This is a genomic window from Pseudomonas nicosulfuronedens (genome assembly GCF_005877905.1).
GTDB classification, from domain to species: domain Bacteria; phylum Pseudomonadota; class Gammaproteobacteria; order Pseudomonadales; family Pseudomonadaceae; genus Pseudomonas; species Pseudomonas nicosulfuronedens.
In genome coordinates, this window is the sequence record NZ_SWDV01000024.1 from 55,512 (window position 1) to 112,553 (window position 57,042).

The following is a 57,042-nucleotide window of genomic DNA, read 5'->3' on the forward strand; positions in this document are numbered from 1 at the left end:
TAGCGCAGCTACTGGAGCAGGGCGTGGCTGGTTTCGTGGTCTGTGGCACCACAGGCGAGGCTGCCGCATTGAGCCATGAAGAGCAGCTCGCAGTCCTCGATGCCGTGTTGCAGTGGGTGCCCGCGCAGCAGGTGATCATGGGGTTGGCGGGCAACAACCAGCGCGAGCTGCTGGCCTTCCTCCGCGATATCCAGCGCCGCCCGCTAGCTGGCGTGCTGGTACCGGCGCCGTACTACATCCGCCCATCCCAGGCAGGGCTGGAAGCCTTCTTCCGTACCGTGGCCGACACCGCCAGCGTCCCGGTCGTGCTCTACGACATTCCTTACCGAACCGGCGTGCGCATCGAGCGCGAAACACTTCGCCGCATCGTGCGCCATCCAAACATCGTAGCGATCAAGGATTGTGCAGGCGATGTAGAAACCACCATGGCGCTGATCGCTGATGGCCAAGTCTCGGTGCTCACCGGGGAAGACCTGCAGATATTCGCCAACCTCTGCCTGGGTGGTGCCGGGGCAATCTCGGCGTCATCCCACATTCGCGCCGATCTCTACGTGCAGCTGTTCCGGGAGATGGAAGAAGGCACCGTGAATGCCGCCCGCCGGACTTTCTATCGCCTCTTGCCCTGGATGCAGGCCGCTTTCGCCGAGCCGAATCCGGCGGCGGTGAAAGGCGCGCTGGCCTTGCAGGGCTGGATGACCAACGAGGTACGCGAGCCGATGCAGGCTTGCACACCGGCGACCCTGGAGCGACTGAAGAGCGTATTGGCGGATTTGGCCCACTAGGCGCCGCTGGCATTCGCTGGAGAACCGACTGGTGTTTCCACGATTCCACAGCGAATGCCAGGTCCTCGGCCGATCGGACACAGTCAGATGCAGAGATCGCCGCGCACGCGCTGAAGTTCGCGTACATCGGCGGCTTGCTCGCAGCAGCAAGTCACTGAGCTGCGTTTGATGAAGAACGCCAGGAAGAATTCGTGCATCAGGTGGGCCCCAGGAGCCGCTGAAGAAAATGTGCTATCGAGTCCGAATCAGATTTCTTGTAGCGGCGAGATAAGAGCCCGTGGCGACGTGAAGAGCGTCGGGGCGACAGAAAGCCAGTCTGGCGGCGTTGATTCTGTGACACTCGATCCTGTGCTTCGTATAGATAACTTCGCATAATGTATATTATGTTAAATTACAGATCACCGTTGATCCGCCAGTGATCTCCAACCTCCTCTTTGGGTGGCCTGGCTCTCAGAGTTTCTGCGTCTCAATTTCTGCGCCTTTGCTCGTCTCCAGCGCAATGATCTGCAATGCAACCTTCACGAAGCGGCGCTGAGAACTTCGACCGATTTGTGTGCAGTCACCAGCTATCATGAGTGCATGCCGCCCGGTGCTGGATGGTCTGCCTGGAGATACTGCTTGAATCGGACTCGACTGCTCATCGCATCCTGCCTGTCGCTGACTTCCTTCCTAGCTCATGCCCAACCCCAGATGGATTTTCTCCAGGGCCGCCTCTACGAACTCCGCCGCGATACCTCGCCAGCCACTTGTACCGAATGGCCGAACGGCCTCCCGGACGGTGTCTGGGGCAACAGCGGCGATTACATTCCCGATGGCGAGCACCTGAGCGCCAATGGCGACGTGCTGATCACTTCGGCGATCTACAAGCCCACGGGTATTCGCGTTTCTCACACCTTTTATAAAAGCCGGCAGTCCTGCCTGGCGGAGCTTTCCCCGCAGCCGGCGACGGTTGCCGTGGAGAGCGGCGGCCCGGGAAGCTACGTCGACAGGCTGCAGCGCGATTTCGGCAGCCGCCTGTATTTCAGCTCCGCCGAGGCCGAGGCCCTGGTGAAGAGGATCAATATCGACTGCAAGGCTCCGGATGGCCGTTACCTGCCGCTCTACAACGCTCTGCTGGCACGCCTGGATGAAGCCAGCACGCCCGACGCCTGGATGGAAACCAGCGTGGTCAACACCGGCAAGAAGCTGCGGGTGTTCGACAGCGTTCGGCTGAAAAGCGGCAAGGAGCTCACCCCTCAGCTGACCCTGGAAATAAACGAGTTCGGCGGGTACGAAACCCACGGCGTTCGCCCACAGGCGCTGTCGAATGCCTGCTTTGGCAGCTACGGCCCGATCTGGAAGCTCTAACCCTCTCAGTGCTCTCGTAAGTATTTGAATCTGCTGAAGTTGCCTTTCTAGACAGGCAATAGCGACTTAAGCTCGCCGGCCGGCAAAAAGCTGCGGATCACCCATACTCATTTCACTTCGATCAGCACCTGTGCAGCCCTCCGCAATGAGAGGTCTGTGCGAGCGAGTGCCCGAACGGCGCAGTAGCAGAGACAAGCCCCCTGCTCTCTTTCCCTGGAGTAGCCCAGGGAGCGGGGCGACGTGGCGGCCGGGAAGCAGCCGGCGGGTCAAACGCCCGCCGGGCAGTATCGACAGGGCCAGGCGGCCCGCAAGGAATCACAAGAGGGCTGATGTATGCCACATGACGGGAGCCTGCTGCAGGCGACGGTAATTTTCCTGCTGACGGTGGTCGTACTCGTCCCCCTGGCGCAACGCCTGAAGCTGGGCGCAGTGCCAGGCTACCTGCTGGCCGGCATCCTGATCGGCCCGTCCGTGCTGGGCCTGGTCAGCCATCCGGAGAACGTCGGCCGCCTTTCTGAGATGGGCGTGGTGATGTTGCTGTTCATCATCGGCCTGGAGCTCTCCCCGCGTCGTCTGTGGATGATGCGCCGCTCGCTGTTCGGCGTGGGATCGCTGCAAGTGGGCCTGACCGCTCTGGTGCTCGGGCTGATCGCCTTCCTGCTGTTCGGCCAGTCGCCTGCCGCTGCCGTCGTGCTGGGCGTGGGCCTAGCGCTCTCCTCCACTGCCTTCGGCCTGCAGGTGCTCGCCGAGCGCAAGGAGTTGGGCAAGCCCCATGGCCGGCTGGCCGTGGGCATTCTTCTGTTCCAGGACATCGCGGCCATTCCGCTAATTGCCGTGGTGCCGTTGCTGGCAGGCAGCGGCGATCCGTCCGACGAGGGCGTGCGCCCACTGCTGACGGTCGCCGTGGGTATCGGCATCGTGATCATCGGCGGCCGTTACCTGCTGCGCCCGGTGTTTACCTGGGCGGTCGGCTCGGGGTTGCGTGAACTCTCCACCGCCACCGCCCTACTGGTCGTACTGGGCACCGCCTGGATCATGGAACACGTCGGTGTCTCCATGGCGCTGGGCGCCTTCCTCGCTGGCATGCTGATGGCCGAGTCGCAGTTCCGCCACGAGCTGGAATCCCAGATCGAGCCGCTCAAGGGCTTGTTGCTTGGCTTGTTCTTCGTTGGCGTGGGCATGACAGCCGACCTCAGCCTGCTGCTCGATACACCGTTGCTGGTAATGGGCCTGACGGTGCTGCTGGTGGGCATCAAGCTGCCGCTGCTGTTCGGCCTGGGGCGCTTCACGGGTGGGTTGGCACGCTCCGAGGCAATCTGCCTGGGCGTGGTGCTGGCGTCCGGCGGCGAATTCGCCTTCGTGGTGTTCAAGCTCGCCCTGGATCACCAACTCCTGGAGCAGTGGGTACACGATGTACTGGTGCTGGTCATCACCCTGTCGATGGCGGTGGTCCCGTTGGTGATGATGGCGCTGGCCCGACAGATACGCGGTGACGTGCCCGCCGCTGCAGTGCCGGATGGGCCGCCGGAAGTGAGCGATGAGCCGCGCGTGGTGATAGCTGGCATGGGACGCATGGGCCGGGTGGTTGCGAACCTGCTGCAGGCCCAGGGCGTGCCGGTGGTGGCACTGGATACCTCGATGGCCGCGATCGATCGCCAAGGCAAGGATGGCCAGGTGCCGGTTTACTACGGCGACCCGACGCGCCCGGAAATCCTCCACGCCGCCAAGGTCGGCGAGGCGGAGCTGGTGATCGTCGCCACCGACGATCCGCAGATCAACCTGAACACCGTGGACGCCCTCTCCCGCCTCTACCCCAGGACCCGAGTGATCGCCCGCGCGCTCAACCGCCAGCAGGTCCTGCAATTGCTCGACCGGGGCGCCAACCCGGTGCGCGAAACCTTCTATTCCAGCCTGGAAATGGGCCGGCGCGCCTTCATCGAACTGGGTGTAAGCGAGGAACAGGCCGCGACCTGGGTGCGCCGCTACCAGGCGCAGGAAGTGCAGTCACTGCTGGAACTGCACCGCCAGGGACGCGATGACGAACCGGGTGGCTGCTTCGACGACGATGGCAGCGGCCTTGCCGGCGCCACGCCGCCCGCCGCACAGCATCCAGAGTACCCCCACCCCGGCGCTGAACAGCGCAATGACCGCCCCGCCTGAGGAGAAAAACCATGCAACCAGGATTCAAGCTCGATGGTGCCCTCTCCCAGGGCATGCTCGACATTCTCATCAAGGCCGGGCTGGTCGCCGCCCTGGTGATCTTCTCCTTCGAGGTATTTCAGCCGTTCCTCGAGCTGATGCTCTGGTCAGTGATCCTCGCGGTCACCCTCTATCCGGTACTGCGCTGGGTGAAGGCGCGCACCGGGCTGAAGGATGGCCACGCGGCGACGCTGATCGTGTTGTTCGTGCTGCTGGTCCTGATAGCGCCGATCTACCTGATGGCGACATCCATCGCCGACTCCGTCGACAGCCTCGGCTCCATCCTCAAGAGCGGCACCTTGAGCGTGCCAGCGCCTTCGCCATCGGTGGCCGAATGGCCGTTGATCGGCCCGCGCGTCTATGACTTCTGGCTGGCCGCCTCCAACAGCTTGAGCGATGTACTGCGCAGCCTCATGCCCAACATCAAGGACGCCGGGCGCATGTTGCTGGGCGCGGCCGCCAGCGCAGGCGGCGCCTTCCTGCTGTTCATCGGGGCGATCATCATCTCCGGCATCATCATGGCCTTCGGCGAGATGGGCACCATTGCCGCGCAGCGCATCGCCATGCGGATTTCCGGCGCGGAACGCGGTCTGCACATTTCCGCGCTGTGCACTGCCACCATCCGTGCGGTCGCCCTGGGCGTGATCGGCATCGCCTTCATCCAGATGCTGCTGATCGGCATCGGTTTCGTGATCAAGGGCGTGCCGGGGGCGGGCATCCTGGCGCTGATCGTATTGGTGCTGGGCATTGCCCAGGCACCGGCGAGTCTTGTCACTCTGCCGGTAATCATCTACGTGCTGAGCACCGAAGGCTTCACGGGCACCACCATCATCTTCGCCATCTATATCTTCGTCGCCGGCCTCGCCGACAACGTGCTCAAGCCGCTGCTGCTCGGCCGCGGTGTCGACGTGCCAATGCCGGTGGTGCTGATCGGCGCCCTCGGCGGCATGGTGGTCAAGGGCATCATCGGCCTGTTCATCGGCCCGGTGATCCTCGCCGTGACCTACAAGCTGTTCTGGCAATGGGTCGACCAGCAGGTGCCGAAACTGGACAAGCCCGCCACTCCGGCCGAATGATCGCGAGAACGCCATGCCAGCGCGCGCCAGACCCCGCACCCTGTTCCTCGTCGCCTTGCTGGGCGGCTGCACCCAGGTCGGTCCGGACTACCAGAAGCCGGTGCAGCCCTGGCTGAACGACTGGAGCACGCCACTGCTGGACCAGGCCGGCCACCGGGCGGCTGCGCCGGATTTCAGCCGCTGGTGGACGGTGTTCGCTGACCCGACCCTGGACACCCTGATCGCCGAGGCCGACGCGCATAACACCAGTCTGCGCGTGGCCGGTCTGCGCATCGCCGAGGCCCGCGCGCAACTGGCCATCGCCGAGACCGGGCGCTATCCGCAGTTGCAGCAGATCAGCGCCGACAGTCTCTACCTCAAGCAGAACCAGCACGGCGCGCCCGGCGCGCGGGACTCGGTATTCTGGCAATCCAGCGTCGGCTTCGATATCGGCTGGGAGATCGACTTCTGGGGCCGCTTCAGCCGCGCCATCGAGTCAGCCGACGCGGTGTATTTCGCTTCCCAGGCCAACTATGCCGACGCCATGGTGCTGCTGCGCGCGCAGGTAGCCGACACCTACTTCGGCCTGCGCACCGCCGAGGCGCGCCTGGACATCGCCCGCGAGAACGCCAGGCGCCAGGAGCGCAGCCTGGAAATCACCGAGCGTCTGTTCCGCCACGGCGAGAACGACGAACTGGACTGGCAGCAGGCGCGCACCCAGTACCTGGCGACCCAGGCAACGATCCCGGAATTCGACAACCAGGTGAACGCCCTGCGCAACATCCTCTGCGCCCTCCTCGGCCGCCCGCCGGGAGAGATGCCGGAGCTGCTCGCACGCCACGGCCAGTTGCCGATGCCCAACGGCGCGATCCTTCAGGACGTACCCGCCAGCCTGCTGCAGCGCCGCCCGGACATCCGCGCGGCGGAACAGGCTGTCGCAGCACAGTCGGCGCTGGTGGGCGTCGCCGAGGCGGACCTGTACCCGTCGCTGAGCCTGATCGGCAGCCTCGGCTGGAGTTTCGTCTCGGCCAATAACCTGCCCGACAGCTTCAACCTCGCCGCCGGCCCGAGCCTGATCTGGAACCCTTTCGATTACGGCCGGCGCAAGAACGCCGTGCGTGTGGAAGATGCGCGCCTGCAACAACTGATCGAGTTGTATCAGCAGGACGTGCGCAACGCGGCGCGCGAAGCCGACGACGCCGCCAGCGGACTGGTGCGCTCGCTGCAGAGCGCCGGCATCCGTGAACAGGCCTCGCAGGCGGCGCAACGCTCGCTGAGCCTCGCCAGCTCGCAGTACCGCGAAGGTTTCGCCGACTTCCAGCGCGTGCTCGATGCCCAGCAACTGTTGTTGCAGCAACAGGACGGCTACCTGGTCAGCCGCGGCAATGCGGTCAGCAGCCTGGTGGCGCTGTACAAGGCGCTCGGCGGCGGCTGGGACAGCCAGCGCGCGCCCATCGATTCCGCCACCCGGCAACAGATGCAGCAACGCACCGACTGGGGCGAGCTGCTCGATGAGCCCGCCCCAGCCGCCAAGGACCAAGGAAGCCCGAAATGAGCGACACCCCCGCTACACCACCGGCACCGCCCGCGCCCCCGATTCCCGGCAAGTCTGCGCCGGATCGCGGCATGCGTCTGGTGTTGCTGCTGATCGTCGTCAGCCTGGTCTGGTACCTGCTCGCCGACCGTTTCACGCCCTACACCCAGCAAGCGCGACTGCAGGCCTATGTGGTCCCGGTGAGCGCCGAGGTGGCCGGCCCGGTGAAGCGCGTGGCCGTGGGCAACAACCAGGAAGTGCGCAAGGGCGAAGTGCTCTTCGAGCTGGACCAGGAGCAGTACCGCATCGCCCTGCAGCGCGCCGAGGCGGATCTGGAGACGGTGCGCCGGCAGATCGGCGCGAGCACCGCAGGCATCGACTCCGCCCTGGCCTCGCTGGCCGCCGCCCAGGCCAACGAACGCAAGACCCGGCAGGATGCCGAGCGCCTGCAACGGCTCTATCAGGAGGACCCCGGCACGGTTTCCGTGCGGCGGCTGGAGTCCGCGCAGGCGACCCGCGAGCAGGCGGCCAGTCAGGTAGCGGCGGCCCGAGCCGAAGTCGAGCGTGCCCGTGAGCAGCAAGGCGGTCATGACGAAGACAACGCCCAGCTGCGCAGCGCCACGGCCAACGTCGCCAAGGCCCGCCTTGATCTCGCCCGCACCACGGTGCGCGCCGACTCGGACGGGCTGATCACCGACCTGCGCACTGACGTCGGCCATTACGTCGGCCCCGGCAGCCCGGTGATGACGCTGATCGCCATCCACGACCTGTGGATCAGCGCCGACATGACCGAGAACAATCTCGGCCACCTGCGCAACGGCACGCCAGTGCTGGTAGTGCTCGATGCGCTGCCCGGCGAGTTGCTCAAGGGACGAATCCGCAGCATCGGTTATGGGGTCAGCGTCGGCCAGGGCACACCGCCGGGCTCTTTGCCAACGGTGCAGAACAGCCGCGAATGGCTGCGCTCGGCGCAGCGCTTCCCGGTGATCGTCGAACTGGATCGCGACCAGCTGAAAAGCCCCGCCGGCCTGCGGGTGGGCGGCCAGGCCGAAGTCATGGCGCTGCCCAGCGAAGGCAACCCGCTGAACCTGCTCGGCCGCACGTTCATGTGGCTGATGAGCTGGCTGAGCTATGCCTACTGAGCCGGGGCCTACTGAACTGAATCCTATGCAGCTGCGCCGCAGGCGCGCGTTGCGACTGGCCTGGGGTACGGCGTTGTGCCTGGCTGTCAGCTACGGCATAGGCATGCCGATTCCCTTTCTCGCCCCGGTGCTTGCCGTGCTTCTGCTGGCGATGCGCACCCAGGCCCTGCCGCTCAAGGCGGCTCCGGCCCTGGCACTACTGGTGATGCTCAGCTGCGGCATCGGCCTGCTGCTGATCCCGCTATTGCGCCACGCGCCCCTTAGCGGCGTGCTGCTGGTGGGAGTCGGTCTGTACTGCGTGTTCCGCTATGCGCTGCGTGGCGGCAATGGCCTGCTGGCGAACCTGTTGGTGATCGGCCTGACCATGATCGCCGCCGCCGGCACCAGTGATTTCACCCTGGCTTTGTCGGTGGTCGAAGCGCTGGCCAAGGGCATGTTGCTGGCTGTGTTGAGCACCGCGGTGGCCCATGCCCTGTTCCCGGAGCCGGCCAACGCGCCCTCACCCCCTGCACCACCCTTCCCGAGTGAACAGGATGTCGGCTGGATCGCTCTGCGCGCCACGCTGATCGTGATGCCGGCCTTCCTGCTGGCGGTCATCGCGCCGGACCGCTTCATGCCGCTGATCATGAAGTCCGTGAGCCTCGGCCAGCAGGCCGGGGAAACCCGCGCGCGCCACGCCAGTCGCGAACTGATCGGTTCCACCCTGCTGGCCGGCGTGCTGGCGATCCTGGTCTGGAGCGCCCTGAGCCTGTTCGTGCACTTGTGGATGTTCTTCCTCTGGGTGCTGCTCTTCACCCTCTGGCAAGGGCGTCGTCTCTATGCCGCAGTGGCCACGCGCAAGAGCCCGGCATACTGGGTCAGTTGCCTGACTACCATGCTGATCCTGCTCGGCCAGTCGGTGGCGGATAGCGCCGGTGGCCAGGACGTCTACCGCGCCTTCGCCATCCGCATGGCACTGTTCCTCGCGGTATCGCTGTACGCCAGCGGTATGCTCATCTGGATCGATGGCCGCCGCTCGAAAGCCCAGACGACCTAGGGCTTCCAGTCCACCCCGGAGTCAGCCAGGTAGGCATCCACGGCGGCGCCCAGCGTCGGGTGGAAGGCCGACTCGCCCAAGCCCTCGAACAGCTCGAACTGCTTCATCTTGTCCTTCACCGGGTCTTTCATCTCGGCGAACTGCAGTTCGACGCCGCGCTGCTCCAGCTGCTTGTCCAGCTCGGCGAGCATGTCGGCGGAAGTCACGTCGATGCTGGTCACCGGGCTCGCGGCAATCACCAGTCGCTGCACCGGCGTCGGTGACTCGTCCAGCGCAGCCAGTACCTGGTTCTGGAACTGCTCGGCGTTGGCGAAGAACAGCGGCGCGTCCCAACGCAGCATGACCAGTCCGGGGATGCGCCGGGCATTCGGGTAACGCGTTACGTCGTGATAGCCACGGACTCCATCGACCCGTCCGAGCACCGCGTGGTGCGGCCGCCAGCCGTCCCAGAGAAACTCGATCACCGAGATCACCACGGCAATACAGATGCCCGGAATGGCGCCGAACACCGCCACGCCAGCGAAACAGCCCATGGACAACCAGAACTCCCACTGTTGCAGGCGGAAGATACGTTTCAGGCCGGTGATCTCGAACAAGCCCAGCGCCGCGGCGATTACCACGGCGGCCAGCGCACTATTGGGCAAGTGCTGCATCAGGTTGGGGGCCACCAGCAGCAGCAAGGTCACCACCAGCGCGCCGATGATGCCGGTCAGCTGGGTCTTCGAACCGGCCGCCTCGGCCACCGGGGTGCGCGAGGAACTGCTGCTGATGGGAATGCCCTGGAACAACCCGGATGCGACGTTCGCCACGCCCAGGCCGAACATTTCCTGGTTGGGGTTCACCGTGGTTTTCAGGCGTGCCGCGTAGGTCCGCGACAGCACGCTGGTATCGGCAAAAGACACCAGCGCAACCGCAACGCCGCCCAGAACAACGTCCACCAGATTGATATCGCTCACCCACGGGACGGTGAACGACGGCAGTCCCTGCGGCAGCTGGCCCAGCACCTTCACACCATGACTGCCGAGGTCGAACAGGCTGACCGCCAGCGTCGCCAGGACCACCGCAATGAGAATGCCCGGAATGCGCTTGTACGGCTTGAGCAGCAGAATCAGCGCCAGGCAACCCGCCCCCACCGCGAAGCTTGGCCAGTTGGCGTGCCCAGCCAGCAGCGACTGGCCCAGTGACCAGAGATCCTGCAAGGGCCCCCGGCTATCGACGGACAGGTCGAACAGCTTCGGTAACTGGCTGATCAAGACCGTGAACGCGATGCCGTTCATGTAGCCGTAACGGATCGGCTTGGACAGCAGCTCGGTGATGAAGCCCAGGCGCAGCAGGCCGGCGATCATGCACACCGCACCGGAGACCAGTGCCATCAGGCTGGCGATGGCGATGGCCCGTTGCGGATCGTTAGCCGCCTGCACCAGCACCACCGCGAGAATCGGCGCGGCCAGCGCCGAGTCCGGCCCGAGTACGAGAATGCGGCTCGGGCCGAACAGCGCATACGCCAGCAGCGGAATGATGGTCGCATACAGGCCGTAGATGCCCGGCACGCCGGACGCTTCGGCATAGGCGATACCCACCGGTACCAGCATGGTGGTCAGCACCAGGCCGGCGGCGAGGTCCTTCGGCAGCCATCTCGCCTGGTAATTGCGCAGGGTGACGAGACCCGGCAGCCAGCGCTGCCAGTCGAAGCCGGACGGTTTCCGCGGCGAAGTATCGGGCATGAGGGTGAACGGCTCCGGGCGATGGCTGTGAAAGCCCCGCGCGAAGGGAGCCTTTCCGTTCCCTAGCGTAGATCAGCAATCCGCCGGTTGGCGGTGCTCCCGGTCAAGAACGCGGTTCTGCGCCGCCGCCCGGCTTCGCAAAAGCCTGGCCCGGACGGCACTTACCGATCAGTCGCCCGCGCTGGCCAGCAGGCGCCGGGCACGACCCAGCACCGGAGCGTCGACCATCTGCCCGTCCACCTGGAAGGCCGCCGCACCACCTTCCGCCGCCGCTACCACACGGCGAGCCCAGTCCAGTTCATCCGCACTGGGGGCCAACGCCGCGTGAGCAACGCCCACCTGTTTGGGATGAATGCACAGCGCGCCAAGCAGACCGAGATCGCGGCCATGGCGAATGGTCGCGGCGAAGCCTTCGGCGTCATCGAACGCCGGGAAGACGGTATCCAGCGGCGGCTGCAGATCGTTCACCCGCGAATGCAGCAACAGGCTTAGCCGTACCTGGTCGTAGACCACTGCGGCGGCCGGGGTGCCGCTGCTCATGCCGATGTCCAGCGCCAGGTCGAGGCCGCCGAAAGTCAGGCGTTCTACGCCTTCGCAAGCGGCGATTTCGCCCAGCGCGAGCAGGCCACGGGCGCTCTCGATCAGCGGCCAGACCGGCTTGCCGCAGGACGCGGCAATGCGCACCTGCATCGCGCGCTCGGCCTTGGGCAACAGGATGCCGATAACGCCCGGCAAACGCCGGCACAGCTCAAGATCGGCCGCCTGCTCCGGATCGCCAGCGGCATTCACCCGTACCCGCACGCGGGCATCCGGGTTCGCGCCGAGAAAGGCCTCCAGGTTGTCGCGCGCCTGAGCCTTGAGCGTCGCCTCGACGGCGTCCTCGAAGTCGACGATCACCGCATCGGCGCCGCTGGCCAGGGCCTTGGCAAAACGCTCCGGGCGACTGCCGGGAACGAACAGCGCGGTTCGTGCGACTGCATCCATGGGAATTTCCTGACTCACGGGGTTCTCCTGGGTCATACCGCGCCCTGCTCGTGCAGGCGCTGGATATCACCGGGGGTATAACCCAGTTCCCGCAGCAGGTCATCCGTCTGCTGACCTAAAGCCGGCACAGCGTCCATGCGAGCTGCGTAGGCATTGCTGTTCACCGGCGGCAAAAGCGCCGGCAGGCGACCGGCCGGGCTGTCGATCTCACGCCAGCGGTCGCGAGCGGCCAGTTGCGGGTGTTGCCACAGGCCGCGCATGTCGTTGACGTGGGCGTTGGCGATCTGAGCCTGTTCCAGGCGCTCGACCACCTGCTCGGCGCCGAGGCTGGCGAAGGCTTCGACGATCAGCATGCGCAAGGCATCACGGTTGACCACGCGCAGGCTGGTCGCAGTAAAGCGCGGATCGGTCGCCAGCTCCGGACGCTGCAGGACGATCTCGCAGAACAGCTTCCATTCGCGCTCGTTCTGCACGCCGAGCATGACGCTGCCGCCATCGCCGGTGGGGAACGGCCCGTAGGGGTAGATGGTGGCGTGGGCGGCGCCGGCACGAGGCGGCTGCGACTGACCTTCGAACGCGTAGTACATGGGGAAGCCCATCCACTCGGCCATGCCTTCGAGCATCGACACCTCGACACGACTGCCCTCCCCCGTGCGCCCGCGCAGCAGCAGCGCAGAGAGGATGCCGCTGTAGGCGTACATCCCGGCGGAAATGTCGGCGATGGAGCAACCGGCCTTGGCCATCTCGTCGGCGCCCGGCCCGCCGGTGACCGAGAGGAAACCGCTCTCGCTCTGGATCAGCAGGTCGTAGGCTTTCTTCTGCTCATAGGGGCCACCTTCACCGTAGCCGGAGATGTCGCAGACGATCAGCCGCGGGAAGCGCTTGTGCAGCGCTTCGAACGACAGGCCCAGGCGTGCAGCGGCGCCCGGCGCGAGGTTCTGTACCAGTACGTCGGCGGTTTCCAGCAGTTGCTCCAGCACGGTCTGCGCCGGCTCCTGCTTGAGGTCCAGGGACAGGCTTTCCTTGGAACGGTTGGTCCAGACGAAGTGCGAAGCCAGGCCGCGCACGCGCTCGTCATAGCCACGGGCGAAATCGCCGACGCCGGGGCGCTCGATCTTGATCACGCGGGCGCCGAGGTCGGCCAGTTGGCGGGTGCAGAACGGCGCGGCGATAGCGTGTTCCAGGCTGATGACGGTGATGCCGTCGAGGGGACGCGAACTCATGGGCAACTCCAGACGCCGGTCGACTGGCCGACGCGAATTCTTCAGAAATACCGGGCGGTGGGATCGGGCGGCCAGGCCGCCCGCGAGTCTTTCAGTGGAAGTCGTCGAGGTTCGACAGTTGGTGCAGCCGCCAGCTGGCTTGCACCAGGCGGTCCGCTTCAGCCTCGCTGCGCTGGCCGGCGAAGGCCAGCAGGCGACGGAACTTGTCCTCCAGCTCTGCGCGGCTCAGGCCGTTGCCCGGATCGCCCTTGGGCTCGTCGATGGCACCGTGCAGCTGACGGCCGTCGGTGGTGAGTACGTCGACGCGGCCGAGCCAGCGCCGCGGGTAAGCGCCGTCCACTTCCGCATCGAGCTGCATGCTGACCTTGTCGCGGAAGGCCGAGACCTCGGCGTCGCTCAGGGAGAACTCCTCGAACTCCACCAGCCCGGCCTTGCCATGCACGGCGATCAGGCCCAGCACGGTGCCCATGGAGAACTTCGCCTGGTGCACCGTCTGTGGCACCACCACGCGGCCGAGCACATCGATGGCACCCTGGTGAACGCGGGTAGTGACCTGGGCGATGTCGCCATGCCTGAGCCCTTCGCGCTGCATCAGGCCCAGCAGCGCATCAGCGGCGGGATGGGTATGGCGGCAGGAGGCGTGGAACTTGTAGGAGGTCTCGCAGAGCGCCCAGCGGGTGCCCAGCCCGTCCACCAGTCGACTCGGATCGACGTCGCTGGACATGCCGGCGGCCATGCCCTGCTCGCCTTCGAGGATGTTCTGCGCGCCGGTCAGCCCATCGGCCGTCAGGTAGGCGGCGAGCAGGCCGTCAGCCGCGGCTTTGGCAGTGTGCAGCTGCTTGGAGTCGGCAGCGTCCCGCAGGAATTCCCAGAGCCCGGCGGCCTGGGTGCCGGCGCTGCCGAGGCAGTTGACGAACTGTCGACTGTCCAGCTCCAGCAGCTTGCCCACGGCCACTGCGGCAGCCAGGGTGCCGACCGTGGCCGTGGTATGGAAGATGCGGTAGTGCGAGCGGCCGAGGAATTCGCCGATGCGGATACCCGCCTCGTAGCCGGCGACGCTGGCGAGGATCAGCTCGGGGCCGGATTTGCCCAACTCCTGCGCAGCCGCCAGGGCCGCCGGGAAGACCACGGTGGCCGGGTGCAGCACGGAGCTGTTGTGCAGGTCGTCCTGCTCCACCAGGTGCGAGCTGGCACCGTTGACCAGCGCAGCGAAGTAAGCGGAGGTCGAGGTGCCGTCCACCAGCACGCGGCTCTTGCCGCTCGCCGGGCCCATGCGCTGGGCGTAGCGCTGGAACAACGGGATCGGGTGGCGGTTCTGGCTGGCCAGGGCCGAGCCGAGCCAGTCGAGGAACAGTTCTTCGGTGTACTCGACCACGGACGCGGGCAGGTCTTCGTAGCGCAAACCGGCAAGGAACTCGGCGAGGGCGTGGGTATTGTTCATCGCTTGTCGTCCCGGTCGATTAGAAAGAGCGCGGCAGTTCGAGCAGGTGCTCGGCCACGTAGGACAGGATCAGGTTGGTGGAGATCGGCGCCACCTGGTACAGACGCGTCTCGCGGAACTTGCGCTCGACGTCGTACTCGTTGGCGAAGCCGAAGCCGCCGTGGGTCTGCAGGCAGGCGTTGGCCGCTTCCCAGCTGGCCTTGGCCGCCAGGTACTTGGCCATGTTGGCGGCGGCGCCGGCGTTCTTGCCGCTGTCGTATTCCTCGCAGGCGCGCCAACGCATCAGGTCAGCGGCCTCGATTTCGATGTGGGCCTCGGCGATGGGGAACTGCACACCCTGGTTCTGCCCGATGGGCCGACCGAACACCACGCGGTCGCGGGCGTACTGTGCGGATTTCTCGGTGAACCAACGGCCATCGCCAATACACTCGGCGGCAATCAGCGTGCGCTCGGCATTGAGGCCGTCGAGGATGTACTTGAAGCCCTTGCCTTCCTCGCCGATCAGGTTGCCGGCGGGGATTTCCAGATTGTCGAAGAACAGCTCGTTGGTCTCGTGGTTGACCATGTTGGCGATGGGCTGAACGGTCAGGCCGTTGCCGACGGCCTCGCGCAGGTCGACGAGGAAGATCGACATGCCCTCGGACTTCTTCTTCACCTCCGCCAGCGGCGTGGTGCGGGCCAGCAGGATCATCAGGTCGGAGTGCTGGATGCGCGAGATCCACACCTTCTGGCCGTTGACCACGTACTTGTCGCCCTTGCGCACGGCAGTGGTCTTGATCTTGGTGGTGTCGGTGCCGGTGGTCGGCTCGGTGACGCCCATGGACTGCAGGCGCAGTTCGCCGCTGGCGAGCTTGGGCAAGTAGTAGGCCTTCTGCTCGGCGCTGCCGTTCCGCAGCAGAGTGAACATGTTGTACATCTGCCCGTGGATGGTGCCGGAGTTGCCGCCGCAACGGTTCACTTCTTCGAGGATCACCGAGGCCTCGGCCAGGCCCAGGCCCGAGCCGCCGTATTCCTCCGGGATCATTGCCGACAGCCAGCCGGCTTCGGTCATGGCGCGGACAAAGTCCTCAGGGAAGCCCTTCTCTTCGTCGATCCTGCGCCAGTACTCGGCGGGGAACTCCGCGCACAGGGCGCGCACGCCTTCACGGATGGCCTGGAGCTCTTCGGGGGTGGACGTCATCGAAACACCTCATGTCTTTCTTGTTGGGGGCACCTTCAAAAGGTGCGGTCAGTCGAATTCCACTTCGCCGCGCTGGGCAATACCGGCGCCGTTGCCAGCCCAGACTTCGGCCTTGCCGGGCCCGCTCAAACGGCCACCGACCTCGAACGGTTCGGGGCTGATTAGCGGTCGCAGGCCACGGTAGGCGTAGCGACGCAGGCGTGCTTCGGGGTTTGCGCGGCAGAATGCGCGCAGGTTCAGGGTGCCGATCAGCGGGCCGTGCACGACCAGGCCGGGGTAGCCTTCGGCTTCGGTGACGTAGGGCCAGTCGTAATGGATGCGGTGACCGTTGAAGGTCAGCGCGGAGTAACGGAACAGCAGAATCGGCGAAGGCTCCACCGTTTCACTCCAATCTCCGGCGGGCAGCGCTTCACCACTGCCCAGCTTGGGCGGTGTCGGCTCGCGGTAGACGATGTCCTGCTCTTCGCTGAAGGCCAGGCGGCCGTCCTGGCGGAAGTCGTGACGCAAGGTGACGAACAGCAGCGAACCGGTGCGCCCGTGCTTTTCCTCGACGTTAAGGATGGTGGTGGTGCGCTTGGCCACGCCGCCGACACGCAGCGGTTCGTGGAACGTCAGACGACCGCCGGCCCACATGCGGTTGCGCCCATCGGCCGGAGGCAGGAAGCCGCCGCGTGCCGGATGACCGTCGGCGCCAAGGCCCGGCTCAGTCACCTCATCCTGAAAGAACATCCAGTGCCACAGCGGCGGCAGCGCATCGCCCTTGGCCGGAGCATCTTCCGCGAGGGTCACGGCCAGACGGCGGACCAGCACGGCACTCAGTTCTTCCTCGCGTTCCTGGGAACGGCCGATCCAGTCGGCGTACGGCGAATCGCTCATGGGTGACCTCTTGGCAGAGTGGATGACGCCGAGGATGCAACAGGGCTTGCGTTCGGAGAATCCACATTTTCATAATCCAGCGTTAAGCTGTACCGAACGCAACTCTCATCCCCAAGCCTAGCGGGAACCCGTTACATGCATTTCGATCTCGCCGACCTGCGTCTTTTCACCCACATCGCCGAGGCTCCCAGCCTCACCCAGGGCGCGCGCCGCGCCCATCTTTCCGCCGCTGCCGCCAGCGCACGGATCAAGGCGCTGGAGGGCCAGCTCGAGTGCCGCCTGCTGTACCGCGACAACCGTGGGGTCGAGTTGACTCCCGCCGGGGAACGTCTGCTGCAGCACGCGCGGCTGATCCTGCGCCAGGTGGATCATCTGAAAAGCGACTTCAGCGGCCAGGCCGGCGATCAGGTCGGTCACATTCGCATCTTCGCCAACACCACGGCGGTGACTGAGTTTCTTCCGGAGCTGCTTGCCGATTTTCTCGCCGAGCGTCCCGGCGTCAGCGTGGACCTCCAGGAGCGGCTGAACCGCGACATCGTTCGCGCCATCCTCGATGGCTCCGCGGACCTGGGTATCGTTGCCGGTCCAGTCCGCGCGGAAGGACTGCAGGTCGTCCACTTCAGTACTGATCGGCTGGTACTGGCCGTGGCCCCGGGTCACCCGCTGTGTACCCTGCCCCGCCTGACCCTGGCCGACACGCTGGATTACCCGCACATTGCCCTGCATGAAGGCAGCACCCTGCAGAGCTTCCTGCGCGAACGCGTGGAACGCATGGGCGGCGACCTCAACCTGCGCATCCAGGTGGCCAGCTTCGAGGCTATCTGCCGGATGGTCGAAGCCGGGGTCGGCATCGGCGTGATCCCGGAAACGGCCGCCGTGCGCCACAGCCGCACCATGAACCTGCAGATACTGGCGCTGGACGAGCCCTGGGTGGTTCGCGAGCGCAGCGTGCTGCTGCGCGATCGCGAAGCCCTGCCCGCTTGCGCCCGCGCACTGGTGGACCTGCTGCGCGGCCTGCAGGACGGTGCCACGGAACACCAGTCCGACTGAGCCCCTGCTGCGAGGCCGTTTTGCATTCCGCTCGCTGCAGCCATATGATGGATGTATGTTTTGTTATGCTTCATATGGAGACTGGCGTTCATGGGCATCATCAACCTGGACGACGAACTGCACGACCAACTGCGTCGCGCCAGCTCTGTCGCCTGCCGCTCGATCAATGCGCAGGCGGCGTTCTGGATCAAGATCGGCATGCTCTGCGAGCTGGAACCGACCCTGAGCTTCAACGAGATCGTGACCCGTGAGCTGCAGGAAGCCGGGGTGAAGTACCCGGCCACGGCGGGTGCGAAATGATCAAGACCCCGGCAGAACTGGCGCTGATGGCCGAGTCCGGCCGACTGCTGGCAAAGGTCTTCGGCTTCGTCGACAGCCTGCCGCTGGAAGGCATGAGCACCCTCGAAGTGAACGACCGGGTCGAGCGCTACATCGTCGATGAGCTGCAGGCACGCCCTGCCAGCAAGGGCCAGTACGGCTTCGCCTACGTGCTCAATTCCTCGCGCAACCAGGTGGTCTGCCATGGCGTGCCGTCCGAGGCGGACCGCCTGCAGGATGGCGACATCGTCAACTTCGATATCACCCTGGAAAAGAACGGCTTCATCGCCGACTCGAGCAAGACCTACCTGATCGGCAAGGTCTCACCGGCGGCAAAACGCCTGGTGGAGATCACCTACGAGGCGATGTGGAAAGGCATTCGCGCGGTGAAACCCGGCGCCCGCCTCGGCGACGTCGGCCACGCCATCGAGCGGCACGCCCGGCAGAACGGCTACACCGTGGTCGAGGAGTACTGCGGCCACGGCATTGGCCGCGAGATGCATGAGCCGCCCCAGGTGCTGCATTTCGGTCGCCCGCGCACCGGCCAGGTACTCAGGGAAGGCATGACCTTCACCATCGAGCCCATGCTCAACCAGGGGCATTCCGGGGTGAAAACCCTGGCGGACGAATGGACCGTGGTCACCCTCGACGGCAAGCTCTCCGCGCAGTTCGAGCACACCGTGGCGGTGACCGCCACGGGCTTCGAGGTCCTCACGCTGCGCCCCGAGGAACGCAACGCCAGGTATTGATACGCCGCTCAGCCGTCGGTGGAGCGGGTGAGCGCTTCCCAGTGGCTGATCTCCTCTTCCAGTGTGGATAGTTTCTGCCGTACCAGGCCCAGCGCATCGCTGCCCAGCAGCAGGTGCCGTGGCGGCACCGGCGCCTCGATGGCCGCCAGCATCGCCTGCGCGGCCTTCGCCGGGTCGCCCAACTGCTTGCCGCTCTTTTCCTGCCGCGCTTGGCGCACCGGGTCGAACAGCGCGTCGTAATCGGCGATGGAACGCGGGCTGCGAACCATGGAGCGCCCGGCCCAATCGGTGCGGAAGGAGCCTGGAGCCACCGCCGTCACCGCAATACCGAAGCCTTCGACTTCCTTGCCCAGCGCGTCGCTGATGCCCTCCAGGGCGAACTTGCTGCCGCAGTAATAGGCAATGCCCGGCAGGGTGATATAACCGCCCATCGAGGTGATGTTGAGAATGTGCCCACGGCGGCGACTGCGCATGGCAGGCAGCACGGCCTGAATCATCGCCACGGCGCCGAAGACGTTCACCTCGAACTGCCGGCGCATCGCTTCCAGCGGTGACTCCTCGAGGATGCCTTCGTGGCCGTAGCCGGCACTGTTCACCAGCACATCCAGCGGGCCGATGCTCGCTTCGATTTCAGCAACCACACCTGGGATGGCATCGAAGTCGGTCACATCGAGCAGGCGCCCGAAGACCTTCCCTGGCGCCAGCGCTTCAAGTCCGGCGCGGGCCTCTTCATTTCGCACCGTGCCGATCACAAGATGTCCGGCGGCGAGCGCCTCATGGGTCAGGGCCAAGCCGAAGCCACTGTTGGCGCCGGTGATCAGCAGGGATTTTCGAGAGGACATGGGATGACTCCATTGCGGGGGAATTGAGTGCACAATACTCAGCATCAACTCCCTCCAAGAGACCTCAACCTCTGATTGTATTGCCTGATTCTATGAGCAAAGACGACGACGCTCCCCGGACCGACCAGGCGCGCATGGCCGCCCTGCTCGCCGCACTGGCTCCTCAGGAGGGCTACAACCTCACTGCGCTTCCGGGCGTGCGACTGCTCCGCTCGAACCGACCACTGGCGCGCACCCCGGTGCTCTACGATCCCGGCATCGTGATCGTCTGCCAGGGCTGCAAGCGCGGGTACTTCGGCGATGAAATCTACGTTTACGACGAACAGCACTACCTGGCCGTCGCGGTGCCGGTGCCCTTCACCATGGAAACCGATGCGACTGCCGAGCGGCCGCTGCTGGCCATCTACTTGCACCTGGACTTCCAGCTCGCTGCCGAGCTGATGTTGCAGATCGACGCGATAGGCAAGCCATGCACCGAGGACGCACCACGCAGCCTGTTTTCCAGCCCGATGGACCCGGCACTGACGCAATCGGTGCTGCGTTTCCTCGAAGCGCTGGGCGACCCGCTGGAAGCGGCCGTCCTCGCACCGGCCCTGCTGCGCGAGCTGTACTTCCGCGTACTGACCGGCACCCAAGGCAACACCATGCGCGCGGCGCTGGCCATGCGTGGCCGCTTCGGCAACATCGCCAGGGCCCTGCAGCGCATCCACACGGGCTACGCGCAGTCCATCGACCTGCCGCAACTGGCCGGCGAGGCCGGCATGAGCGTTCCGTCCTTCCACAGCCACTTCAAGGCCATTACCCGTACCTCGCCCATGCAGTACCTCAAGTGCACACGGCTGCACCAGGCGCGGTTGCTGATCGTGCGCCAAGGCATGACGGCGCAGGCGGCGAGCCTGGCTGTCGGCTACGCCAGCGCCTCGCAGTTCAACCGGGAGTTCAAGCGTCTGTTCGGCCGCACGCCACTGGCGGAGGCGCAGCGCATGCGGGAGAACTTCGCGATTCCGCCAGCGCAGGAAGCCTCGGTTTACGTCTCGTCTCACTGAACCCGGCAGGTAGCTTCTTGATAATTCCAAGAATTGTCTAATTCAAGATTATTTATTGCCATCAATAATGAATTACAGCAACTTAACGCCAGAAACTGGCTGGTGGTTTCACCTAGAATGCTGATTCCTCCAGGAGCCCCACATGCAACCGTTCGACTCGCCCACCCGCCCCGAAGGCCTCGCGCCATGACCTGCGCCCTGTCCCTGGAGGCGCTCGCCTATGACCACCAGGACGGCGAGGAAATCCTCCCGCACTGCCACGCCCAGGCGCAGCTGATCCATTCGATCTCAGGCGTGATGCTGGTAGGCGCGGCGCAGAAGAATTGGGTGGTTCCGGCCGGCCACGCGCTGTGGGTGCCGCCGGGCACCGAGCACCAGATCCGCATGTTCGGCAGCGTGCGCATGCGCACGCTGTTCATGCCTGCCTCCACCTGGCCCTGGGGTGGCCAGCACTGCCAGCTGATCGCAGTGACGCCCCTGATGCGGGAACTGCTGGTTGCCGCCAGCGCGATACATCCGGGTGACGGCAATGAACAGCGCCGCCGTTGCCTGCACGAACTGCTGCTGGTGGAGATGGACGCGGCGCAAACAGTCGGCATTCACCTCGCCATGCCACGGGACGCGCGCCTGTTGCGGCTATGCAACGCGGTGATCAGCGCTCCGGGGGACGAAACCGGCATGGAGGACTGGGCGCAGCAGTTGAACATGAGCAGCCGCACCCTCGCCCGCCTGTTCCAGCGCGAACTGGGGATGAACTTTGGCGACTGGCGCACCCGTGTGCGCATGGTCCTCAGCCTGCAACGCCTGATCGCCGGCGCCTCGGTGCTGGAAGTGGCGCTGGAGCACGGTTACCAGAGCCCGAGCGCCTTCTCGCAAACCTTCAAGCGCATCCTCGGGCAGTCGCCCAGCCACTACCAGGCGGTTCGCGGCTGAGCAGCTTGTCATTTTCGCGAGGCTGGTTGTCGGTCGTGCGAGAGAGGTGCACCAACTGAGCCCCTAACCTGCGGGAGTCCGAACCCAAGTGACTCCCCGACATGCCCATACCCTCCTCCAACCCGCGACATTCGCTGCTCGCGCTGGCTTGCGCCGGCCTGCTGCTCGGCGGCTGTTCGGCGGTCAGCGAACATCAGACGCCTGCTACCCATCCGCCTGCTGGCGGTGACTGGCAGGCGCTCGCCAGCGGTACCGCCGCGCAGGACCCGCCCAGCGATTGGTGGCGTCTGTACCAGGACCCGCAACTCGACCAGTTGGTAACCCTGGCCCTGCGGCATAACCACGACCTGCAAGCCTCCCTCGCCCACGTCGATGAACTGCTGGCCCTGCTCGGCCAGGCGCGAGCACAACGTTGGCCCAGCACCACAGCGAGCTGGCAGACCTTCTACGGCCGCACCAGTGATGACCAGACCGAAGCCAAGGCCACCGGCAGCCGCGCCGGCTCGCAGTGGAACCAGGTGCCGGGGTTCGCGCTGGATTACCAACTCGACCTCTGGGGCCAGGTGCGCCAGTCAATCCAGGCCGCCCAGGCCAACGCGGAGACCGCTCAAGCCGCCCACGACCAGTTGCAGGTCAATGTCGCTGCCGGCACCGCCCGCGCCTACGCCAATGCCTGCGCCTACGCCGCGCGGTCGGCCATCCAGCAGCATTCGGTGTCAACGGTGGAGCGCAGTCTCGACCTCACGGTCCGCCAGCGCCGTGCCGGGCTGGTTACCGATCTGGAGGTGGATCGCGTACGCAGCCTGCTGGAGGAAACCCGCGCCCTGCTGCCGCGCCTCGAGGCCGAACACCAGGCCGCCCTGGAAGAGCTTGGCGTGCTCACCGGCAGCGAGCCGGGGCAACTGCCGGCTGCGGTCAGTGGCTGCCAGAACGTGCCTCGGCTGAGCCGGGCACTGCCAGTTGGCGATGGCTGGGCGCTGCTGCAACGCCGCCCGGACATCCGTGCCGCCGAACGCGCACTGGCGGCCGCCGGGCATGAAGTGGGTATGCGCCAGGCAGACTTCTACCCGAGCGTGTCCTTTGGCGCGTCGATCAGCTCCTCCGCCGAGCGCCTGCACGACCTCGGCGACCACGAAGCGATCACCTATGCCATCGGCCCGCTGATCAGCTGGAGCTTTCCCAACCTGCTGGTCACCCGCGCCCGCCTCAATGGCGCCCAGGCCCACGAGCGCCAGCAACTCGCCCGTTTCCAGCAACAGGCGCTGGTGGCGCTCAAGGAGGTTCGCCAGAGCCTGGCCCGCTACGGCGGCGAAGCCGGCCACCGCGACGCGCTGGTCGGAGCGCTCGACAGCAGCCGCAACGCCTACCGCCTGGCCCGGGTGAACTACCAGGCCGGCGCCCTGGACTTCCTCGACGTGCTCGACAGCGAGCGCGCCATGGTCCGCCTCGAAGCGGACAAAGCCGAGGCCGACCGGCAACTGGTCGAGCGCCAGATCGAACTTTTCCATGCCCTCGGCGGCGGTTGGCAGGACTCGCCAGCCAGCGTACCTGTCAGGAGCATCCTCTCTGCTACGGAACCCGCACGATGAATATTGCCGTCGATGACCCGCAAGCCAACGCCGCCGAACAGAAGGCACAGATCGACCGCAAGCGCCGCCAAGGCCGCCTGACCTGGCTGGGCGGCGGCGTCCTCGCCGCCGTCGCGCTGGGCTATGGCCTTTACTGGGCCGACATTGGCCGCTACCAGGAGGAAACCGACGACGCCTATGTGCGCGCCGACTGGATCACCATCAGCCCGAAGGTGTCCGGTTACGTCGCCGAGGTGCTGGTGGAGGACAATCAGCGCGTCGCCGCCGGCACCCCACTGGTACGCCTCCAGGAGCGCGACTACCAGGCCCGCGTGCAGCAGGCACGGGCCCGGCAGACCGAGGCTCGCGCCGCCATCGCTACGCAGCAGGCCGCGCTGGTGACGCTGGATGCGCAGTTGAAGGAGCAAAAGGCGCTGATCGACCAGGCCGGCGCCGATATCGACAGTGCCCGTGCCGAACGCCAGCGCGCGCAACTGGACTTCCAGCGCTACCGCGACCTGGTGGCCCAGCATGCCGCGAGCGACCAACGCCTCGAGAGCGTCACCGCCGACTTCGCCCGCGCGCGTTCAGCCTTCAACCGTGCCGAAGCCGCGGCCAGCCGGCAACGCACCCGCCTGAGCGTGCTGCAGGCCAGCCGCGATCAGGCCGTCGCCCAGTTGCAACAGCAACAGGCTCGCGCCGTCGGGGCAGACGCCAGCCTGGCCCTGGCAGAAAGCGAACTGGAGGACACGCTGGTCCGCGCGCCCATAGCCGGCGTGGTCGGCCAGCGCCGTGTGCGCCAGCGCCAGTACGTGACGCCTGGCTTGCCGCTGCTGGCCCTGGTCCCGGTGGACCAGTCCTACGTGGTGGCCAACTACAAGGAAACCCAACTGCGCCGCATGCGCCCCGGCCAGCCGGTGGAGGTGCGCGTGGACAGTTTCCCCGACAGGGTGTTGCACGGCCGCGTCGAGAGTTTCTCGCCCGGTTCCGGGGCGATCTTCGCCCTGCTGCCACCGGACAACGCCACCGGCAACTTCACCAAGATCGTCCAGCGCTTCCCGGTGAAGATCACCCTGGATGCCGGCGCCCGCCAACAGGTGCCGATCCTGCCCGGCATGTCGGTGATCGCCGAAGTGGACACCCGTGACAGCGCGGAGGCGCAGCCCGATGGCCAGTGACAGCGAGAAGACCTCGCTCAAGGCCTGGGTGGCGGTGATCGGCGGGCTGTTCGGCTGCTTCATGGCGGGCATGAACGTCCACGTCACCAGTGCCGCCTTGCCGGAAATCCAGGGCTCGCTGAGCGCCAGCTTCGAGGAAGGCTCTTGGATCTCCACGGCCTACCTGGTCGCCGAGATTGTGATGATCCCCCTGACCGCCTGGCTGGTGGAGGTGTTCTCCCTGCGCCGGGTGATGCTGGTCGGCTCGGCGATCTTCCTCGCGGCCTCGGTGGCCTGTTCGTTTGCACCGAACCTCGCCACGCTGATCGCCATCCGCGTGATCCAGGGCGCGGCCGGCGCCGTGCTGATCCCGCTGTCGTTCCAGCTGATCATCACCGAGCTGCCGGCCTCGCGTGTCGCCATGGGCATGGCGCTGTTCAGCCTGTCCAACAGCGTCGCCCAGGCCGCCGGGCCGTCCATCGGCGGCTGGCTCACCGACGCCTACAGCTGGCGCTGGATTTTCTACCTGCAGCTGATCCCCGGTGTGTTGCTGCTCGCCGCCGTGGCCTGGTCGATCGAGCCGAAATCGATGCAACTGCAGAAACTGCGCAACGGCGACTGGCTGGGTATTGCCAGCATGGTCATCGGCCTGGGGGCGATCCAGATCGTGCTGGAGGAAGGCGGCCGCAAGGACTGGTTCGGCTCCGAGTTCATCACCGCGATGCTGGCCATCGGCGTGATCGCCCTGCTGCTGTTCATCTACACGCAACTGTTCGGCCGGCGCTCGTTCATCAACCTGCGCCTGCTGGCCGGCTACAACTTCGGTGTGGCCAGTGCGGCGATGTTCATCTTCGGCGCGGCGACCTTCGGCCTGGTATTTCTGGTACCCAACTACCTGTCCCAACTGCATGGCTATAACGCCCGGGAGATCGGCGTCAGCCTGATTGCGTATGGGCTCGTGCAGTTGCTTCTGGCACCGCTGATGCCGCGCCTGATGCGCTGGCTGAACCCCAAGCTGATGGTCGCCAGCGGTTTCGCCATCATGGCGCTGGGTTGCTACCTCGGCGCGCACCTGAACGCCGACAGCGCGGCCAACGTGATCATTCCTTCGACGGTGGTACGTGGCATCGGCCAGCCCTTCATCATGGTGGCGCTGTCGGTACTGGCCGTCTCCGGGCTGTCCAGGCAGGAAGCCGGCTCGGCCTCGGCGCTGTTCTCCATGCTGCGCAACCTCGGTGGCGCGGTCGGCACGGCAGCGCTGACGCAGATCGTCTCGCAGCGCGAACGCTTCCACTCGGAACGCATCGGCGAGCAGGTAACGCTTTTCTCGCCCGCTTTGCAGGAGCGCCTGCCAGGTGATCCCGATAGCGCCTTCGGCCTTAACGAATGGCTGCCGGCACAGGCCGAAACCCTTGCCCGCCTGGGCGCACACATCCGCCACGAAGCGTTCCTCATGGCCTATGGTGATGCGTTCTATCTGTCCTTCATCGCCCTGCTGGCGTGCGCGATGGCCGCGCTTGCCCTGCGCGGCCACAAGAGTTCCTAGAGGAGTCTGCATGCCCATCGATATCTTCAAGCACAATCAGGACGCCTGGGACCGCCAGGCCCGCCAGCAGGGGCCATGGAGCCAGCCGGTCGGGCCGCAGATCACGGCGGCGGCGCGGCGTGGCGACTGGCAGGTGCATCTCACGCCGTCCCCACTGCCGCCGGCCTGGCTGGGCGATGTCAGCGGCCAGCGCATCCTCTGCCTGGCCTCCGGAGGCGGGCAGCAGGCGCCGGTTCTGGCGGCAGCCGGCGCGCTGGTAACGGTGCTGGACGCCAGCCCCGAGCAACTGGCGCGGGATCGGGAGGTGGCCGAGCGCGACGGTCTGCAACTGGAAACCCGACTGGGCGACATGCGCGACCTGTCAGCCTTTGTCGACGGCGCGTTCGACTGCATCTTCCACCCGATTTCCAACCTTTATGTGCCGGATATCCGACCGATCTGGCGCGAGTGCTTCCGCACCTTGCGCAACGGTGGCCGGCTGCTCAGCAGCTTCTACAACCCGGTGGTGTTCATCGGCGATCGTGACCCGGCGCTGGCCGAGCAGGGGCTGATCCGCCCGCGCTACAGACTGCCCTACTCCGATCTGCGCGACTTGTCGGCGCAAGCCCTGAACGACAGGCAGCAGCGGGGCGAAGCGCTGGTGTTTGGTCATAGCCTGGCCGAGCAGATCGGCGGGCAACTGGAAGCGGGGTTCGTCCTCCGGGGATTCCTCGAGGACGAACAGCCCAACCCGCGCTTCGTGGTGGACCGTTTTGTCCCGACCTTCCTGGCGACCTGGGCGGAGAAGCCCTGAGGCATCGCCGGGTAATGGCCCAGCCTCTGCGGCCAGCCAAGCAGGAGCGGCGTCCCGAGGATTTCCATGCCGCGCCCGGGGGCTCAGTGGTCAGCCCCCCAATGGCAGAAAAAGGTGCTCGCTGTTCACCGTGTCGATCAACTGCACACCCTGTTGCTGCAAGACTGCCAGCACGCTGGCGCCGTGAGCCTCGACCGTCCATCTGTGCCCCTCCAGCGGTGCCGCCCCGCGCCTGGAAACAGCGTCGAAGAGCCGCTCCCGTTCCGGTCTGTACAAGGCCAGGCCATTGCCCTTGTAGGCAGTCACCGTGTATCCCAGTTGCTGACAGATCGCCACTTTCTCCGCAGCGTCGCGCCGATCCGCTGCTCGGGACTCCTCGATCAGCTGCGCCAATGCCGGGTCCACCCTGGCGTCGCTCGCAATCAACACTTCGGTTGCCGCACTGCTCCATGACTCCGGCGGGCACTCCTTGTTGGCCGGATCGATCGCGATGAAGGGATTGATCTCCATTGGATAGATGCGGCAGACCAGTGGCCGCTCCGTGTGGATCGTGCAGCGGTCGTTGGCATCCAGGTTCGGGCATTGCGGCTGGGCCACGCCGACGAAGATCGGAATCAGGTTCAGTCGGGCAGTGCCGCAGGGGACTTCGCTGGCCCGCCGGCTGTAGTGGTCATGGTGGGCGTCGTGTGCCAAGACATCGTCCGTGAGGAAGGCCTCCAGAAGGATCGCGACTTCATCGCCACGACGCAGCCAGGCTTGGGACTCCGCCAGGGTCAGTGGAACGTAGCGCCCGCGACAGCACGCGCCACAGCCGACACAACCGAAACGAACCGGGTGCTGTCTATCCAAGGTCATGCTCCCGCAGGCGTGTCGGTGCTCCCCGGAACTTGTCGACGGGAGCGAACAGGGCCGGCCCGCCGCCAGATAGATGCGGGCCTGTAATGGTGGGCAAAGGTTGCCGATGGGGCATGAGTCGAGGAGTCCTGGCGTAACGGCGTGGGCACGCGCGCCCGGACAGGGTCTGGCCTCACGCGCCTTGAGTCCGGCCATTCTCCAGGCGGTTGCTTCCAGGGCAGTAGTGCGATTCAGCGCGATTCTTGCCCGATCCTCTGGGCGAGCGAGCTGGCGATAGCAGGGATGGCACGAAAATCTCGTGAAACCCGTTCTGCACTCCGCATCCATAAGGGCGCAGCGCGCCACGGAGCCACGCCGATGCGGGCTCATACGATCGTACAGGCCTCTACGACGCGCTTCTTACCTTGGGTGAATTGTCCGCCCGCCAAGCCCCCTGCACCCTCTCCACCCGTCGCTGCCAGAGCGATCGACCCGGGCTCCTGCCTCCCACCAGACGGTCATCGCCGCCACGAAGCGCGCAAGCGCGCTGCCTGGCCACTTATAAATTCAACAAAGGTTGTACCCATGAGCGTGTTTGATGTCATTGAACATTCCCCGGTCTCGAAATTTCACCGGAAACTGCTGCTGGCCTGCTGCGGCGGCCCCTTCCTCGACGGCTACATCCTCAGCCTGATCGGCATCGCGCTGATCGGCTTCGGCCAGGACATCGCCGCCACCTCAGTGGAAACCGGGCTGATTGGCGCCGCCTCGCTGCTGGGCATCTTCTTCGGCGCGACGGTGTTCGGCGCCATTACCGACCGCATCGGCCGGGAAACCATGTACGCCCTGGACCTCACCGTGCTGGTGATCGCCTGCGGCCTCTCCGCTTTCGTCACCGAGGCCTGGCAACTGATCGTGCTGCGCTTCGTCATCGGCCTGGCGGTCGGTGCGGACTATCCCATCGCCACCTCGCTGCTGACCGAATTCACGCCGTCCAAACGTCGTGGTTTCATGATCGGCGTGTCGGGCCTGGCGTGGTCCTGCGGCGCCATGACCGCCTTCATCGTTGGCTACCTGATGGTCTCCTGGACCGGTGACCACTCGCTGTGGCGCTGGATGCTGTTCAGCGGTGCGGTGGTGGGCATCATCGTCGTGCTGATCCGCCGTGGCATCCCGGAATCGCCGCGCTGGCTGGCCAGCAAGGGGCGCATCGAGGAAGCGCAGAAAGTCATCAAGCTGGTCTACGACAAGGACGTGGTGATCACCCCAGCCGACGTCGCCGAGCTGAACGACGGTGGCCGTCATCGTTCGTGGAAAAGCGACCTGAAGATGATTTCCTCGGGCGGCTACCTCAAGCGCACCATCATGTGCGGCATGCTCTACTTCGCGCAGATCACCCCGCAATACGTGCTCTACACCTTCGGCAGCATGATCCTGCTCACCGCCGGCATCAAAGGCGAGAACTCCTCGACCCTGGGCGAGCTGATGATCGCCATTCTCTTCGCCATCGGCGTGGTCCCGGCACTGAAACTGGTGGAAACCTGGGGCCGCCGCCCCATGGTGGTGGTGCCCTTCGCGCTGATGGCGCTGCCGCTGCTGGCCCTGGGCCTGTGGGCGGATGCTCCGGCCTGGTTCATCGTCGGTGCCTTCGCCTTCTATGCCTTCGTTTCGGGCGGCCCGAGCATCCTGGAGTGGATCTATCCCAACGAGCTGTTCCCCACCTCGGTGCGCGCCACCGCTGTTGGCGTAGCGGTCGGTTTCAGCCGTATCGGCGCGGCGACCGGCACTTACCTGATGCCCATCGGCATAGAATCCATCGGCCTGCAGGCGACCCTGCTGATCGGTGCGGCCATTACCCTGCTGGCGTTCTTCATCTGCCTGGCCTGGGCGCCGGAAACCAAGGGCCGTTCGCTGCAGCAATCGGCATCGCTGAGCCTGGCGACCTGATCCGTTCCCAAGCGTAACCCGAAGCCCATCGGCCTCCCTGATGGGCTTTTTTGTGGGCGATGCATCGACGTTTCCATCGATGCGGCGCCTATCCGCCCATCCTCCCTCCGTGCCGATGCACGGGTTCGCGAGCAAGCTCGTTCTTACCAGTTGCAACGCACGGCGCACCCAGGCTCTTTGTAGGAGCGAGCTTGCTCGCGAACATCGAGGGCACGTGACATCCAGATGCAACCGGCAAAGGTCGGGCACCGAAGCAGCCCTCCCCTGCGAACCCCGCCCATCCGCCCACAAAAAAGGCCGCCCGAAGGCGGCCTGAAAGTGCGGCGACGCCGCACACTGTGAAGGTTACTGCTTGGCGGCCCAGGCGTTGAAGCGCTGCTCCAGCTGCTCGCCGTGGTCGGCCCAGAAGGCTGCGTTCATCGCCACCTGGCCGGCCAGGTTGGCCTCATCGGTGGGCATGTTGCTGCGGCGGGCCGCATCGACCAGCGGGACGGCGGCGCGGTTCACCGGGCCGTAGGCGATCTGCTGCGCGTAGTTCTTCTGTTGCTCGGTCTGCAGCACGTACTGGATGAAGCGCAGACCTTCTTCGGTGTTCTTCGCGCCCTTGGGAATGGCGAAGGCGTCCATGTCGTAGATGCCGCCATTCCACACCACGCGCAGCTGGCTTTCGTCCTGTACGGCGGCGATCCGGCCGTTGTAGGCGGAACTCATCACCACGTCGCCGGAAGCCAGGTACTGCGGCGGCTGTGCGCCGGCCTCCCACCACTGGATGCTCGGTTTGATCTGGTCAAGTTTCTTGAACGCACGGTCCTGGCCTTCCTTGGTCCCGAGTACGGAATAGACATCCTTCGGCGCCACGCCATCGGCCATCAGCGCGAACTCCAGGGTGTACATCGCCCCCTTGCGCAGGCCGCGCTTGCCGGGGAATTTCTGCGTGTCCCAGAAATCCGCCCAGCCGGTGGGCGCGCTCTTGAGCTTGTCGGCGTTGTAGGCCAGCACCGTGGACCAGACGAAGAACCCCACGCCACACGGCTGTACCGCGCCATCCAGCAACTCCGGGGCGAGCTTGGCAATGCCCGGCTGCTCGCCGATTTCCTGCAGCAGGCCCTCGTCGCAGGCCCGCGCCAGTTCCGGCATCTCCATCTCCACCACGTCCCAGGACACGCTGCCGGTGTCGACCTGCACCTTGACCTTGGCCATCTCGCCGTTGAACTCGTCGGCGATCAGGCGGCTGCCGCTCTGCTGCATGTAGGGTTCGTAGAAGGCCTTGACCTGGGCGACCTTGTTGGCGCCACCGTGGGACACCACGGTGAGGTCGGCGAAAGCAGGGAAAGTCGCCGCGCAACCCAGGGCGCAAGCGATGGAATAACTCAGGATCTTGTTCATTGTTATGGTCTCCGGTGAGTAGTCGGCCTGCCTCGCAGCAGGCGGCGCCATCCGGGGCCTCCAAGGGCTCGCATGGCGCACTGCCAGCTAGTCTTGGGGCTCGCCGGCAGGGTCCACAATCAGACGGAACTACAATTCGGAAGGCCTCGCTCGTATCCCGGTACGAAGCCAGCAGGACCCGCACAGGCCAGGCGCGACAAGGCGTTGCGCTGATGGCATGCTTGCCCCCGTTCTACTTCGCTGCGGACCTGCCATGCCTTTCCATATCCAGGACATCCTCGACAACGCCTCCCTGCGCACCCGCCTGCTTGGCGGCAGCGAGGGCGTCGGCCGGCGCCTGCGCTGGGCGCACGTGTGCGAGCTGGCGGACCCGACCGAATGGCTGGGCGAAGGCGACCTCCTGATGACTACCGGCATCGGCATACCCGTGCAGGCACAGGCGCAGCGCGACTACCTGCAACGCCTGGCCGGGGCACGCATCTCAGGTCTGATGATCGGCGAGAACATGCAGGCCCCGGCGGATATCCAGGCCTTGCAGGACGAAGCCTGCCAACTGGGTTTTCCGCTGCTGATGACCGACTACGCGGTGCCCTTCTCCGCTGTGACCCGCGCCATCGTCGACGCCAGCAAGCAGGAGGAACACGAGCGCCGCAGTGCCGTGACGCGTATCTATGAAAGTGCTCGCATCGGCTTGCGCGGGCTCGGCCTCGCCGGGCTTTTGCGACGGCTGTGCAGCGATGTACGCGCGCAGCTGTTCCTGTTCGACTCCGCAACCCTGCAACCCTGGCAGGAAGGCCTGTCGCCGCTGCCGGACAGCTGGCGGGCAACCCTCGCCCAGCGCCGTTCGGTACCGGACACCGTGACCCGCTGCAGCAATGGCGAGCAGGAAGCGCTGGTGATGCCGCTACCGTCGCTGACCACCTGCGAAATCCTCGCCACGGGCGGCGAACTGCTCGACTACGGCCTGCTGCATCACATCGTGGCGGTGCTGGGTATCGAGCTGGAGCGCGCCCAGGTCGAGCACGAGCGCATGCTGCGCCTGGGCTCGGAACTGCTCGATGACCTGCTGCAGCAGCGCCTCACCGAACGCGCCGCGCAGGAACGGCTGGCGCAGCTGAATTGCCCGGTGGATGCGGCCTGCCTGGTGCTGGCACGCGCCGCCGACGAGTTGCCGAAACACTGGCAGCAGCGCCTTCAGCGACTCGGAATGGGCCTGTTGGTGCGCCACCAGGGCAACGAGCTGATCCTGCTGCTGAACGATCCGACACAGGCCGAAACCCTGCAGGCCGAGCTGGACTGCACCCTTGGCCACAGCAATCCACTGGGCCATGCACTGCGGGCGGTGGAAGCATTGCGCGAGGCGCGGCTGGCGCTGGCCCACGCCAACCGCCAGCGGCCTTTGGTGGCCTATGCCGATGCCCAGGGCGAGCAGTCCTGGTTGCCTTCAAGCCTGGAGGAGGCACGGCGCGTGCATCGTCGGGTGCTCGGTGCACTGGCCGACTACGACGCGCAACAGGGTGGCCAGTTGCAGCACACCCTGCGCGTCTTCCTCGAGCAGAACCGTTCCTGGCAGAAGGCCGCGCAACGGCTCAACGTGCACAAGCAGACGCTGGTCTATCGCATCCGCCGCATCGAGGAAATCACCGAGCGCTCGCTGGACTCCACCGAGGACGTGGCCGTCCTCTGGATCGCGCTGCGCTCGGCGGATATCGCGGGTCTCAGGGAATGATCACGAAGCTCTTGCGCACCGTCTCGCGGATGTCCCAGGTGCCCTGACAGTTGGCCGGGAACAGCACGGCGTCACCGGCGCGCAGTTCGATTGGCTCGCCGTCGTCCGGGATGAACAGGCAGTGGCCGCTGATGAAGTGGCTGAACTCCCGTGATAGCACCTGGCGCCGCCAGCGGCCGGGCGTGCATTCCCAGACGCCAGTGAGCAGGCCGCCCTCACCTTCCTCGGCATGGGTCGCGGTGCTGGATACCGGCGAGCCCAGGGGCTCCTTCACAGGTTGAGGCGCCGGCAGTTCGAGTCCGGCGGTGCCGGTAAGCAGAATCGGTTGGGGCATGGGGCTTTTCTCCTAGAGGTCCTTGTCTTCGAGTCCCGCCGGGGCGAAGCCGGCCAGGGTACGGTCGAGCCAGCCGCCTTTGCGGTTCTGCGCCTCGGCCTGTTCCTTGCGCTGCACCGCGCCGCGTACCATCAGGCCGCCGACATAGCGCACCGGTTCGAGCGGGAAGCGCTTGGGCTGGCGGCCAACCAGGCCGCAGCGGCTCCATTCGTCATCGATCCCCAGCGCCAGGCTGGCGAGGATGCGCCCACCCAGGCGACTCGGGCCGACGCCGTTGCCGCTCCAGCCGATGCCGTAGACGATGTGCGGCGCGCTGTTCAGATGGCCGAACACCGGCAGGCTGTCGTAGGTACGGTCGATCGGGCCTGACCAGCTGTGGGTCACCGGCACGTCGTCCAGTTGCGGATAGGTTCGGCGCAGGTCCTGCTCGGTGTCGTCGCTGAGCTGCGGGTTGTGGTCGTAGCTCTCGTCGATTCGGCTGGCGAAGCTGATCATCCCGGTGCCCTTGCCGAAGGCAATGCGGCCGTCCTGGGTGGTGCGGTAGTAGTCGACCATCAACTGCGAGTCGGTGATGGCTTCGCCGCCGGTCCAGCCGATCTGTTCCAGGCGCTCGGGGATCGGCGCGGTGGCCACCACGGTGCTGGTCACCGGCAGGATGGTGCGGCGCAGCTCGGGAATCGCCGCCGCCCAGGCGTTGGTCGCCATCACCACCTTCGGTGCGCGCAGTTCTCCGCCAGGAGTACGGATCACCGCCGGCTGGCCGCGATCCAGACTGAGCATCGGGGTGTTCTCGAAGATGCGCACGCCCTTCTCCAGCGCCACACGGCGCAGACCGCGCACCAGGCGGGCTGGCTGCACGGTGGCGTTGCTGGCTTCGAGCACGCCTTCGAGGTGTTTCGCGGAGCCGGCACGGTTCGCCACCTCGCGGTTGGAAAGAGACTGGAACACCGGTTCGCCAAGGCGCTCGCAAGTCTGCTGCACACCTTTCCAGGCGCCGCGTTGTGCCTCGGTGGTGGCAGTCCACAGCCAGCCGGCGCGGCGGAAGTGCGCGTCGATGTCGTGGGCCTTGCAGAACTCCTCGATCTCACCAATGGCCGCCGCCGAAGCGCGAGCCAGGCGCAGCGCCTCGTCCTTGCCGCACTGCGCGGCCAGCGAGCTGATCTTCGGCCACCAGGACATGACGAAGCCGCCATTGCGCCCCGAGGCACCGCCGCCGCAGATGTCGCGTTCGATGATGGCGATACGGCAGTCAGGCTTGAGCTCCAGCAGGCGCAACGCGGTCCATAGGCCGACGAAGCCGCCGCCGACGATAGCCACGTCGACGTCGAGCGGGCCTTCCAGCGCAGGCAGCGGAGTCAGCTCGGAGGCGATTTCCTCCAGCCACAGGGAACGTTTCATGTTCGGATTCCAGGTTGAACGGTAGTGCGCCACTGTCCTGCGTCAGGCCAGCGGCGAACAATCGTCCGTTCCATGCAATCCGGGGGAAGGCCTCATACGAAGATATGAAGCCTGGAGCTCTTGTAGGCCCCGTGTAGGGACGGTTACCGCTTCTACGGTCAGGCCTTGGGCTTCTTCGGCGCCAGGCCCGGCTTGGCGAACTTCACGATCAGCCAGTTCTCCGACTTGCCGTGCTTGACCGTGACCTCGGCCACACGAATGCTCGCCGGCACCGTGGCCAGCACCTGGCGGGCGTCGAGGCCCGGCTTGATGTATTTGTCGAGCTGTTCGTAGAGGCGGTAGCTGATCATCCCACTACGCAGCGCGTGGGTCTCGAAGTCGCCGATGGCCTTGGCGTCGGCCTCGGTGCGATTCGGGTTCAGGGTGTGCGCCAGGACATCGACCACGTTCTTGTCGTCGGCGATAGCCACCAGCATGAAGCGCTTGGCCACTTCCTGCAGTACGCGCCGGTAGGCGGCATCGTTGTATTCGCTGTACAGCACCGCCTCGACCAGTTTCTGCTTGTCGAAGGTCAGCGCCAGGCGGAAGCGCGTGCCTGCGTAGTCCACGCCATCCTTGCAGCGCGCGGTGACGCCCATGGGCTGCAGGCATTCGACGAAGCCCTGCGGCTTGCCGAAGCCTTTCTGCGCCGCGCCGTAGTTGTACTTGCCGAACAGCGGATCAGCCGCCGACGCCATGCCCGCCACGCACATCAACAGTGCGCCCATTGCCCATCTGCCCATCACAAACCCGTCTCACGAAATGCAAAGGACGCGAGGATAGAGGATTCTGACGGGACATGGCTCGCCGCAGACGATGATCGGGCATGGAGGGATGCAGGTTCGCGAGCAAGCTCGCTCCTACGAAGAGCAGCAGTCCAACCTGTAGGAGCGAGCTTGCTCGCGAACCGTACCCCACCGCTCGATCAGGACCGTAGGGCGCATAACCTGGAACAGGTTATCCGCCGACCGGCTTGCGGCGGATAACGCTGGCGCGTTATGCGCCCTACGCGAAACCTCGGTCAGGACTCTCAGTCGAAGCGATACTCCAGCCCCGCCCCCGCATACCACGAGCGCCCCGGCGCCGCTTCGTAGTAGCGTCCATTGCTGTCGCCGACGATCACCGAACCGACGTACTGGCGGTCCAGCAGGTTGTCCAGGCGCACCAACTGGTGGAAGGTCCAGGGCCCGACGTGCTGCTCGAAGCGGGTACGCCAGTTGAACACCGCGTAGCTGGGAGCCGGCTTGTCCTCGTTGCTGTCCTCGACATAGACCTTGCTGCGGTACTGGCCTTCGAAGCCCATGCTGATGCCGTCCTGCGGCTTCCACACCAGCTCGCCGAACAGGCTGCTGCCGGGCACGCCGGGCAGGTGGTTGCCCTTCTCGATGGTGCTGCCACTCTCGACGAAGTCTTCGTCGTAGGTGGCGTCCAGGCGGGTATAGGCGAGGTTGGCCTGCCAGTGTTCGGAGAGGTCGCTCTGCATGCCCAATTCGAAGCCTCGGCGCAGGGTCTTGCCGGCGTTCTGGTAACTGGTGCGGCCGCCGCTGGAACTGGCGACGACGATCTCGTCATCGGTACGGATTTCGAAGATCGCCGCGTTGATTCGCGTATTGCCGGCGACCTTGGCCTTCAGGCCGATCTCGTACTGGGTGCTGGTGGCCGGGTCGAGGCCGAAGTTGAAGCTCTCGGCCAGGCCCGGCGCGTAGGCCATTTCGGCCTGGGTCGGGGTCTCGAAGCCCTTGCCGGCGCTGACGTAGCCGTGCAGTTCGGGGGTGAAGGCATACATCACCGAGAGCGACGGGTTGTTCTGCTGGTATTTCTTCGAGCCGCTGGAGTCGCCATTGCTCAGGTAGTGGTCGTCGACTTCCATCTTCATGCTGCTGTGCCGCAGACCGGCGTCGAAAGTCCAGTTGCCCAGCTCCCAGCGCGCCTGCACATACGGGTCGAGGCTGGTGGCGATGTCGTTCTCGTTGCGCCGCATCTCGCCCTTCACACCGAGCTGGTCGCCGCTGAAGTTCTGGAAGCCCTTGCGGTCATCCTCGCTACGGTCGTAGTCCACCCCGGTGGTGACGGTAAGCTCACCCGGCACCCCGTGCACCGGCTGAATCCAGCGCAGGGTGCCGCCGTGGAACTCACGGTCGAAGTCCACCACGCCACCGCCGCGCTGGGAGTTGGAGGCCACCGTCCTGGGGATCGACAGGTACTGCACCACGCTGCGCTGGCCGGCGTAGAGGTTGAACTGCAGGGTCGCCTCGCCGAAGTAGCGCTCGTAGTTCATGCCCAATTGCTGGTGATCGATGCTTTTGCGCGTGTTGTAGGTCTCGGCAACGGAGGCCACGGAGCGCGGGTCGTGCTTGTACGCATCCCAGGTCTGGCCCAGCGGGTCTTGGGTGCCGTTCTGCTCCAGGCTGCTGTAGATCAGCGCCAGGCGACTGTCTTCGTCGGGCTTGAAGTTGAGCTTGGCGAAGGTCTGGTCGCGGCGCGCAGCGCTGTGGTCGCGGTAGCCGTCGGTGTCCATGCGCGAGGCATCGAGGAGGAAACCGGCCTGGTCGGTGCCGCCTTCGGCATAGAGGTGGTTCTTGTTGAAGCCGTCGCTGCCGAAGGTGGTTTCCGCACCGACCTTGGGCGGGCCGTAGCCGTCGCGGGAGAACATCTGGATCACCCCGCCACTGTTGCTGCCGTAGAGCGTCGAGGTCGGGCCGCGCAACACTTCGATGCGGTCGGCGACGTCGAGGTTCAGCGTCGCCGCCTGGCCCTGGCCATCCGGCGTGCTGGCGGGGATGCCGTCGCTGAGCAGCTTCAGCCCGCGAATGCCGAAGGCAGAGCGCGCGCCGTAGCCACGGGAGGAAATCTGCAGGTCCTGGGCGTAGTTCTGGCGGTTCTGCACCACCAGCCCGGGCACCCGCTGCAGCACTTCGGAAGCATTGACGCCGAGCTGGCCATCACTGAGCTGCGGTTGCTGCACGGTGTCGATGGAGAACGGCAGGTCGAAGCTCGACACCGGCGCATAGGCGCCCGTCACCACCATGGGCGCGAGCAGCGCTTCACTGTCCGCTTCCGTTGTTTGTGCGCGGGCCAGTTGGCCGTGGGCGACGCCGCAGATCAACAACGGCAGCAGTTTGAGTTGGGTGGGTACGACAGAGCGGGTAGCAGGCACGGCGACTAGGATTCTTCTGTAGGACCGAACGGCGATGCTGCCAGTCTCGGCAGCCGCTGCACAGGGCTTTCGTGGGTCGGGATGTTGCGAGTGATCGAGCGTGCAAAAGGCTATTTCATTCATCTGCTTTTGCCTCTTCGACGATTGTACTATCTAGTTAATTAGCATGCTAAGCGTATAATCGACGAATTCCACAGCGAGAACCTTCTGTATGAAACCGGTACAGCGTCCCTCCGGCGCGAGCACTTTCATCCTCATCGGCCTGGGCGTAATCATCGCCCTCCTCGGCCTCGCCCTGGCAGCCGGCGGCATCCGCCTGGTCAGCCTTGGCGGCTCCTGGTACTTCCTCATCGGCGGCCTGGCCATGGCCATTTCCGGCCTGCTGATCGCACTTCGCAAGCCGGCTGGCGCCTGGTTGTTTGCCGCCTTCCTGGTGGCCACGGCAATCTGGGCGGTGGCCGACAGCGGCCTGGTGTTCTGGCCGCTGTTCTCGCGGCTGTTCATGTTCAGTGCCATTGGCGTGGCGGTCGCACTGGTCTACCCGCTGCTGGCCCGCTCCGCAGGCCGCGAGGCTGGGCGCGGTGCCTACGGCATCGCTGGCGTGCTGGCGGTGCTGGTGGCGATTGCCGCCGGCAACATGTTCGTTGCCCATCCCAGCGTCGCCCCCACCGGCAAGGGTCCGGGCCTGACGCCGGTGGACCCGGCCCACGCGCAGAAAGACTGGGCGCACTACGGCAACACCGAGGGAGGCAGCCGCTTCGCCGCGCTGGACCAGATCAACCGCAGCAACGTCGACAAGCTGAAGGTGGCCTGGACCTATCACACCGGCGACGTGGCCCTCAGCGACGGCAACGGTGCGGAAGACCAGCTGACGCCGTTGCAGGTCGGTGACAAGGTGTTCATCTGCACCCCGCACAACAACCTGATCGCACTGGACGCGGACACAGGCAAGGAACTCTGGAAGAACGAGATCAACGCCCAGTCCAAGGTCTGGCAGCGTTGCCGGGGCATGGCCTACTTCGATGCCACCCGGCAGATCGCTCAGCCGACCCAGCCCAACAGCTCGCCGATCATCGCCGCCAGCGTGCCAGCAGGCGCCAACTGCCAGCGTCGCCTGCTGACCAACACCATCGACGCACGCCTGATTGCGGTGGACGCGGACACCGGCGAGTTCTGCCAGGGCTTTGGCAACAACGGCCAGGTCGACCTGAAGGCCGGCCTGGGTGATGTGCCCGACTCCTACTACCAGCTCTCCTCCGCCCCGCTGATGGCCGGCACCACCGTGGTGGTCGGCGGCCGCGTCGCGGACAACGTCCAGACCGACATGCCCGGCGGCGTGATCCGGGGCTTCGACGTGATCACCGGTGCCATGCGCTGGGCCTTCGATCCGGGTAACCCGGACGACAAGCAGGCTCCGGCGGACGGCAAGACCTACGTACGCAGCACCCCCAACAGCTGGGCGCCGATGTCCTACGACCCGGCGATGAACACGGTCTTCCTGCCCATGGGCAGTTCCTCCACCGACATCTATGGCGTGGAGCGCACGAAGCTCGATCATACCTACGGCGCCTCGATCCTTGCCGTGGACGCCACCACCGGCGCCGAAAAGTGGGTCTACCAGACCGTGCACAACGACCTCTGGGACTTCGACCTGCCGATGCAGCCGAGCCTGGTGGACTTCCCCGTGGCCGATGGCAAGAGCGTGCCCGCCGTGGTGATCGGCACCAAGGCCGGGCAGATCTACGTGCTCGACCGCGCCACCGGCAAGCCGCTCACCGAGGTGAAGGACGTACCGGTCAAGCCGGGCAACATCCCCGACGAGCCGTACTCACCGACCCAGCCGCGTTCGGTCGGCATGCCGCAGATCGGCGCGCAGACCCTCACCGAATCGGACATGTGGGGCGCCACGCCCTATGACCAGCTGCTGTGCCGCATCGACTTCAAGAAGATGCGCTACGACGGCCTGTACACGGCGCCGGGCACCGACCTGTCGCTGAGCTTCCCCGGCTCCCTGGGCGGCATGAACTGGGGCAGCCTCTCCACCGACCCGGTGCACGGCTTCATCTTCGTCAACGACATGCGCCTGGGCCTGTGGATCCAGATGATCCCCTCGGCCAACAAGGGCGCGGCAGCCGGCGGTGGCGAGGCGCTGAACACCGGCATGGGAGCGGTGCCGCTCAAGGGCACGCCCTACGCGGTGAACAAGAACCGCTTCCTCTCGGTGGCCGGCATCCCGTGCCAGGCACCGCCGTTCGGCACCCTCACCGCCATCGACCTGAAGACCCGCCAGGTGGCCTGGCAGGTACCGGTGGGCACCGTGGAAGACACCGGCCCCCTGGGCATCCGCATGCACCTGCCGATCCCCATCGGCCTGCCGACCCTCGGCGGCACGCTGTCGACCCAGGGCGGCCTGGTGTTCATCGCCGGCACCCAGGACTTCTACCTGCGCGCCTATGACAGCAGCAACGGCGAGGAAATCTGGAAGGCCCGCCTGCCCGTCGGCAGCCAGGGCGGCCCGATGACCTACGTCTCACCGAAGACTGGCAAGCAGTTCATCGTCATCACCGCCGGCGGGGCGCGCCAGTCCACCGACCGCGGCGACTACGTGATGGCGTACGCCCTGCCCGACCAGCCGTAACTATCCCATCACGCCCGCCTCGTGCGGGCGTCTCCTTCCGGCGCGGCCCTACCACCGCGCCTTTTTTATCGGTTTTCCAAGGACACCCATGCGTACTTCCCTCCGCATGACGCCCAGCCTTTTGCTGTGCGTCGCCTCCCTGCCGGTGCTGGCCGATGAAGGCCTGCTCGAACGCTCCACGATGACCGGCGACTGGGGCGGCCTGCGCCACCAGCTGGAAGAAAGCGGCGTCAAGTTCAGCGGCGACTACAGCGGCGAGACCGCCTACAACGCCCACGGCGGCCTGCACCGCTCGGCGCGCTACTCGCAGAACATCAAGCTGGGCGTGCAGTTCGACCTGTCGAAACTCTACGGCCTGGACAACGGCGGCAAGGTCCAGCTGACGATCAATGACCGCCGCGGCAACAGCGCCTCGGAAGACCTGGTGGGCAACCGCCTGCCGGTCCAGGAAAACTACGGCGGCCTCTACACCCGCATGACCGAGCTGAGCTACGAACGCGACCTGGGCCAGGCGCTGAACCTCAAGCTCGGCTACATGGCCATGGGCAACGACGTCGGCGGGCTGGATAGCGGCATCCTCTGCAGCTTCATGAACGCCGGTTTCTGCGGGCACCCGCTGAACATGTCCGGTGGCAGTGGCTGGACCAACTACCCCAACGCGCACCTGGGCGCGCGGGTGAAGTACAGCTTCGCGCCCGACTGGCAGCTACGCATCGCCGCCTTCAACGTCGACCCGGACAGCAACGGCAACTCCAGCCGAGCCTGGCACCTCACGCCCAAGCACACCACCGGCACCGTGGTGCCCATCGAGCTGGTCTACAAGCCCCAGGGCGAGCTGCCCGGCGAATACAAGCTGGGCTGGTACTACGACAGTTCCAACGTGCAGCGCATCGGCAGCGACAAGGAAGTCTCCGGCCGCAGCGGCCACTACCTGCTGATCGACCAGGCCGTGTGGAACGACCCGACCTCCACGGGACGCAGCCTGCACCTGTTCGGTCAGGCCTCGGCCGCCAGCAGCGCCGCCTCGCCCTTCACCAAGTGGTATGGCGCAGGCGTAGTGCTCTACAAACCCCTCGAAGGCCGTCCGAAAGACAGCGTCGCGCTGGGTTACGGCCGCGCCGTGCCCAACCCTCGCAGCCGCGAAGTGCAAGAGAACAATGCCCTCGCCAATGGCCAGGACTACCCGAACCTGGACAGCGGCGAACAACTGATCGAGCTGAGCTACGGCTACCAGGCCACTCCCTGGCTGACCCTGCGTCCGGACCTGCAATACGTCATCGAACCCGGCGCCTTCTCCGGCCAGGAGATCGACAACGCGCTGTTACTCGGCCTGCAGGTGAAGGCAACGTTCTGAGGCAAGCGATCCCGAGACAAATTGATACAGTAACCTCATGATTAATAGGACTTTTCCTATACAAATAGAACGTCCGTACTCCTAAACTGGCCTGTCACCCTGCGGGAACACCCGCAGGACGTTGACACCGGATAGATGGAGCACCACATGCCCGGTTGGTATGAAATCAAGGAACTCAGCAGCGGCAACCGTCGCGTTCTGCTCAAGAGCACGGCCCACGGTACTCTGCTGGAAACTCTGGCCTACCCGACACAGGAGGCAGCCGAGCAGGCCATCAACAGCCTCCGCAGCTCCTGTGCGGCCGTCGAGCGCTACAAGCGCCAGATGTCCCCCGGCGGCAAGAATTTCTTCGTGATCCGCGATAACACCGGTGCAGAACTGCTGACCAGCAAGCTGTACGACTCCGAGGCCGCACGCGACCAGGCGATCGCAACGATCGCCCAGGCCGGCCTCAGCACCGAGCTGCGTGCGCACGCTTGAGTGACGAGTGAATGAAAGAGCCCCGCGCAATGCGGGGCTTTTTTGTGGGCGTCATATACAACTTGCAGGAGCGAGCTTGCTCGCGAACCTGGCATCACAGCGGGGCTGTTCGCGAGCAAGCTCGCTCCTACACGCTCGGCCCCGCCACGGTGCTCATGCCCTTGCCGTCCACCCGCCGTGTCGGGATCGATTCGGGGTCGAGATTGTCGATGCAGCTGCCATTCACGCTGAGCAACGCCGGATTGCTGCGGCGCTGGTGGTAGACGTAGATGCCGCACGTCCCGCAGAAGTAATGCAACGCCACGCCGCTGTTCCAGCGGTACAGGCGCAGGGCCTGATCGCCGCGGGTCAGTCGGAAGTTGTCCTTCGGCACGGTGGCCATCAGGGCGTTGCGCTTGGCGCACAGCGAGCAGTCGCAACGCACCAGTTCGTCGAGCTCCGCGTCGAAGGCGAAAGCTACCGCGCCGCAGTGGCAACTACCGGTGTAATGCATGGCGGACTCCTCATCGTGACTGATGTCTATGAATAGCCCAGCGTAGACGCTCTCCCATTCGTGACTACGGCTCAACTATCCTTTGCCGTTTGCCACGTTTTTCTCAAGGGACGACTTCCGGACAATGCCTCCCATCGCATCCCATTCGTCCGGAGCCCCACCATGCCACTCGCCCTCCTGGCGCTGACGCTCAGTGCCTTCGCCATCGGCACGACGGAGTTCGTCATCGTCGGTCTGATTCCCACCATCGCCACCGACCTGGGCGTCACCCTGCCCTCCGCCGGCCTGCTGGTCAGCCTCTACGCCCTCAGCGTCGCCATCGGTGCGCCGCTGCTGACCGCCATGACCGGGCGCATCCCACGCAAGGCACTGCTGGTTGGCCTGATGGCGCTGTTCACCGTTGGCAATCTGGTGGCCTGGCAGGCGCCCAGCTACGAATCGCTGATCGTCGCGCGCATCCTCACCGGCCTGGCCCACGGCGTGTTCTTCTCGGTCGGCTCGATCATCGCCACCAACCTGGTGAGCAAGGACAAGGCCGCCAGCGCCATCGCCACCATGTTCAGCGGCATGACCGTTGCCTTCGTCACCGGCATCCCGCTGGGCACCTTCATTGGCCAGCACCTGGGCTGGCGCGTGACCTTCCTGGTGGTCGCCGCCTTCGGCGTGGTCGCCCTGCTCGGCAGCCTGCTGTTCGTGCCGAAGACCATCCAGCACACCCCGCCGGCGCCTCTGCTGCGCCAGGCCCGCGTACTGCTGCAACCGCGTCTGTTGCTGGTCTATGCGATGACCGCCGTGGGCTATGGCGGTTCGCTGATCGCCTTCACCTTCCTCGCGCCGATCCTCCAGGACCTCGCTGGCTTCAGCCCGAACATGGTCGGCGCGGTGCTCCTGGCCTACGGTGTCTCGGTGGCCATCGGCAATATCTGGGGCGGCCGCCTCGCCGACAAGCGCGGCCCGGTCAGCGCCCTGAAGATCATCTTCGGCCTGTTGGCTTCGGTACTGCTGGTGCTGACTTTCACCGCCGGCAACCCGTGGCTGGTGGTGCTGACGGTGCTGGCCTGGGGCGCAGTCGCCTTCGGCAACGTGCCCGGTCTGCAGGTGTATGTCGTACAGCAGGCCGAGCGCGTGGCCCCGGATGCAGTGGACGTGGCTGCCGGCTTCAACATCGCCGCGTTCAATCTCGGCGTGGCCGGTGGTTCCTGGGCGGGCGGCCTGGTGGTCAGCCACCTGGGCCTGGGCCATACGCCCTGGATCGCCGCCGTCGTCACCCTCGCCGCCTTCAGCCTGACCGCCCTGAGTGGTCGTCTGGACCGCAACAAATCCATGGAACCGGCCGCCCCTGGCGCGGTTCCCACTCACTGATCGACCAAGGAGACTTCCCATGAGCGTTCCCGCCTTCGGCCTCGGCACTTTCCGCCTCAAGGGCCAGACCGTCATCGACTCCATCCGCACCGCGCTGGACCTGGGCTACCGGGCCATCGACACCGCGCAGATCTACGGCAACGAAGCCGACGTCGGCGAAGCCATTGCCGGCGCCAAGGTCAAGCGTGACGAGCTGTACCTGACCACCAAGATCTGGACCGAGAACTACGCCGCCGACAAGCTGATCCCCAGCCTCAAGGACAGCCTGCACAAGCTACGCACCGACCGCGTCGAGCTGACCCTGATCCACTGGCCGTCGCCCAACGGCGCAGTGCCGGTCGCCGAGTTCATGGGCGCCCTGGCCGAAGCCAAGGCCCAGGGCCTCACCGGCGAGATCGGCGTGTCCAACTTCACCATTGCGCTGATGCAGGAAGCCATCGCCGCCGTGGGCGCCGGCCAGATCGCCACCAACCAGGTGGAACTGCACCCCTACCTGCAGAACCGCAAGGTCGTCGATTTCGCCCAGAGCCAGGGCATCCACATCACGTCCTACATGACCCTGGGCTACGGCAAGGTGCTCGGCGACGAAGTGATCATCGGCATCGCCAAGCGCCACGGCGTCACCCCGGCGCAGGTCACCCTGGCCTGGGCCATGCAGCTGGGCTACTCGGTGATCCCATCCTCCACCAAGCGCGAGAACCTCGAAGGCAACCTGCGTGCCGTCGACCTGCGCCTGACCGATGCCGACATGGCCGCAATCGCCGCGCTGGAGCGCAACGAGCGCATCACCAGCCCGGAAAGCCTGGCTCCGGCCTGGGATTGATCCGCAACTGCCTGACAGCCGCCCCTCGGGGCGGCTTTGCCGTTTCCAAGGAGTACCCATGAGCGCCCCCGACCCTATCCGCGCAAATGACTATGCAGCCTGGACCTGGACGCCCGGCGCCGGCATCGACGGCCTGAGCCTGACTCGCCTGCCGCTGCCCACGCCCGGCCCTGACGAGGTGCTGGTCGCCAACACCGCCATCGCCCTGAACCCGGTGGACTGGAAGATGATCGACTGGGGCCGCGACGATTGGCAGCCGGGCCAGGTGCCTGGCGTGGATGGCGTCGGCATCGTCATCGCGGTAGGCAGCGACGCAAACCTGCGCATTGGCACCCGCGTCGCCTACCACCAGTCCCTGACCCGCGGCGGCAGCTTCGCCCACTACACGCTGCTGCGTACTCGCGCCGTGTACCCGGTTCCGGACTCGCTGGACGACGCCACCGCCGCCAGCCTGCCTTGCCCCGGCCTCACCGCCTGGCAGGCGCTGATCAAGCTGCCGGCCTGCAACAACCGTGACGTACTGGTGACCGGCGCCGGCGGTGCGGTCGGCTATCTGCTGGCCCAACTTGCCCTGCAGCGCGGCCTGCGTGTGTGGGTAACGGCTTCGAAGAAACACCGCGAGCACCTGCTGCAACTGGGTGTCGCCGGGGTCTTCGACTACCGCGACGGCCAATGGGCCCCGCAACTGCTCGAAGCCCTAGGTCCGCGCCGCCTGCACGGCATCTTCGATACCGTCAGCGGCAACCACGCCACCGGCCTGGCCCCGCTGCTGGGCTACAACGGCCACCTGGTGTGCATTCAGGACCGCCAGGAAAACGCTCCGCTGCCGGCTTTCAGCACCGCCATTTCATTGCACGAAGTGGCGCTGAACAGCATCCATGCCCATGGCGAAACCCTCGACTGGCAAGAGCTGCACGACGGTGCAGAACACCTGATGCACGGTGTCGCCGACGGCCAACTGCAGGCGCCGGCGAAACAGTTCTTCGACTTCGCCGAACTGCCCCAGGCGCTGCGCCGCTTGAAGTCTGGCGAAGGCAGCGGTAAATGGATCAGTCGCCTGCCGGCGCCAGCGGTCATCGCCTGACCGGGCAGATGGGCATACTTTTGCTCTGAACTTCGCTGTTCGTAGGAGCGAGCTTGCTCGCGAACCGCATCGCAGCAGGAATTGGTTCGCGAGCAAGCTCGCTCCTACAGGGTTAACTACATATCTCAGGAGAACAACATGGATCTGGGCATCAAGGGCCGCTGGGCCGTGGTCTGCGCCGCCAGCAAGGGCCTCGGCAAGGGTTGTGCCCTGGCGCTGGCCCGCGAAGGCGTGAACCTGGCGATCAACGCCCGCGACGTCGACACCCTGGCCGCCACCGCCGCCGAACTGCGCCAGCTGGGTGTGAAAGTACGCGAAGTGGCTGGCGACATCAGCCAGCCGGAGGTGCGCGCCGCACTGATCGCTGCCTGCCCGCAGGTGGACATCCTGGTCAACAATGCCGGCGGCCCGCCGCCCGGTGATTTTCGCGACTGGGAGCGCGAAGACTGGCTGCGCGCCCTGGAGCTGAACATGCTCACGCCCATCGAACTGATCAAGGCCACCATCGACGGCATGGCCGAGCGCGGCTTCGGACGCATCGTCAACATCACCTCCGGTTCGGTGAAAGCGCCCATCGCCACCCTCGGCCTGTCCAACGGCGCGCGCAGCGGCCTGACCGGTTTCGTCGCCGGCGTTGCCCGCCAGCCGCAGGTTGCCGGCCACAACGTGACGATCAATGGCCTGTTGCCGGGCTCCTTCGACACCGACCGCCTGCGCAGCGGCTACCACCGCGCAGCGACCCTCGGCGGCCGCGACGAAGGCGAACTGGTGGAGGCCGGCAAACAGGAAATCCCCGCCGGGCGCTTCGGCAGCGCCGAGGAATTCGGTGCTTTCTGCGCTTTCCTTTGCAGCGTCCACGCCGGCTACCTGACCGGGCAGAACCTGTTGCTGGATGGCGGCGCCTATCCGGGCACCTACTGATCCGTATCGGCGTAGGAGCGGACTCCGTCCGCGATGAGTTGTCCGTACTCCCCGGGTGACCGGTGTGACGATGAGTCGATCGCGGACAGCGTCCGCTCCCGCGACGCCGGAACCACCCTGTAGGAGCGAGCTTGCTCGCGAACCAACCTTCGCTGCGATGCGGTTCGCGAGCAAGCTCGCTCCTACAAAGGCCAGCCGCTACCATCCACCCCGCCGCTCCCGAACAGGCCCACCGATGAAAGCCCACTCCGACGAACTCAAGACCTTCGCCACGGTGATCGACTGCGGCTCCATCACCGCCGCCGCCGAACAGCTGGGGCTGACGCCCTCGGCCGTGAGCCGGGCACTGTCGAAGCTGGAGGAAAAGCTCGGCACCACCCTGCTCAACCGCACCACGCGGCGCATGAAGCTGACCGAGGAAGGTGAATTCTTCCTCGAGAACGCCCGCCACATCCTCGAACAGATGGACGCCCTGGAAGAACGCCTGGCCCTGCGCCAGCAATCCCCGGCCGGGCGCCTGCGGATCAATGCCGCCTCGCCGTTCATGCTGCACGCCGTAGTGCCGCACATCGGCGCCTTCCGGGAGCGCTACCCGGACATCGAGCTGCAGCTCAACACCAATGACCTCAACATCGACCTGCTGGAACAGAGCACCGACATCGCCATCCGCATCGGCCACCTCGCCGACTCCAGCCTGCATGCCCGCCCGCTGGGCAGCAGCCGCCTGAACCTGCTGGCCGCTCCCGACTACCTCGAGCGCCACGGCGCCCCAACCAACCTGGAAGAGCTGCTCGGCCATTCGCTGCTGGGCTTCACCCAGCCCGAGGCGCTGAACGTCTGGCCGATCCGCCACGCCGGCGGCGACACCCTCACGGTCGACCCGTCGCTGTCCGCTTCCAGCGGCGAGACCCTGCGCCAGCTGGCCATCGGTGGCCAGGGCATCGCCTGCCTCGCCAGCTTCATGACCTGCGATGACATCCGTGCCGGTCGCCTGGTACGCGTGCTACCGGAGATGACCAGCGAACGCCGCCAGCCGATCCATGCGGTGTACTACCGCAACTCGCAGCTGGCGCTGCGCATCCAGTGCTTCCTCGACTTCATCCAGGAGCGTCTGGCGCAATCGCTGCACGCCACCGGCTGAAGGAAAAATCCCGCAAAGCCGGCGATCCTCGACCACACTGATCAGGGTTCGCCGGCACCGCGCTGCAACGCCGTGCCGCCCCGCCGAGACCAGAGGGCCTGGCATGTCTCCCATGCTGTTGTACCTGCGCGCCATCATCCATCCTGGCCGCGATACCCTGCTGTTCGCCCTGCGCACCGTGCTCGCGGGGCTGTTGACGCTGTACCTGGCGTTCCTGCTCGACCTTGACCAGCCCAAGTGGGCGACCATGACGGTGGTGATCATCAGCACCCCGCTGGCGGGCATGACCCTGCAGAAAAGCTTCGCCCAGGTGATCGGCACCACCATCGGCGCCATGGTCGCCGTGGCCATCATGGCGCTGTTCCCCCAGGCGCCGCTGCCTTTCATCGTCACCCTGGCGCTGTGGCTGGCGATCTGCACGGCCGGCGGCACCCTGATGCGCTTCACCCACTCCCACGCCTTCGTGCTGAGCGGCTTCACGGCAGTGATTGTCGCGCTGCTGGCCCAGCCGGCGCCTGAATCGACCTATACCCTGGCCATCACCCGTGTCACCGAAACCCTGCTGGGCGTGGCCTGCGTGACCCTGGTCAGCCTGTTCTTCGCTCGCCCGCAGAGCGTGGCGCGGGGCTACTTCGCCAAGGTTGACCAGTTGATCCGCCTGATCGCCGTGCACGCCGCCGCGGTGATCCGCGGGGATGAGCTGGAGGAGGATTTCCAGCAACGGCAGAAACAACTGCTGGGCGAGATCGCCGCCCTGGAGATGCTGCGTCGCCATCTGTATTTCGACGCCCCGCGGCTGCGCGGCGCCGATGAGCTGGTGCAGCAGCTGGCCAACCAGCTGGTGCTGATGACTTCGCGGTTGGCGATCCTGCGGCGCCAACGCAAGCTGATCGAAGCGCGCCTGAGCGGCCCGCTTCCGGAATCCGTGCGACGCCTGCGCGAAGATGAATTGGCCTGCCTCGCCGAGCTGGCCGAGTTCGGCCGCGACCTGCCCGGCTCCACCCGCAAGCGCATCACCCAGCTGCGCCAGCGCTTCGACGCCGCCGCGCGGCAGGCCGAAGAACTCGCCGACGGTCTGCCCACGTCGCTGCGCTCCCTGGCCTGGGCGTTGCGTTTCGAGCAGGCACGGCTGATGCAGCAACTGGACGAGATGATCGAACTCAGCGAAGCGATTCAGGAAGGTCGCCCTGGCAGCAGCTCCTACCCGCAAAGCCAGGCCCACGCCCTGCACCTGGATTTCCATCTCGCCGCGATGAACGCCACCCGCGCCTTCGTCGCCCTTTGCTGCGCTGGCTGGGTCTGGATCGAAACCGCCTGGGACGGCGCCCGCGCCGGGATGATCCTGGTCGGCATCCTCTGCTCGCTACTGGCCACCTTCCCGCGCCCGCTGATGGCGAGCCTGGCCTACATGCGCGGGCTGGCGATGGCGCTGGTGGCGGCGGCGCTGCTGCAATTCCTGTTGCTGCCCAGCGTCGGCGACTTCGAGATGCTCGCGCTTTTCCTGGTTCCTCTGCTCTACGTGATCGCGGTGGGCCTGGCCAACCCGCAGACTGCCGGCATCGGCATCGGCCTGGGGCTGTCCACCTTCCTGCTGGTCGGCCCGCAGAACCAGGGCGCGTGGATCAATACCTCGCTGCAATGGTTCGAGTTCGCCGGTGGCTATGTCAGCGCCGGCGTGCTGGCCCTGCTGGTGTACGCCTGGGTATTCCCATTCGACGCCGATGCGCGCCTGCGCCGCCAATCGCGCCGCACCCGTGCCGAAGTGCGCTCGGTGCTGCTGTCCAAGCCCAGCGAGGCGCGCCGCTTCCTGTTCGAGAGCCGCATGGTGGATCGCCTGGCGATCATGCTCGGGTTGCTGCCGGCAGCGCGCGACAGCCAGTCCGGTGAGCGCTTCCAGTGCAGCCTGGCGAGCATGACCCTGGGCGTGGTGCTGCACCAGCTGCGCCGCGAGAGCCTGAACCCCAACGGCCTGCCGCAGGCCCTGCGCGAACGCCTGTCGCTACTGCTGGACGAACTCGCCGCCTGCCTCGATCAGCCTCCCGCCGCTCCGCTGCAGCGGGTACTGCCCGCCATGCGCGAGCTGGGCAACGAGCTGGATGAGCTGCAAGGCCATGGCAACTACCCCAGCGGCGATGCCATGCGCCCGGTGTTCGTCAGCGGCGTGGCGCTGCTGGTGGCCGCCGATCTGCTGGAACGCTTCCGCGACCTCTACGGCGAATCCGCCGTCCTCCACGACGACCACGGGGAAGCCGCGCTGCATGCCCGTTGATATCGAGCTGGGCGGGGTCTACCTGCCACCACTGGCCCAGGCGCTGCTGCTGGCCCTGCCAATCTTCCTGCTGCTGGACTGGAGCCTGCGTCGCCTCGGTGTATTGCGCCTGGTCTGGCACGAAGCGCTGTTCGAAGGCGCGCTCTATGCCTGCATCTGCGCAGGCCTGATCCTGCTCATGGGAGCGCTGCACTGAATGACCAGCCTGCGCAAAGCCCTGCCGCCGCTGATCACCCTGGCCGTGGTCACGCTAGCCCTGATCCTCGGCTACTTCGCCTGGACCTACTACACGCGCGCGGCCTGGACCCGCGATGCCCGGGTGCGCGCCGACGTGGTGACGCTCTCGGCGGACGTCACCGGACGCATCGTCGAACTCCGGGTGAAGGACAACCAGCACGTCCGCAAGGGCGAACTGTTGCTGACCATCGACCCGGCGCGCTACGAACTGGCGGTGCTGCACGCCGACCGCGCGGTGGAGGTCGCCCGCGCCGCACTCGGCCAATCCCAGGCCGCCATCGCTGCCAATCAGGCGCTGTTGCAGCAGCGCCATAGCGAAGAAGTCCGCCGCCGGGCGCTGAAGGCACGCTCGGCCATCTCCAACGAGGAATGGGAAAAGGCCCAGACCGACGTCACCGTGGCCGAAGCGCAGCTGCTGCGCGAGCAGGCCAACCTGGGTCTGGCGCAAGCCAATGTGGCCCTCTCCGAAGCGGCACAGAAGCAGGCACGCCTGGACCTTGAGCGCACCCAGGTGGTGGCGCCGGTGAACGGCTACGTGACCAACCTGCTGACCCGTGCCGGCGATTACGCCACCGCTGGCCATTCGCTGGTGGCGCTGGTGGACAGCGACTCCTTCTATGTCGGCGGCTACTTCGAGGAAACCAAGCTGCCGCGCATCCGCGAGGGTGACCGGGTGGACGTGCAACTGATGAGCGGCGAGCGCTTCGACGGACGTGTCGAGAGCATCGCCTTCGCCATCACCGACCGCGAGAACGCCCCCGGCGCGCGCCTGCTGGCCAACATCAACCCGAGCTACACCTGGGTGAAACTCGCCCAGCGCATCCCCGTGCGTATTGCCATCGACCCGGCCTACCAGGGCCGCGACCGCCTTCGCGCTGGCACCACAGCCACCGTCAGCGTGGTCGAAAGCGCCCGTTAGCCCCGGTCTTCCGATGGGCAGGGGAACTTTCATCACCGCCCCGTCATCAACCCATCGCGTGATTGTCACCCTCCCGGTGCAGCATGCCTCCAGCTTCCCGCATCCCGCGCGGACGCCTGCGCACGAGGATGACCCTTGCCCCGCCTTCGCCTTCTGGCCGTTTCCCTGCTGACCGGCACCACTCTCGCCCTGGTTGCCTGGCGCTCGCTGCCCACGCCACTGGAAGACGTGCCGAGCAGCAGCCTGTTCGCGCAGAACTGGGCCCGTGGCGGAGTCGTCCTGCTGGTGCGCCACATGGAGCGTTGCGACCGATCCACCGCCGAATGCCTCGGTGCCGCCGACGGCATCACCGCCCGCGCCGCCGCACTGGCCAAGAGCATGGGCGAGAGCATCGGCCGCCTGGGCCTGACCACTACCGACATCTACAGCAGCCCGGCCAACCGCACCGTGCAGACCGCCGACCTGATGTTCGACCGCAACGTGGCGCGCCAGGACTGGCTGCTGACCTGCAAGGACGGCGACCTCGCCGAGCAGATTCGCCAGCACAAGGACGCGCACCGCAACCTGGTGCTGGTCACCCACAGCGAATGCTTCGACCTGCTGCGCGAAAACCTCAAGGTGCACGAGACCGATACCCCCGAGTACGGCAGCGCCCTGGTGCTGTTCGACGAGAGCGAGCCGAAGCTGCGCATCGCCGGCGAAGTCGAGACCGATGAGTGGCTGAAGCTGGTGAACTCGCACAACCCGAGCTGAGGCCGCTGCCAGAAAGCGCTTTCTGTGCCATCTTCTTGCGATCGCTCCAAGGAGAGGCTCGATGCCCGCCCTGCTCACTAGCCACCCACTGTTCGCCGCTCCCGTCCTGCTGCTGATCGACCTGCTGCTCTGGCGGCTGGTCGGCGCAGCCCATCCACACTGGCGGCTGGCAACGCGCGTCCTGTGCTTCCTGCTGTTCAGCCTGCTGCTGTTCAACGCCGGGATGAACCCGCTGCGTGCCGCGCCCTGGCCGGACGATCTGCCCAGCCACATGGTCGCCACGGCCGTGCAGATAGTCTGGTGGCTGTTCGCCGCGCGTTGCCTGACAGTGGTGCTGGGCTTCCTCCTGGTGCAACGCATCGGCCACGGCGGGCGGCTGCTGCAGGACGTCGTCGGCGCGCTGATCTTCCTGGTCGCCATCATCGCTTCCGCCGGCTACGTGCTGGAGCTGCCGGTGAAGGGCCTGCTGGCCACTTCCGGGGTGGTTGCCATCGTTCTCGGCCTGGCGCTACAGAGCACGCTGAGCGACGTGTTCTCCGGCATCGTGCTGAACACCACCAAGCCCTACCAGCTGGACGACTGGATCTCCATCGACGGCATCGAGGGCAAGGTCACCGAGATCGACTGGCGCTCCACCTACCTGCAGACGTCCCAGGGCACACTGGCCGTGGTGCCCAACTCCCTGGCCGCCAAAGCCAAGGTGCTTAACCTGAGCCGCCCGGCGAACCTCTACGGCGTCAGCGTGAGCCTGACGGTCAGCCCGCACATCCGCCCGCGCAAGGTGGTCGAGGCGCTGGAGCACGCCCTCGGCGGCTGCCGCGCCCTGCTGGCCAATCCCGCACCGGCGGTCAGCGTGCGCAAGTCCGCGCCCGATGGGGTGGAGTACGAAATGAGCGGCTTCGTCGCCGCCATGGGCGAAAAGCGCGAGGTGCGCAACCAGCTGTTCGACCTCGCCTACCGTCACCTGCAGGCCGCCGGCATCAACCTGCTGGCCGAGGCCGACGCGCCGATGCGCGAGAGCGCATCGCGGGCGCGGGCGTTGCTGGTGCGCTCGGGCCTGTTCGACGCCCTGCGTGACGAAGAGCGCGACGAACTGGCGAAGCGCATGCAGCGCCGCCCGTTCAAGCGCGGCGAAGTACTGCTGGCGCCGGGAGACGTCAGCGACCGCCTGCTGATCATCGACTCCGGCGTGGTCAGCGTCACCCTGCCCCACGACAACCAAACCATCGAGGCCGGGCGCATGGGGCCGGGCGAAGTCTTCGGCGAGGCCGGCGTGCTCACGGGCTCCGGGTGGCAGGCGCAGTTCACCGCCATCAGCGACGGCGCCGCCTACTTCATCGACAAGGAAACCCTCGCCCCCTGCATGGAGGCACGCCAGGAGATCGCAGAGGCCATGGGCCGCCTGCTCGACTTCCGCCAGAAGGCCAGCGCCGCGCTGTTGGTGGAGCAACCCACGGTGGTGCAGCAACGCGGGCTGATGGCCTGGCTCAAACAGCACGCTGGACGCCGCTACAAGGCCTGACTCTATTGCAACAGATCAGGCCTTGCGGGATCAGGCGCTGACTTCCTGCAGGCAATCCAGCGGTACCCAGCCGGCGTCGCCGCCCGAGCGCACACACCAGAGCCAACCGCCCAGCTCGCGGCCGCCTTCGAGCCGCTCGCCCACCTCCACGTCGAGCTCGCGTGCGGTGTAGTCCTCCATCGCCACCCCGGCGCCCGGCGCGGTCATGTTGAAGACCTGCGCCGGCACCCAACCCTCGCGCTGGCCGGGCGTCGAGCAGAAGTACCAGTCTTCCCAGCCCTCGGCGCCTTCGTAGCGCTCACCGACGAACAACGGCGCGCCCTTGGCGAAGGTGATGGGCGCGGGGTATTCGCTGCGGTGGCGTTGAATCACTTCGTAGTGCATGTCGATCTCCCGGTTCCCTGGACCGATCCATGCTACTCCTCACAAAGCGTCATGGAAGATCACCCCGAGGGTGAAGCGCTCGCCGGTCTGCACACGACTGACACCGTGGCGCAGGTTGACCCGGTGATAGCCGCGCACGCCCCGCACCGGGCGCTGGGCGACGGCGAACACCACCGCGTCGCAGTGCTGCAACGGCACAACGGTCGCCCGCGACTGCAGGCGCGGGCGCTGCTCGGTGAGGACGAATTCGCCACCCGCGAACTCTTCACCAGGCTGGGACAGCAGGATCGCCACCTGCAGTGGGAATGCCAGCTCCCCGTAGAGGTCCTGGTGCAGGCAGTTGTAGTCGCCGGCGCGGTAGCGCAGCAGCAAGGGAGTCGGCCGTCGCTGGCCGCCAGCGTGGCACTGGTCGAGGAAGCTGGCGTGGTCGGGCGGGTATTCAATGCCTGTGCCCATGCGCTCCTGCCAGGTATTGGCGATGGTGCGCAACGGCGGATAGAAGCCTTCGCGTAGCTCCTGCAGCGGCGCCGGCAAGGGATAGGCGAAATAGCGGTACTCGCCCAGGCCGAAATTGTGCCGGGCCATCACCACGCGGCTGCGAAAGGGTCCGTTCTGGTCGTAGAGCGCGCGGAGCGTCTCGCACTGCGCCCTGTCCAGCAGGCCGGGGATCAGTGCGTGTCCGTCAGCGTCGAGTTGCCGGGCCAGCGCCGGCCAATCGAGGGCGGAGATCAGGTCGACGAGGCTTCGTGTGGAGGTCATGGCAGCGGCCCGTAAAGACTATGCCTCAGTCTAGGGTCGCCCCTTGATCCGCCGCACCCCGAGCCCGGCTTTCAAACTTGCCCTGCAGGAGCAGGCCGTGCTCGCGATCGCTTCCATGGGGCCCCTGTCGGTGAATGCCTCCGGTAAACCGGTTACTCCGGGCGCAACTGCAACGGATCGACCAGCCCGGCCGCGATCGCCATGCCCACCAGATCGGACAAGGTCCCGGCCTGCATGCGCTTCATCACCCGCGCACGGTAGAGGTCCACGGTCTTGACGCTGATGTCCAGCTGCTCGGCCACTTCGCGGCTGGTGTAGCCGCGCACCAGCGGCAGGAACACGTCACGCTCGCGAGGCGTCAGGGCTGCCAGGCGCTCCTCCAGCTCGCCCAGCCCGGACCGCGAGGCACGCTGGTGCTCGCGGGAACTGAGCGCCTGCTGCACGCTGTCCAGCAGCAGTTGCTCGTTGTAGGGTTTCTCGATGAAATCCACCGCGCCGGCCTTGAAGGCACGGATGACGATGGGCACGTCGGCGTGGCCGCTGACGAAGATCACCGGCAGTTCCAGACCGCGCCGGCGCATTTCTTCCTGTACTGCCAGGCCGCCCAGACCGGGCATGCGTACGTCGAGCAACACACAGGCGTGGGCATCGTTCGGGCAGGCGTCAAGGAACTCGCGGCCGCTGGTGAATGGCCGCGCCTTCAGGCCGACCGACTCCAGCAGCCAGACGGTCGAGTCGAGCATCCGCTGGTCGTCATCCACCACATACACCACCGCCGTTTCCATCACTGTCTCCGTCATTATTCGGTTTTCCCTGCGGGCAGCCGGCACTCCAGGCGCAGGCCGCCGGTTGGCGCCGCCACGGCCTCCAGCGTGCCGCCAAAGCCTTCGACGATGCCACGACTCATGGACAGCCCCAACCCCAGGCCTTCGGGCTTGCTGGTGAAGAACGGCGTGAACATCTGCTCCAACGCCGCCGGACTGGCCCCCGGCCCTTCGTCTTCCACCCAGACGCAGAGCTGCCCGTCACTGTCGCGGCGGCTGCCGATGCGCACCTTCGAGGGCTCGCCGGCATGGCGCTCGCGGTTGGCCTCGACGGCGTTGCGCAACAGGTTGAGGAACACCTGTTCCAGCAACACGCGGTCGGCGTAGACGGGCGCCAGATTGTCGGTGAACGCCTCGCCGATGGCCACCTTCGCGCTGGCCGCTTCCCAGGCGCACAGGCCCAGCGCAGCGCGCGCCACCTGGTTCAGGTCCAGCGCCTGCATGCGCCGCTGCCCCTTGCGCAGGAAGGCCCGCAGGCGGCGGATCACTTCCGAGGCATGGGCGGTGTGCTCGACGATCTGCGCCAGTCCCTGGGCCACACGCTGTGCGGCTTCCGGCTGGCTGTCGAGGGATTTCAGGTAGCGCTGGCTGGCGCTGGCGTAGTTCATCACCGCGGCCAGCGGCTGGTTCATCTCGTGGGCAATACCCGAAGCCAGTTCGCCCAGGGTCACCAGGCGCGCGGTATGCGCCAGTTCGTCCTGATGCCGGCGTTGCTGGTTCTCGCGCAGTTCGCGTTCGGTCATGTCACGGGCCACCAGCGAGTAGTAGCACTCGCCGCCTGCTGCGTTGTGCGCCAGCAGGACCAGCGACAACGGCGCGCCATCGCGGCCGCGCAGGCGGCCTTCGGCGCTCCAGACGCCGCTGCGCCGTGCGCTCTCCCAGCCCTCTTGTTCCAACTGCTCCAGCAGACCATCGTCCAGCACCTGCGCAGCGGACGCAGGCAGAGCCTCGCCGTCCAGCCCCAGGGCACGACGCGCCGACGGATTGAGGTAGGTGACGCGTCCGCCCGGATCGACGAACAGCACCAGGTCGGTATTGGCCTCGACCACTTCGGCCAGGCGCCGCAAGCCTTCCTCGGCCTGCACCCGGGCGGTGATGTCGCGGGACACGCTGACCACTTCCATCACATGGCCGGTATAGGTCTCGCGAATGGCGCGGCTGGCGGTCTCGAACCACAGGTAATGGCCGTCGCGGTGGCGCAAGCGGTAGGTCAGGGTCACGTAGCCGTCCTGCACCAGGGCATCACGGGTACGTTCGGCGACCCGCTGGCGGTCCTGTTCGTGCAGCAGCGGCAGCAACTCCCTGCCGCGCAGCTCTTCCGGCCAGTAGCCGAGCAGCGTCCAGGAGGCCGGCGAGACGTCGAGCAGCCGGCCGTCGAGGGTGCGACGGGAAATCAGGTCGGTGGTGTTCTCGATGATCTGCCGGTACAGCCGGCTGGCTCGCGCCGCCTCACGCTGTTCCCGCAGCGACGCGGTGACCTCGCGGCCATGCACCAGCACCTGCCGCTCGCCGGGCATCGGCACGAAGGTCCAGAGAAACTGCCGGCCTTCGCGCTCGCCGGTCACCTCGTGCACCGCCCGCCCCTGTTCCAGGCAGGTGCGCAGCAATTGCGCATGGTTGCTGGGCAGCAGGTCGCGCGGCTCGCTGCCGGGGAAGTCGGCGAGCAACTGGCGCAGGGACTGGTTGCAATCCACCAGCACGTCCGCCTCGTCCAGCACCAGCGCTGGCTG

General features: G+C 66.2%; 49 protein-coding genes (2 of these 49 running past the window's edge). 31 read left to right on the forward strand and 18 right to left on the reverse strand.

Annotation, left to right across the window (positions count from 1 at the left end):
- The 7 genes from dapA to FAS41_RS18530 form a co-directional block, all read left to right on the forward strand.
- Positions 1-782, forward strand: partial view of a 4-hydroxy-tetrahydrodipicolinate synthase gene (dapA, locus tag FAS41_RS18500; RefSeq protein ID WP_138524797.1) — the 3' portion only. 85 nt of this gene lie to the left of the window's left edge; 782 of the gene's 867 nt are visible here — the last part of the coding sequence; the start codon falls outside the window, past its left edge; its stop codon occupies positions 780-782.
- A 618-nt stretch (positions 783-1,400) separates the two neighbouring features.
- Entirely contained in the window at positions 1,401-2,129 is a 729-nt protein-coding gene (locus FAS41_RS18505; RefSeq protein WP_138524799.1) for a hypothetical protein, read from the forward strand.
- 333 nt (positions 2,130-2,462) lie between these two features.
- Complete coding sequence (locus FAS41_RS18510; protein WP_138524801.1) at positions 2,463-4,289, forward strand: monovalent cation:proton antiporter-2 (CPA2) family protein; 1,827 nt, start codon at positions 2,463-2,465, stop codon at positions 4,287-4,289.
- Between the two features lie 11 nt (positions 4,290-4,300).
- The gene (locus FAS41_RS18515; RefSeq protein WP_138524803.1) at positions 4,301-5,404 is read left to right on the forward strand and encodes an AI-2E family transporter; all 1,104 of its coding nucleotides are present in this window, start codon (positions 4,301-4,303) and stop codon (positions 5,402-5,404) included.
- Positions 5,405-5,417: 13 nt separating this feature from the next.
- The gene (locus FAS41_RS18520; RefSeq protein WP_138524805.1) at positions 5,418-6,938 is read left to right on the forward strand and encodes an efflux transporter outer membrane subunit; all 1,521 of its coding nucleotides are present in this window, start codon (positions 5,418-5,420) and stop codon (positions 6,936-6,938) included.
- Between the two features lie 71 nt (positions 6,939-7,009).
- Positions 7,010-8,059: an HlyD family secretion protein gene (locus FAS41_RS18525; protein WP_425467725.1), complete on the forward strand. Its 1,050-nt coding sequence runs from the start codon at positions 7,010-7,012 to the stop codon at positions 8,057-8,059.
- Positions 8,049-9,095 (forward strand): DUF2955 domain-containing protein, encoded by a 1,047-nt coding sequence (locus tag FAS41_RS18530; protein ID WP_138524809.1) that lies wholly within the window; start codon positions 8,049-8,051, stop codon positions 9,093-9,095. The genes FAS41_RS18525 and FAS41_RS18530 overlap by 11 nt, the downstream gene beginning before the upstream one ends.
- Here FAS41_RS18530 and FAS41_RS18535 read toward each other — a convergent pair.
- The 6 genes from FAS41_RS18535 to FAS41_RS18560 all read right to left on the reverse strand — a co-directional run bounded on the left by FAS41_RS18535 (position 9,092) and on the right by FAS41_RS18560 (position 16,523).
- Positions 9,092-10,819: a SulP family inorganic anion transporter gene (locus FAS41_RS18535; RefSeq protein WP_138524811.1), complete on the reverse strand. Its 1,728-nt coding sequence runs from the start codon at positions 10,817-10,819 to the stop codon at positions 9,092-9,094. The genes FAS41_RS18530 and FAS41_RS18535 overlap by 4 nt on opposite strands.
- Before the next feature lie 168 nt (positions 10,820-10,987).
- A complete protein-coding gene (locus tag FAS41_RS18540; protein ID WP_138524813.1) occupies positions 10,988-11,803 on the reverse strand; it encodes an HpcH/HpaI aldolase/citrate lyase family protein in 816 nt (271 codons plus the stop codon).
- A 32-nt stretch (positions 11,804-11,835) separates the two neighbouring features.
- Complete coding sequence (locus FAS41_RS18545; RefSeq protein WP_138524815.1) at positions 11,836-13,026, reverse strand: CaiB/BaiF CoA transferase family protein; 1,191 nt, start codon at positions 13,024-13,026, stop codon at positions 11,836-11,838.
- Between the two features lie 91 nt (positions 13,027-13,117).
- Positions 13,118-14,467: an MmgE/PrpD family protein gene (locus tag FAS41_RS18550; protein WP_138524817.1), complete on the reverse strand. Its 1,350-nt coding sequence runs from the start codon at positions 14,465-14,467 to the stop codon at positions 13,118-13,120.
- Positions 14,468-14,486: 19 nt separating this feature from the next.
- On the reverse strand, positions 14,487-15,647 hold the full coding sequence (locus tag FAS41_RS18555; protein ID WP_138524819.1) for an acyl-CoA dehydrogenase family protein: 1,161 nt from the start codon (positions 15,645-15,647) through the stop codon (positions 14,487-14,489).
- A gap of 48 nt (positions 15,648-15,695) precedes the next feature.
- Positions 15,696-16,523 carry an HTD2 family dehydratase gene (locus tag FAS41_RS18560; RefSeq protein WP_138524821.1) on the reverse strand — a complete coding sequence of 276 codons (828 nt, stop codon included), beginning with the start codon at positions 16,521-16,523 and terminating at the stop codon, positions 15,696-15,698.
- A gap of 135 nt (positions 16,524-16,658) precedes the next feature.
- Here FAS41_RS18560 and FAS41_RS18565 point away from each other — a divergent pair, with 135 nt between their 5' ends.
- The 3 genes from FAS41_RS18565 (at position 16,659) to map (ending at position 18,640) form a co-directional block, all read left to right on the forward strand.
- Positions 16,659-17,573, forward strand: coding sequence for a LysR family transcriptional regulator (locus tag FAS41_RS18565; protein WP_138524823.1), 915 nt, complete (start codon positions 16,659-16,661; stop codon positions 17,571-17,573).
- A 90-nt stretch (positions 17,574-17,663) separates the two neighbouring features.
- The gene (locus FAS41_RS18570; RefSeq protein WP_054910709.1) at positions 17,664-17,873 is read left to right on the forward strand and encodes a ParD-like family protein; all 210 of its coding nucleotides are present in this window, start codon (positions 17,664-17,666) and stop codon (positions 17,871-17,873) included.
- Positions 17,870-18,640: a type I methionyl aminopeptidase gene (gene map / locus FAS41_RS18575; RefSeq protein ID WP_138524825.1), complete on the forward strand. Its 771-nt coding sequence runs from the start codon at positions 17,870-17,872 to the stop codon at positions 18,638-18,640. Before FAS41_RS18570 ends, map begins: the two co-directional genes overlap by 4 nt.
- Positions 18,641-18,648: 8 nt before the next feature.
- Here the strand turns inward: map and FAS41_RS18580 are convergent, their stop codons facing one another.
- Positions 18,649-19,482: an oxidoreductase gene (locus FAS41_RS18580; RefSeq protein WP_138524827.1), complete on the reverse strand. Its 834-nt coding sequence runs from the start codon at positions 19,480-19,482 to the stop codon at positions 18,649-18,651.
- 92 nt (positions 19,483-19,574) lie between these two features.
- Between FAS41_RS18580 and FAS41_RS18585 the strand changes: the two genes are divergently transcribed.
- The 6 genes from FAS41_RS18585 (at position 19,575) to FAS41_RS18610 (ending at position 26,525) form a co-directional block, all read left to right on the forward strand.
- Positions 19,575-20,528 (forward strand): AraC family transcriptional regulator, encoded by a 954-nt coding sequence (locus tag FAS41_RS18585; protein ID WP_138524829.1) that lies wholly within the window; start codon positions 19,575-19,577, stop codon positions 20,526-20,528.
- Between the two features lie 186 nt (positions 20,529-20,714).
- A complete protein-coding gene (locus FAS41_RS18590) occupies positions 20,715-21,461 on the forward strand; it encodes an AraC family transcriptional regulator (RefSeq protein WP_171049510.1) in 747 nt (248 codons plus the stop codon).
- 101 nt (positions 21,462-21,562) lie between these two features.
- On the forward strand, positions 21,563-23,050 hold the full coding sequence (locus FAS41_RS18595) for an efflux transporter outer membrane subunit (protein ID WP_138524831.1): 1,488 nt from the start codon (positions 21,563-21,565) through the stop codon (positions 23,048-23,050).
- Positions 23,047-24,207, forward strand: coding sequence for an HlyD family secretion protein (locus FAS41_RS18600; RefSeq protein ID WP_138524833.1), 1,161 nt, complete (start codon positions 23,047-23,049; stop codon positions 24,205-24,207). The genes FAS41_RS18595 and FAS41_RS18600 overlap by 4 nt, the downstream gene beginning before the upstream one ends.
- A complete protein-coding gene (locus FAS41_RS18605) occupies positions 24,197-25,732 on the forward strand; it encodes an MDR family MFS transporter (protein ID WP_138524835.1) in 1,536 nt (511 codons plus the stop codon). Before FAS41_RS18600 ends, FAS41_RS18605 begins: the two co-directional genes overlap by 11 nt.
- A gap of 10 nt (positions 25,733-25,742) precedes the next feature.
- Entirely contained in the window at positions 25,743-26,525 is a 783-nt protein-coding gene (locus FAS41_RS18610; protein ID WP_138524837.1) for a class I SAM-dependent methyltransferase, read from the forward strand.
- A gap of 90 nt (positions 26,526-26,615) precedes the next feature.
- Here FAS41_RS18610 and FAS41_RS18615 read toward each other — a convergent pair whose 3' ends face one another.
- Positions 26,616-27,374, reverse strand: coding sequence for a YkgJ family cysteine cluster protein (locus FAS41_RS18615; RefSeq protein ID WP_171049511.1), 759 nt, complete (start codon positions 27,372-27,374; stop codon positions 26,616-26,618).
- A gap of 570 nt (positions 27,375-27,944) precedes the next feature.
- Between FAS41_RS18615 and FAS41_RS18620 the strand changes: the two genes are divergently transcribed.
- On the forward strand, positions 27,945-29,306 hold the full coding sequence (locus FAS41_RS18620) for an MFS transporter (protein ID WP_138524841.1): 1,362 nt from the start codon (positions 27,945-27,947) through the stop codon (positions 29,304-29,306).
- Between the two features lie 345 nt (positions 29,307-29,651).
- Here the strand turns inward: FAS41_RS18620 and FAS41_RS18625 are convergent, their stop codons facing one another.
- The gene (locus FAS41_RS18625; protein WP_138524843.1) at positions 29,652-30,692 is read right to left on the reverse strand and encodes an ABC transporter substrate-binding protein; all 1,041 of its coding nucleotides are present in this window, start codon (positions 30,690-30,692) and stop codon (positions 29,652-29,654) included.
- A 253-nt stretch (positions 30,693-30,945) separates the two neighbouring features.
- On the opposite strand from FAS41_RS18625, the gene FAS41_RS18630 reads away from it, so the two are divergent.
- On the forward strand, positions 30,946-32,421 hold the full coding sequence (locus FAS41_RS18630) for a PucR family transcriptional regulator (RefSeq protein ID WP_138524845.1): 1,476 nt from the start codon (positions 30,946-30,948) through the stop codon (positions 32,419-32,421).
- On the opposite strand, the gene FAS41_RS18635 is transcribed toward FAS41_RS18630, so the two are convergent.
- The 4 genes from FAS41_RS18635 to FAS41_RS18650 form a co-directional block, all read right to left on the reverse strand.
- Entirely contained in the window at positions 32,411-32,755 is a 345-nt protein-coding gene (locus FAS41_RS18635) for a cupin domain-containing protein (RefSeq protein WP_138524847.1), read from the reverse strand. The two genes, FAS41_RS18630 and FAS41_RS18635, sit on opposite strands and share 11 nt — an antisense overlap.
- 12 nt (positions 32,756-32,767) lie before the next feature.
- Complete coding sequence (locus FAS41_RS18640) at positions 32,768-34,153, reverse strand: NAD(P)/FAD-dependent oxidoreductase (protein WP_138524849.1); 1,386 nt, start codon at positions 34,151-34,153, stop codon at positions 32,768-32,770.
- Positions 34,154-34,311: 158 nt separating this feature from the next.
- Entirely contained in the window at positions 34,312-34,935 is a 624-nt protein-coding gene (locus FAS41_RS18645; RefSeq protein ID WP_138524851.1) for a hypothetical protein, read from the reverse strand.
- A 287-nt stretch (positions 34,936-35,222) separates the two neighbouring features.
- Positions 35,223-37,220 carry a TonB-dependent receptor family protein gene (locus FAS41_RS18650; RefSeq protein ID WP_138524953.1) on the reverse strand — a complete coding sequence of 666 codons (1,998 nt, stop codon included), beginning with the start codon at positions 37,218-37,220 and terminating at the stop codon, positions 35,223-35,225.
- 340 nt (positions 37,221-37,560) lie between these two features.
- Here FAS41_RS18650 and FAS41_RS18655 point away from each other — a divergent pair, with 340 nt between their 5' ends.
- The 3 genes from FAS41_RS18655 (at position 37,561) to FAS41_RS18665 (ending at position 41,821) form a co-directional block, all read left to right on the forward strand.
- Positions 37,561-39,987: a glucose/quinate/shikimate family membrane-bound PQQ-dependent dehydrogenase gene (locus FAS41_RS18655; protein ID WP_138524853.1), complete on the forward strand. Its 2,427-nt coding sequence runs from the start codon at positions 37,561-37,563 to the stop codon at positions 39,985-39,987.
- 88 nt (positions 39,988-40,075) lie between these two features.
- The gene (locus FAS41_RS18660) at positions 40,076-41,341 is read left to right on the forward strand and encodes a carbohydrate porin (RefSeq protein ID WP_138524855.1); all 1,266 of its coding nucleotides are present in this window, start codon (positions 40,076-40,078) and stop codon (positions 41,339-41,341) included.
- A gap of 147 nt (positions 41,342-41,488) precedes the next feature.
- Entirely contained in the window at positions 41,489-41,821 is a 333-nt protein-coding gene (locus tag FAS41_RS18665) for a DUF1508 domain-containing protein (RefSeq protein ID WP_171049512.1), read from the forward strand.
- 127 nt (positions 41,822-41,948) lie between these two features.
- Here the strand turns inward: FAS41_RS18665 and FAS41_RS18670 are convergent, their stop codons facing one another.
- Positions 41,949-42,314 (reverse strand): GFA family protein, encoded by a 366-nt coding sequence (locus FAS41_RS18670; RefSeq protein ID WP_138524859.1) that lies wholly within the window; start codon positions 42,312-42,314, stop codon positions 41,949-41,951.
- 162 nt (positions 42,315-42,476) lie between these two features.
- On the opposite strand from FAS41_RS18670, the gene FAS41_RS18675 reads away from it, so the two are divergent.
- The 10 genes from FAS41_RS18675 (at position 42,477) to FAS41_RS18720 (ending at position 53,345) form a co-directional block, all read left to right on the forward strand.
- Complete coding sequence (locus FAS41_RS18675; protein WP_138524861.1) at positions 42,477-43,676, forward strand: MFS transporter; 1,200 nt, start codon at positions 42,477-42,479, stop codon at positions 43,674-43,676.
- 19 nt (positions 43,677-43,695) lie between these two features.
- Positions 43,696-44,499: a 2,5-didehydrogluconate reductase DkgB gene (gene dkgB / locus FAS41_RS18680; RefSeq protein ID WP_138524863.1), complete on the forward strand. Its 804-nt coding sequence runs from the start codon at positions 43,696-43,698 to the stop codon at positions 44,497-44,499.
- Between the two features lie 58 nt (positions 44,500-44,557).
- On the forward strand, positions 44,558-45,583 hold the full coding sequence (locus FAS41_RS18685; protein ID WP_138524865.1) for a zinc-binding dehydrogenase: 1,026 nt from the start codon (positions 44,558-44,560) through the stop codon (positions 45,581-45,583).
- Positions 45,584-45,721: 138 nt separating this feature from the next.
- On the forward strand, positions 45,722-46,504 hold the full coding sequence (locus FAS41_RS18690) for an SDR family oxidoreductase (protein ID WP_138524867.1): 783 nt from the start codon (positions 45,722-45,724) through the stop codon (positions 46,502-46,504).
- A 235-nt stretch (positions 46,505-46,739) separates the two neighbouring features.
- On the forward strand, positions 46,740-47,645 hold the full coding sequence (locus FAS41_RS18695; RefSeq protein WP_138524869.1) for a LysR family transcriptional regulator: 906 nt from the start codon (positions 46,740-46,742) through the stop codon (positions 47,643-47,645).
- Between the two features lie 103 nt (positions 47,646-47,748).
- Positions 47,749-49,914: an FUSC family protein gene (locus FAS41_RS18700; protein ID WP_138524871.1), complete on the forward strand. Its 2,166-nt coding sequence runs from the start codon at positions 47,749-47,751 to the stop codon at positions 49,912-49,914.
- The gene (locus FAS41_RS18705; protein WP_045207441.1) at positions 49,904-50,110 is read left to right on the forward strand and encodes a DUF1656 domain-containing protein; all 207 of its coding nucleotides are present in this window, start codon (positions 49,904-49,906) and stop codon (positions 50,108-50,110) included. The genes FAS41_RS18700 and FAS41_RS18705 overlap by 11 nt, the downstream gene beginning before the upstream one ends.
- Positions 50,111-51,070, forward strand: a complete 960-nt coding sequence (locus tag FAS41_RS18710) for an HlyD family secretion protein (RefSeq protein WP_138524873.1) — start codon at positions 50,111-50,113, stop codon at positions 51,068-51,070.
- Between the two features lie 135 nt (positions 51,071-51,205).
- Positions 51,206-51,823, forward strand: coding sequence for a lipopolysaccharide core heptose(II)-phosphate phosphatase PmrG (pmrG, locus tag FAS41_RS18715; protein WP_138524875.1), 618 nt, complete (start codon positions 51,206-51,208; stop codon positions 51,821-51,823).
- 61 nt (positions 51,824-51,884) lie between these two features.
- Positions 51,885-53,345, forward strand: coding sequence for a mechanosensitive ion channel domain-containing protein (locus tag FAS41_RS18720; RefSeq protein ID WP_138524877.1), 1,461 nt, complete (start codon positions 51,885-51,887; stop codon positions 53,343-53,345).
- Between the two features lie 30 nt (positions 53,346-53,375).
- On the opposite strand, the gene FAS41_RS18725 is transcribed toward FAS41_RS18720, so the two are convergent.
- From FAS41_RS18725 to FAS41_RS18740, 4 genes are all read right to left on the reverse strand, one after another.
- Complete coding sequence (locus FAS41_RS18725) at positions 53,376-53,729, reverse strand: SH3 domain-containing protein (RefSeq protein ID WP_138524879.1); 354 nt, start codon at positions 53,727-53,729, stop codon at positions 53,376-53,378.
- A gap of 39 nt (positions 53,730-53,768) precedes the next feature.
- Positions 53,769-54,488, reverse strand: coding sequence for a 2OG-Fe(II) oxygenase (locus FAS41_RS18730; RefSeq protein ID WP_138524881.1), 720 nt, complete (start codon positions 54,486-54,488; stop codon positions 53,769-53,771).
- A 152-nt stretch (positions 54,489-54,640) separates the two neighbouring features.
- A complete protein-coding gene (locus FAS41_RS18735) occupies positions 54,641-55,273 on the reverse strand; it encodes a response regulator transcription factor (protein ID WP_425467726.1) in 633 nt (210 codons plus the stop codon).
- 14 nt (positions 55,274-55,287) lie between these two features.
- A protein-coding gene (locus tag FAS41_RS18740) for a PAS domain-containing sensor histidine kinase (protein ID WP_138524885.1) crosses the window boundary here: on the reverse strand, positions 55,288-57,042 show its 3' portion. It continues 489 nt past the right edge of the window; the window shows 1,755 of its 2,244 coding nt (coding positions 490-2,244); its start codon lies beyond the right edge, outside the window; its stop codon occupies positions 55,288-55,290.

What these genes read in the sequence shown, in the direction of transcription:
- FAS41_RS18510 (WP_138524801.1), top strand. Translation starts at nt 2,463, where the DNA reads ATGCCACATGACGGGAGCCTGCTGCAGGCGACGGTAATTTTCCTGCTG.
- FAS41_RS18515 (WP_138524803.1), top strand. Translation starts at nt 4,301, where the DNA reads ATGCAACCAGGATTCAAGCTCGATGGTGCCCTCTCCCAGGGCATGCTC.
- FAS41_RS18520 (WP_138524805.1), top strand. Translation starts at nt 5,418, where the DNA reads ATGCCAGCGCGCGCCAGACCCCGCACCCTGTTCCTCGTCGCCTTGCTG.
- FAS41_RS18525 (WP_425467725.1), top strand. Translation starts at nt 7,010, where the DNA reads ATGCGTCTGGTGTTGCTGCTGATCGTCGTCAGCCTGGTCTGGTACCTG.
- FAS41_RS18530 (WP_138524809.1), top strand. Translation starts at nt 8,049, where the DNA reads ATGCCTACTGAGCCGGGGCCTACTGAACTGAATCCTATGCAGCTGCGC.
- FAS41_RS18535 (WP_138524811.1), bottom strand. Translation starts at nt 10,819, where the DNA reads ATGCCCGATACTTCGCCGCGGAAACCGTCCGGCTTCGACTGGCAGCGC.
- FAS41_RS18540 (WP_138524813.1), bottom strand. Translation starts at nt 11,803, where the DNA reads ATGGATGCAGTCGCACGAACCGCGCTGTTCGTTCCCGGCAGTCGCCCG.
- FAS41_RS18545 (WP_138524815.1), bottom strand. Translation starts at nt 13,026, where the DNA reads ATGAGTTCGCGTCCCCTCGACGGCATCACCGTCATCAGCCTGGAACAC.
- FAS41_RS18550 (WP_138524817.1), bottom strand. Translation starts at nt 14,467, where the DNA reads ATGAACAATACCCACGCCCTCGCCGAGTTCCTTGCCGGTTTGCGCTAC.
- FAS41_RS18555 (WP_138524819.1), bottom strand. Translation starts at nt 15,647, where the DNA reads ATGACGTCCACCCCCGAAGAGCTCCAGGCCATCCGTGAAGGCGTGCGC.
- FAS41_RS18560 (WP_138524821.1), bottom strand. Translation starts at nt 16,523, where the DNA reads ATGAGCGATTCGCCGTACGCCGACTGGATCGGCCGTTCCCAGGAACGC.
- FAS41_RS18565 (WP_138524823.1), top strand. Translation starts at nt 16,659, where the DNA reads ATGCATTTCGATCTCGCCGACCTGCGTCTTTTCACCCACATCGCCGAG.
- FAS41_RS18570 (WP_054910709.1), top strand. Translation starts at nt 17,664, where the DNA reads ATGGGCATCATCAACCTGGACGACGAACTGCACGACCAACTGCGTCGC.
- map (WP_138524825.1), top strand. Translation starts at nt 17,870, where the DNA reads ATGATCAAGACCCCGGCAGAACTGGCGCTGATGGCCGAGTCCGGCCGA.
- FAS41_RS18580 (WP_138524827.1), bottom strand. Translation starts at nt 19,482, where the DNA reads ATGTCCTCTCGAAAATCCCTGCTGATCACCGGCGCCAACAGTGGCTTC.
- FAS41_RS18585 (WP_138524829.1), top strand. Translation starts at nt 19,575, where the DNA reads ATGAGCAAAGACGACGACGCTCCCCGGACCGACCAGGCGCGCATGGCC.
- FAS41_RS18590 (WP_171049510.1), top strand. Translation starts at nt 20,715, where the DNA reads ATGACCTGCGCCCTGTCCCTGGAGGCGCTCGCCTATGACCACCAGGAC.
- FAS41_RS18595 (WP_138524831.1), top strand. Translation starts at nt 21,563, where the DNA reads ATGCCCATACCCTCCTCCAACCCGCGACATTCGCTGCTCGCGCTGGCT.
- FAS41_RS18600 (WP_138524833.1), top strand. Translation starts at nt 23,047, where the DNA reads ATGAATATTGCCGTCGATGACCCGCAAGCCAACGCCGCCGAACAGAAG.
- FAS41_RS18605 (WP_138524835.1), top strand. Translation starts at nt 24,197, where the DNA reads ATGGCCAGTGACAGCGAGAAGACCTCGCTCAAGGCCTGGGTGGCGGTG.
- FAS41_RS18610 (WP_138524837.1), top strand. Translation starts at nt 25,743, where the DNA reads ATGCCCATCGATATCTTCAAGCACAATCAGGACGCCTGGGACCGCCAG.
- FAS41_RS18620 (WP_138524841.1), top strand. Translation starts at nt 27,945, where the DNA reads ATGAGCGTGTTTGATGTCATTGAACATTCCCCGGTCTCGAAATTTCAC.
- FAS41_RS18625 (WP_138524843.1), bottom strand. Translation starts at nt 30,692, where the DNA reads ATGAACAAGATCCTGAGTTATTCCATCGCTTGCGCCCTGGGTTGCGCG.
- FAS41_RS18630 (WP_138524845.1), top strand. Translation starts at nt 30,946, where the DNA reads ATGCCTTTCCATATCCAGGACATCCTCGACAACGCCTCCCTGCGCACC.
- FAS41_RS18635 (WP_138524847.1), bottom strand. Translation starts at nt 32,755, where the DNA reads ATGCCCCAACCGATTCTGCTTACCGGCACCGCCGGACTCGAACTGCCG.
- FAS41_RS18640 (WP_138524849.1), bottom strand. Translation starts at nt 34,153, where the DNA reads ATGAAACGTTCCCTGTGGCTGGAGGAAATCGCCTCCGAGCTGACTCCG.
- FAS41_RS18645 (WP_138524851.1), bottom strand. Translation starts at nt 34,935, where the DNA reads ATGGGCAGATGGGCAATGGGCGCACTGTTGATGTGCGTGGCGGGCATG.
- FAS41_RS18650 (WP_138524953.1), bottom strand. Translation starts at nt 37,220, where the DNA reads ATGGTGGTGACGGGCGCCTATGCGCCGGTGTCGAGCTTCGACCTGCCG.
- FAS41_RS18655 (WP_138524853.1), top strand. Translation starts at nt 37,561, where the DNA reads ATGAAACCGGTACAGCGTCCCTCCGGCGCGAGCACTTTCATCCTCATC.
- FAS41_RS18660 (WP_138524855.1), top strand. Translation starts at nt 40,076, where the DNA reads ATGCGTACTTCCCTCCGCATGACGCCCAGCCTTTTGCTGTGCGTCGCC.
- FAS41_RS18665 (WP_171049512.1), top strand. Translation starts at nt 41,489, where the DNA reads ATGCCCGGTTGGTATGAAATCAAGGAACTCAGCAGCGGCAACCGTCGC.
- FAS41_RS18670 (WP_138524859.1), bottom strand. Translation starts at nt 42,314, where the DNA reads ATGCATTACACCGGTAGTTGCCACTGCGGCGCGGTAGCTTTCGCCTTC.
- FAS41_RS18675 (WP_138524861.1), top strand. Translation starts at nt 42,477, where the DNA reads ATGCCACTCGCCCTCCTGGCGCTGACGCTCAGTGCCTTCGCCATCGGC.
- dkgB (WP_138524863.1), top strand. Translation starts at nt 43,696, where the DNA reads ATGAGCGTTCCCGCCTTCGGCCTCGGCACTTTCCGCCTCAAGGGCCAG.
- FAS41_RS18685 (WP_138524865.1), top strand. Translation starts at nt 44,558, where the DNA reads ATGAGCGCCCCCGACCCTATCCGCGCAAATGACTATGCAGCCTGGACC.
- FAS41_RS18690 (WP_138524867.1), top strand. Translation starts at nt 45,722, where the DNA reads ATGGATCTGGGCATCAAGGGCCGCTGGGCCGTGGTCTGCGCCGCCAGC.
- FAS41_RS18695 (WP_138524869.1), top strand. Translation starts at nt 46,740, where the DNA reads ATGAAAGCCCACTCCGACGAACTCAAGACCTTCGCCACGGTGATCGAC.
- FAS41_RS18700 (WP_138524871.1), top strand. Translation starts at nt 47,749, where the DNA reads ATGTCTCCCATGCTGTTGTACCTGCGCGCCATCATCCATCCTGGCCGC.
- FAS41_RS18705 (WP_045207441.1), top strand. Translation starts at nt 49,904, where the DNA reads ATGCCCGTTGATATCGAGCTGGGCGGGGTCTACCTGCCACCACTGGCC.
- FAS41_RS18710 (WP_138524873.1), top strand. Translation starts at nt 50,111, where the DNA reads ATGACCAGCCTGCGCAAAGCCCTGCCGCCGCTGATCACCCTGGCCGTG.
- FAS41_RS18720 (WP_138524877.1), top strand. Translation starts at nt 51,885, where the DNA reads ATGCCCGCCCTGCTCACTAGCCACCCACTGTTCGCCGCTCCCGTCCTG.
- FAS41_RS18725 (WP_138524879.1), bottom strand. Translation starts at nt 53,729, where the DNA reads ATGCACTACGAAGTGATTCAACGCCACCGCAGCGAATACCCCGCGCCC.
- FAS41_RS18730 (WP_138524881.1), bottom strand. Translation starts at nt 54,488, where the DNA reads ATGACCTCCACACGAAGCCTCGTCGACCTGATCTCCGCCCTCGATTGG.
- FAS41_RS18735 (WP_425467726.1), bottom strand. Translation starts at nt 55,273, where the DNA reads ATGGAAACGGCGGTGGTGTATGTGGTGGATGACGACCAGCGGATGCTC.